This is a genomic window from Streptomyces rubellus (assembly GCF_036323805.1).
Lineage (GTDB): Bacteria > Actinomycetota > Actinomycetes > Streptomycetales > Streptomycetaceae > Streptomyces.
This window is the reverse complement of sequence record NZ_JAZDCX010000023.1, coordinates 55,106-101,743: the sequence shown is the minus strand read 5'-3', so window position 1 is coordinate 101,743 and position 46,638 is coordinate 55,106. Positions and strand designations below refer to the sequence as shown.

The following is a 46,638-nucleotide window of genomic DNA, read 5'->3' as shown; positions in this document are numbered from 1 at the left end:
GCACACCGAGGGGCCGACCCACTCCGGGCTCGCCACCCCGATCGACGCCCGATCGCTGTTCGCTCCGGAACACGCCGCGCTGATGGCCACCCTGCGCGGTCTGGCGCCCGACGACTGGGGCAGGGAAGCGGTGCCGGGATGGACCGTGCGTGATCTCGCCGCGCATGTCCTGAGTGATGCCTACGGGCGCCTCGCCCGTGACCGCGACGGCCACGGGGGAGGACCCGCCCCCGCGCCGGGCGAGAACCTGCAGGCGTTCATCCACCGGATCAACCACGAGTGGGTGGACGCCTTCTCCCGGGTGAGCCCGGCCGCGCTCGTCGACACCCTGGACCTGATCGGCGGGCAGCTCGCCCGGTTCTTCGAGACCACCGACCCGCACGCGCCGTCGCTGGGCGTGTCCTGGGCCGGTGTCGACCCGGCACCGATGTGGCTGGACAGCGCCCGCGACTTCACCGAGTTCTGGACGCACCGCCAGCAGATCCGCCACGCCGTCGGCCAGGTCACCGACCCTGATCCGCGGTTCCTGTCCGTGGCCCTCGACACCTTCATGCGTGCCCTGCCCCACACCCTGCGCGAGGTCGGCGCACCACCCGGCACGCAGCTCCGGGTGCGGATCGACGGGACGGCCGGCGGCACCTGGACGGTCACGGCCACCGGGACCCGCTGGTCGCTGGAGCAGCCGGACACCGGACATCCCGCCGCGTCTCTGGGTCTGGACTCGGAGACCGCCTGGCGCCTGTGCACCCGCGGAATCCAACCGGACAGCGCCCTCTCCCGGGCCCGCATCGACGGCGACCGTGGACTGGCCGAAGCCGCCTGCCGCATCGTGTCGGTCATCTACTGACCGCAGCCGCGAAGCCCCGGCTCAGACGTGATGTTCACTGCCCGCCGGATGGGGTCCGCGGAACGTCCCTGACGAACACGAGGCCGTCGCTGTCCGCCAGATGGGCCGGATCCAGGGGGGAGTAACCGAACCAGGGGGACACCCGGGCGGCGGGCCGCACGTCACCGAGGACGGCGGCCAGCCGGGGCGCGTCGACGAGGCAGCGGTCCGCCGGGAGGGCGTACAGGAGTCCTTCGACGGTGTCCGGGGGCGGGGTGTCCACGCCCTGGTGCCGGATCGTGCCGAGCGCCGTGGCCAGGAAGGCGTACCCCTCACCCAGCCGGGCGCTCACCAGCGCGCCGGCGCTCCACCACTCCAGCAGCGGGTGGTCCCACATGCGCATCGTGCTCCTGTTCCGCTGGAGGTGGGCGTTGTGGGCGTGGACCAGGACCGGGCCCCGCTCGGCGAGGGCGAGGAGGTTGTCGGCCATCATCGAATCCCGCAGGCCCAGCAGCCGGGCCATGCGGGCCGGTGAGGTGTCGGCCATCCAGTGGTGGTAGCGCAGCAGGCCGGTGGCGGTGCGTCCGTACAGGCGCGCCCGCTCCCACTCGTCCCGCGAGGTCGCCGCGAGCAGGTGCGGCGTCTGCGCGTCCAGCAGTGCCACCAGGTCGTCGGCGAGCAGCCGCAGCTGTCCGGCCTCGGCCGACCGTCCCACGGACCGGGACGGATCCCTCATCGCGTCGGGTTCGGTCCACCGGTCGTCGGCGCCGAGCAGGCGGTCGAGCGCCTCCGCGGTGCAGGGCAGCAGGTCCGCGTCCATCCGGGCCGCGAGGTAGCCGTGAAGGGCGGTGAGGGCCTGCCGGGGACTCGCGGCGCCGGTGATCTCCAGCGGGCCGTCGAATCCGGCGAAGCGGACCCGTTCGGACAAAGGCCGGCTCTCGTTGTGGGCACGCATCCAGCGCACGAGCTCGCGGTTGGCCGCGGACGCGCCGAAGCCGTGGCTGAATCCGTGCTCCATGACCTCGTCGAGGGTGCCCGTGCCGGAGGTGACGTAGTCGTCCACGACCAGGCCCGTCAGGCAGTCGCTCTCGATCGCGATCGTCCGGTAGCCCTCCTGCTCGACGAACTGCCGGAAGAGCTCGTTGCGCACGTCGAGCAGAACGTCCTCCCCGTGGGTGGGTTCCCCCAGTGCGAGCAGCCGCGGCCGGGCCGGGAGCAGCCCCAGGACGGCGGAGGCGTCGACGGCATGAGTGGTGTCCTTGATGTCAGCAGCCATGCATTCAACGGTATCGTTGAACTTTCGGTTGAAACTTTCACGCGACAGAAGCGTCATGATGAACAGAAAGCTTCAAAGCAATAAGCGACTCAGACCGATCGACCTGGCACGCGGGCACGGTCTGTCCACCCAGGCGGTCAGGAACTACGAGGAGGCCGGCATCCTTCCGGCCGCCGCTCGCACGCCCAGCGGCTACCGCGCCTACACCCCGCTGCACGCGGGTGCCCTGCGCGCGTTCCTCGCCCTGGTGCCCGGCCACGGCCACCGGACGGCGGCGGCGGTCATGCGGGCGGTGAACCAGGACGCGGTCGACGAGGCGCTCCGCCTCATCGACGAGAGCCACGCCCAGCTCCTCGAGGACCGCCGCACCCTCCAGGCCGTGGAGACCGCGCTGCGCGACCTGGAAGCCGCCATGACATCCGGACCGGCCGAAGCACCCGGCTCCGGCGGCATGTTCATCGGCCCCCTGGCAAAGCGGCTCGGCATCCGGCCCGCGACACTGCGCAAGTGGGAGCGCGCCGGACTGGTGCGCCCGCGCCGCGACCCGCACACCGGGTACCGCGTCTACGACGAGGCCGCCGTACGGGACGCCCGGCTGGTCCACCAGCTCAGGAGGGGCGGCTACCTGCTGGAGCGGATCGCCCCGCTGATCGACCGGGTGCGGACGGCCGGCGGGCTGGAGCCGCTGGAGGCCGCGCTGGGCGACTGGCGCGGACGGCTGTCCGCCCGCGGCCGGGCGATGCTCACCGGGGCCGCCGAACTGGACGCGCACCTCCGCGAGCGCGGCTGAGGCTCCACCCCCTGCGGCGGCTCGGCCCGGGGTCCGTCCGGGGCTCGGCTCCTCGCGGAAGCGGGCCGATCGCCGGAGCGCGACAGAACCGGGCGAACGCGGGACTCGGACCGGCAGCCGGGCGACGGCGGGAGGGGACGGGGAGGGGCGGCCGTTCCGGACACTCAAGTGCGATTTGCGGCCGATGAGCGGGCGGCAGAGCGTGGGGCGGCAACGGCCGTAAATCGTACCGTCCGGAATGATCGCCCCGGACCGGCCCCGACCCCCGCACCCACAGCACCCGCACCCACCCCGCCCCGCCCCGCGCCGGGAGACCCGCCCCCGGTCCGGCGCGGAGGCACCCCCTAACCGACCCGCTGCATCGCCTTCCGGTGCCGTTCGGCCATCGCGGCTCCGGACTCGCGGCGGGCCATCCTGCGCAGGACGGGCGGTGCGAGGAGCAGCCCGGCCGCCGCCCAGGCGCCCAGCACGGCCGCCGTCTCCAGGTACCGCCAGGACTCGCCGACCTCGGCGGCGACCGCGTCGGCCGGCAGCAGGGCGGCCCGCAGGCCGAGGCCGAGCCAGTAGACGGGGAAGACCTGCCCGACGGTCTGCAGCCACTCGGGCAGCTTCGACAGGGGGAAGTAGATCCCGGAGATCACGATGAGCCCCATCACCGGGAGCATCAGCAGCCCGATGGCGCGCGGACTGGTGACGAGTGAACCGACGACGGCACCCATCGGCAGGGTCGCCATGAGCCCCAGCGGCACCACCCACGCCAGCGTCAGCAGTACCCCGCCGCCCTGCCCGGCGACCCCGTCGACCAGGAACACACCGGCGGCGAAGGGAAGCGCCATGGAGACGAGGGCCATACCCGACACCATGACGATCTTGCCGACCAGATGGCCGACCATGCCGTGCGGCACGGCTTTGGCCCGCAGCAGCGTGCCGTCCTCCCGCTCGGTCGCGAGCAGCTGGGCCGTGGTCATCATCCCGGTGAACGCGAGCGTCATCCCCAGCATGCTCGGCAGCATGAAGGCGCCGGCCGAGATGCCCGCGCCCTCCAGCGGGTCGTCCCCGGCCAGGAACAGCGGCACCATGAGAAGCACCGTCCACAGGACGTAGCCGAACACGTCCTGGCCGGTGGTGAAGGTCTGCCGGAGTTCCGTCCAGCCGCGCCGGACCCCCACCCTCGCCGCGTACCACACCGGGCTCATCGTGCTCCTCCCCCGAAAGCCTGTGCCGCCCGCTCGCCGGAGACGCTCCCCGCCTCCAGCTCCCGCACCATCGTCAGATAGGTGTCCTCCAGGCCCGCCCGGCGCACCTCCAGCCCGCCGATCGCCTCACCGTGCTCCTCGAACAGCCGGCGGACGAACCGGGTGGGCTCGGCCGTCGCCTCCTCGAAGGACCGCCCGTCCCGCGTCCAGCGCACGGTGGCCTCGGCCGACACCTGCCGGGAGAGCTCCTCGGCCGTACCGTCGGCCACGATCCGGCCGCCGGCCAGGATGAGGATCCGGTCGGCGAGCCGCTCCGCCTCGGCGAGGTCGTGCGTGGTCATCAGAACGGTGGTGTTCTCGTCCGCCAGCCCGCGCACCAGACCGTGGAACTCGCTTCTGGCCTCCGGGTCCAGACCGGCCGTCGGCTCGTCCAGGAACAGCAGTTCGGGTCTGCCCACGATGCCGACGGCCACGTCGAAACGCCTGCGCTGCCCGCCCGACAGGGTCCCGACCCGCTTGTGCGCCTGCTCGGTCAGTCCTACGGCGGCGAGGAGTTCGTCGGTGTCCCACGGCCGCCGGACGAGGGCGGTGGAGTACGGCGCGTAGTAGGCGCCGAGGTGGGCCAGCAGTTCCCGCACCCGCCACTTGCCGTGGTCGCGCCAGGACTGCAGCACGATGCCCAGGCGCGCACGCCACCGCTCGTCCCCGCGGGCCGGATCGGTGCCGAGGACGGTCACGTCACCGGCCGAACGCATCCGGAAGCCCTCCAGGACCTCGATCGTGGTCGTCTTGCCCGCGCCGTTCGGCCCGAGCAGCACGAGGACCTCGCCCCGCCGGGCCGCGAAGTCCACCCCGTTCAACACGTCCTGGCTGCGGTAGCGCATCCGCAGGTCCCGTACGTCGATGACCTTGTCGCTCTCCGGCGGTGGGCCGCTCTCCGTCCCGGACGGGGCATGCGCGGTCGTCATCGGTGTTCCCCCCTCGGTCTCGTGGCCGGTCCTGCGGGACGAGGACCGGGGTCGCGCCGTGCCCGTGATCGTGGGGCGCCCCGCCGCCGCGGTCGTCCGGGCCTTCCCCGGCGAACACACTACCGAAGGGGCCGGACGCCGTCCGGTGCTGTGGACGGGGACCCGGCCCGCAGTCGGGCAACGGGCGGGAGGGGACGGGGAGGGGCGACCCCACCACCCACCGCACCCGCCCCGGGCACAGCCCGGGCCCCCGCCCGGCGCTCAGGACGGGACGACGGCGGCGCCGGCGGCCGGGCTGCGGCGGCGCGGCGGCCTGCGCCGCCGCAGCCCGGCCGCCGTCAGCCGCCGCAGCAGCTCCTTGCTGCCCACCTCGACCGCGCCGAGCGCGACCGCCCGCGCGTAGCGGGCGGCGGGCACGTCGTAGTGGTCGCGGTCGAAGGCGCGGCGCGGACACCCCAGGGCAGCGGCGAACGCGTGCAGTTCCTCGTACGAGACGTCGCTGACCAGGTGCGACCAGACCGTGCCGTGGCCGGGCCAGACCGGCGGGTCGATGTAGACGGTCACCGGGCGAGCCTCCCCAGCTCCCCCACCGGCGCCACCGCCGTCGCCGTCCTGGCGCACACCCAGTGCGGGTCCGGGCCGAGTTCCGGCTCGACGTCCAGCGCGTGCCGGTCCCGGCCCTCGCACACCGGGCAGCCCGGCCAGCTCCCGTAGCGGTCGAGGAGGGCGTCCTGGACGTCCTGGGCGATCAGACCGGCGACGAAGGCGGCGCCCTGCGGCCACTGCTCGACCCACCACCGGCGGTGGACGACCGCGTCCTCCACCAGGGAGACGATCTCGGCCTCGGCGATGTCGCAGGCGGTGAGGTCGGCGAGGACGAGCGCCCGGCCCCGGTGCAGGGCCTGTTCGAGCTCGGGAGGGGAGGACTGCTGTTCTGTCATAGCCCGTCCATTGGAACAGATGCCGCGGCGGGCGGCGTGGACCTCCGCACCGGGACGGCGGCGGGGCCGGTGCTTGACGGGCCCCGCCACCGGACATAGCTTCCGGCGGGTGGACGACGCCCCGCAGCACAGCTCCCCCGGCCCCGACGATGCCGACGGTCCCGGCACCCACGGCCGGACCGGGCCGCACGCCGGGACGGCGCCACTCACCACCGAGGCGTTCCGCCCCGAGCTGGCCGAGATCGACCGGCTGCCCACCCTGGAGATCGCCCGGCTCATGAACGGTGAGGACGCCGGCGTCCCCGCCGCCGTCGCCGCCCAGCTCCCGCGCATCGCCGCCGCGATCGACGCCGTCGCCGGACGGATGGCGCGCGGCGGACGGCTGCTCTACGCGGGCGCGGGCACGGCCGGGCGGCTGGGGGTGCTGGACGCCAGTGAGTGCCCGCCCACCTTCAACACCGGTCCCGGCCAGGTGGTCGGGGTGCTCGCGGGCGGGCCCGAGGCGCTGCTGCGGGCGGTGGAGGGCGCCGAGGACCGCGCGGAGGCGGCCGTGGCCGACCTGGACGCGCTGGGGGTGGGCCCGGCCGACGCGGTGGTCGGCGTGGCGGCCTCCGGCCGCACCCCGTACACCGTCGGCGCGGTGGAGCACGCGCGGCGGCTGGGGGCGCTGACGGTCGGGCTGTCCTGCAACGCGGGCTCGCCGCTGGCGGCGGCGGCCGAGCACGGCATCGAGGTCGTCACCGGCCCGGAGCTGCTGGCCGGCTCCACCCGGCTGAAGGCGGGCACCGCCCAGAAGCTGGTCCTCAACATGATCTCGACCATCACCATGATCCGGCTGGGCAAGACCTACGGGAACCTGATGGTCGACGTCCGCGCCTCGAACGCGAAGCTGCGCGCCCGCTCCCGCCACATCGTCGCGCTCGCCACGGGTGCGGACGAGCAGCGGATCGAGGCGGCGCTGGCCGCCACCGGCGGCGAGGTGAAGGACGCCGTCCTCACCATCCTGGCCGGGGTGGACGCCCCCACCGCCGCCCGGCTGCTGGCGGAGTCGGGCGGACGGCTGCGCGACGCGCTGGAAGCGGCCCGGGACTGACCCCGGCGCCGCGCCCCCGCGGCCACCGCCGCGCCCACCGCCGTGTGACCGGTCCGAGGACTCCCCCGGAACGCCCGAGGGCGGCACCCCCGTACGGGAGTGCCGCCCTCGGCATGCGTCGCGCGTACGACGCGGCGGGAACCGCCGATCCGCTGCGGGAGCGGATCAGAAGTCCATGCCGCCCATGCCGCCGGCAGCGGCGGCGGCGTCGGCGCCGGCCGCGGCCTTCTCCGGCTTGTCCGCGATGACGGCCTCGGTGGTGAGGAAGAGCGCCGCGATGGAGGCGGCGTTCTGCAGCGCGGAGCGGGTGACCTTGGCCGGGTCGATGATGCCCTCGGCGATCATGTCCACGTAGTCACCGGTGGCGGCGTTCAGACCGTGGCCCGGGGTCAGGTTGCGCACCTTCTCCACGATGACGCCGCCCTCGAGGCCGGCGTTGACCGCGATCTGCTTCAGCGGGGCCTCCAGCGCGGCCTTGACCGCGGCGGCACCGGTGGCCTCGTCGCCCTCCAGCTCCAGCTTCTCGAAGGCGCTGGACGCCTGGAGCAGGGCCACGCCACCGCCGGCGACGATGCCCTCCTCGACGGCGGCCTTGGCGTTGCGCACCGCGTCCTCGATGCGGTGCTTGCGCTCCTTGAGCTCCACCTCGGTGGCGGCACCGGCCTTGATGACGGCCACGCCGCCGGCCAGCTTCGCCAGCCGCTCCTGGAGCTTCTCGCGGTCGTAGTCGGAGTCGGAGTTCTCGATCTCGGCGCGGATCTGGTTGACCCGGCCGTTGACCTGGTCGCTGTCACCGGCACCGTCGACGATGGTGGTCTCGTCCTTGGTGATGACGACCTTGCGGGCGCGGCCCAGCAGCTCCAGACCGGCGTTCTCCAGCTTGAGGCCGACCTCCTCGGAGATGACCTGGCCGCCGGTGAGGATGGCGATGTCGCCGAGCATGGCCTTGCGGCGGTCGCCGAAGCCCGGGGCCTTGACGGCGACGGACTTGAAGGTGCCGCGGATCTTGTTGACGACCAGGGTCGACAGGGCCTCGCCCTCGACGTCCTCGGCGATGATCAGCAGCGACTTGCCGGCCTGCATGACCTTCTCCAGCAGCGGGAGCAGGTCCTTGACCGCGGAGACCTTCTGGTTGGCGATCAGGATGTAGGGGTCCTCCAGGACCGCCTCCATCCGCTCCATGTCGGTGGCGAAGTACGCGGAGATGTAGCCCTTGTCGAAGCGCATGCCCTCGGTGAGCTCCAGCTCCAGCCCGAAGGTCTGCGACTCCTCGACGGTGATGACGCCTTCCTTGCCGACCTTGTCCATCGCCTCGGCGATCAGCTCGCCGATCTGGGTGTCGGCGGCGGAGATGGAGGCGGTCGAGGCGATCTGCTCCTTGGTCTCGACCTCCTTGGCCTGCTCCAGCAGGGCGGCGGAGACGGCCTCGGTGGCCCGCTCGATGCCGCGCTTGAGGGCCATCGGGTTGGCGCCGGCGGCGACGTTGCGCAGGCCCTCGCGGACCAGCGCCTGGGCGAGGACGGTCGCGGTGGTCGTACCGTCACCGGCGACGTCGTCGGTCTTCTTGGCTACTTCCTTGACCAGCTCGGCGCCGATCTTCTCGTACGGGTCCTCGAGCTCGATCTCCTTGGCGATGGAAACACCGTCGTTGGTGATCGTGGGGGCGCCCCACTTCTTCTCAAGGACGACGTTGCGGCCCTTGGGGCCGAGCGTGACCTTGACGGCGTCGGCGAGCTGGTTCATCCCGCGCTCGAGGCCGCGCCGCGCCTCCTCGTCGAACGCGATGATCTTGGCCATGTGAAGTGGTCCTCCCTGGGGTTCCCCATGCCGAAGGCCAGGGGCGGGTGTGGGATGTGTCCGGACCGCTCTGGCGCCCGCGACGGACGGCCCACCGGCCCGGCGGTTCCTTGCTCCACCGGGCTTGCGGACCTCACCGAACCGGTCCTGCTTCTGTCACTCTCACCTTCAGAGTGCTAACGCCAATGATTAGCACTCGACCCCTCCGAGTGCAAGCGCACCCGCCTCCGGGCTCAGTCGCGCCAAGGGTTTCGCGCCGTGTCCCGGACGCCGGGCGGGCGGTTGCGCCGGACACGGCCGGGCACGACGGAGGGCCCGCACCCCCGTCGCCGGGGATGCGGGCCCTCCTGTGCCGTCTACTGCGTACTACGTGTGCGTGGTGCGAGTGGCCGGCGCTTCAGGCCGTCACGCGGACCATGTCCGCCTGCGGCCCCTTCTGACCCTGCGAGATCTCGAACTCGACCCGCTGTCCTTCCTCAAGGGTGCGGTAGCCGTCCATCTGGATCGCGCTGTAGTGGACGAAGACGTCCGCACCACCGTCGACCGCGATGAAGCCGTACCCCTTCTCCGCGTTGAACCACTTGACGGTGCCTTGAGCCATTCCTAACTCCCCTATTGCTGGCCCTTGCACGAATCCGCACTCCGCGGACCCGGGTCAGTTTGCCCCCCGGCGAGAGGGGGCGTGCGCCGGAACGCGTCGACCGCGGCCGAATGTATCTGGGCAACAGCCCTCTGCAACAGGGCTGTTGAACGAGAATTCCGGCCACGTCGGGATTGCCGAAAAGCACGCGAATGACGGGAAACCGGGGCATCACGGTCCGGGCATAGCGGACCAACGCGACAATTGCCGCGGCAAATCGGCCGCAAGTTGTCGCGTTCTCATGGTGCGCTGTACGCGCGTTCGGGGGGAGGCACGCTCACTCTACCGGTTCCGCACCGGCCGGAATTACCAATTCCGGATAACGGTCGGCAGCCGGCCGCACCGGCGGCGCGCACGGAGACGGCCCCGCCCCCGTCCCGGAGCTCCGGGACGGGGGCGGGGCCGCCGGCGCGGGCCCGCGGGGCGTCAGCAGCCGCCCGCGACCGCCGGGATGATCGAGACGTTCGCGCCGTCCGGCGTCGCCGTCTGGAGCCCGTCGGCGAAGCGCACGTCGTCGTCGTTGACGTAGACGTTCACGAAGCGGCGCAGCTTGCCGGAGTCGTCCAGCACCCGGGCGGAGACGCCCTGGTGGTTCTTCTCCAGGTCGGCCAGGACCTCGGCGAGCGTGGCGCCCTCCGCCGTCACCTCGGCCTGACCGCCGGTGTAGGTGCGCAGGATGGTCGGGATTCGGACGGAGACACTCATGCCAGGCCAGCCTCTCGGAAGGAGTCCAGGTTCGGACGGATGATCGCGGACGGTCCGGTGGTCGGCGCCACCGCGTCCAGGGTCTTCAGGCCGTCGCCGGTGTTGAGGACGACGGTGGTGGCGGCCGGGTCGAGCAGGCCGGCCTCGAGCAGCTTCTTCGTCACGCCGACGGTCACCCCGCCCGCGGTCTCGGCGAAGACGCCCTCGGTGCGGGCCAGCAGCTTGATCGCCTCGACGACCTGCGTGTCGTCCACGTCCTCCACCGCGCCGCCGGTGCGGCGGGCGATGTCCAGGACGTACGGGCCGTCGGCCGGGTTGCCGATGGCCAGCGACTTGGCGATGGTGTCCGGCTTCACCGGCCGCACCACGTCGTGGCCCTCCTTGAAGGCCCGGGAGACCGGCGAGCAGCCCGCCGCCTGCGCCCCGAAGATCTTGTACGGCTTCTCCTCGACCAGGCCCAGCGCGATCAGCTCGCGCAGCCCCTTGTCGATCTTGGTGAGCTGGGAGCCGGAGGCGATCGGGACGACGAGCTGGTCCGGCAGCCGCCAGCCGAGCTGCTCGCAGATCTCGTACGCCAGGGTCTTGGAGCCCTCCGCGTAGTACGGGCGGAGGTTGACGTTGACGAAGCCCCAGCCCTCGCCGATCGGGTCCCCGATCAGCTCCGAGCAGAAGCGGTTCACGTCGTCGTAGGTGCCCTCGATGCCGACCAGGTCGCCGCCGTACACCGCGGCCATCACGACCTTGCCCTGCTCCAGGTCGTGCGGGATGAACACGCACGAGCGCAGCCCGGCGCGGGCGGCGGCGGCGCCGACGGCGCCGGCCAGGTTGCCGGTGGAGGAGCAGGACAGGGTGGTGAAGCCGAAGGCGCGGGCGGCCTCGACGGCGATGGCCACCACCCGGTCCTTGAAGGAGTGGGTGGGGTTGCCGGAGTCGTCCTTGACGTGCAGCTCACCGGTGACGCCCAGCTCACGGGCGAGGTTGTCGGCCTTCACCAGCCGGGTGAAGCCGGGGTTCAGATTGGGCTTGTCCGCCACGTCGGCCGGTACGGGCAGCAGCGGGGCGTAGCGCCAGATGCTGTTCGGTCCGGCCTCGATCCGCTTCCGCAGCCCCTCCGGGTCGCCCGCGGGGAGGTCGTAGGCGATCTCCAGCGGCCCGAAGCACATCTCGCAGGCGAACACCGGCCCGAGCGGGAAGCGCTCACCGCACTCGCGACAGGAGAGCGCGGCGGCGGAGCCGAGCGAGACATCGGTGCTGCCTGCAACAGTCTGCACAGCCATGGTTGGCGAGGCCCTTTCTCCTCATCTTCCCCGCGGCGGCTTTCGCCCGGGACGGAATTGGCACCTTCCCCACCGTGGCCTCGACTTCTGTGAACGAGAGCCGGCGGGAGGGTTGCCGGGGCTTCAACGGGCCGTTCCCTCTGCCCCTCTGGATGAGCTCTGTGGCACCCGGCCAATACCGTGGCCGGGGCGTTTGTGCACGCCGGGCCCCAAGATGCGGAACTCCCGGACGTTGTCCAAGACTGTAACCGACGCCTCCGGCCACCCGGTCGGCCGTCCGAACCGCGAGACGGACCGCGTACCCGGCCGTACCCGCCCCACGGGCGGCGGGAGGCCGGGCGGACCGGTCCGACACACCCCCGACACGACCGCGCAACGGTCCCGACCCGGTACCGACCCGATCACGACCGACGCCGAGAACATCCGGGAAACCCGGGTCCCGCAGAATGCCTGGGACTCAGGGGGTCACCCGAGGAAGCCGAGGGTGCCGGGAACGCCGGGAACGCCCGGGACCCCGAGAAGCCCGAGAACGCCGAGAGCAGGGAGACGAGCACGTGCTGGATGAGGTCGACCACTGGCTGGAGCGACGCTCCTGGAGCGCTGTCGACCGCCCGCTGCACCGGCTGCTGGCCGCGAAGCGGGCGGCCGGACCGGCGGGCACGGTGAGCGTGGTGCTTCCGGCGCTGAACGAGGAGGCGACGGTCGGCGAGATCGTCGCCGCGATCCGCCACGAGCTGATGACCGAGGCGATGCCCCTGGTCGACGAGCTGGTGGTGGTGGACTCCGGTTCCACCGACCGCACCTCCGAGGTCGCCGCCGCCGCGGGTGCCACCGTGGTGCACCGCGACGCCGTGCTGCCCCGGGTGCCCACGGTGCCGGGCAAGGGAGAGGTGCTGTGGCGGTCGCTGCTGGCCACCACCGGCGAGATCGTCTGCTTCGTGGACGCGGACCTGCGGGACTTCGACCCGGCCTTCGTCCACGGCATCGTCGGACCGCTGCTGACCGATCCCGGTCTGGCGATGGTCAAGGCGATGTACGACCGGGCCATCGGGGACAGTCCGGCGGGCGGCGGCCGGGTCACCGAGCTGGTCGCGCGCCCCCTGCTCAACCTGTACTGGCCGCAACTGGCCGGTTTCGTGCAGCCGCTGGGCGGCGAGTACGCGGCGCGGCGCTCACTGCTGGAGCGGCTCAGCTTCCCCGTCGGCTACGGCGTGGAACTGGGGCTGCTGGTGGACGCGCTGCACACGGTGGGGCTCGACGCGCTCGCCCAGGTGGACGTGGGGGTGCGCAAGCACCGCAACCAGGACGGGCAGGCGCTCGGCCGGATGGCCGCGGCGATCTACCGCACGGCCCATGTGCGGCAGGCGCGCGGCCCGCTGATACGCCCCGAGCTGACCCAGTTCGAACGCGCGCCCGACGGCGGTTTCGTGCCGCGCACCCACCCGGTGGACACCGAGGAGCGCCCGCCGATGTGCACGGTCCCGGAGTACGCGCGGCACCGCGCGGCGGCGTGAGGCACCGGTACGGGGCGTACGGGCACGGGCGGGCGCGCCCCGGGCGTTCCGGCGCGTCCGCACGGCCGCCGGCCCGTACCGGCCGGGTACGGGGCCGCCCGGCCGCGTACCGGTCGCGTACCCGGCCGGAAACGCTCCGTGCGCGGCGGGAACCGCACGTTTGACCGGTACGGTCTGCGGCTAGGTTCGGGGCATGGTCACTCGGCACCAGGTTCTCGTCGCGTCCAATCGCGGTCCGGTCTCCTACTCCCTCGGGGAGGGAGGCGAACTCACCGCCAAACGCGGCGGCGGCGGGCTGGTGTCCGGCCTGTCCGCGGTCAAGGGCGACGCGGTGTGGGTGTGCGCGGCGCTGGGCGACGGCGACCGCGAGGCGGCGCGCCGCACCGGCGGCGTCCTCGACCCGTCCGACACCGGCGGCCAGCAGGTGCGCATGCTGGACATCGCGCCCGAGGTCTTCTCCGACGCCTACAACGGCGTCGCCAACTCCGTGCTGTGGTTCGTCCACCACATGCTGTACCAGACCCCGGCGGAGCCCGTCTTCGACACCGCCTTCGAGCGGCAGTGGCGCTCCTACGAGGCGTACAACGCCGCGTTCGCCGACGCGCTGGCCGAGGAGGCCGCCGAGGGCGCGGCGGTGCTGGTGCAGGACTACCACCTCACCCTCGTCCCCGGCATGCTGCGCGAACGCCGCCCCGACCTGCGCATCGGGCACTTCTCGCACACCCCCTGGGCGCCGCCGGACTACTTCCGGCTGCTGCCCGACGACCCGGACGGCGGGGTGGGCGCCGAGGTGCTGCGCGGCATCCTGGGCGCCGACCGGGCCGCCTTCCTCACCCGGCGCTGGGCCCACGCGTTCGCCGAGTGCTGCGCGAAGCTGCTGGGCGCGGAGGTGACCACCGCCGAGGACGGGCAGCTCGCGGTGGTGCACGAGGGCCGGGCGACCCGGATAGGCGTGCACGGACTGGGCGCCGACGGGGACTTCCTGCGGGAGCGCGCGCACCGCGAGGACGTGGCCGAGCGGATGGCCGCCCTGCGCGAGCAGATCGGGTACGAGCCCGCGGACAACCCCCGGAAGACGATCGTGCGGGTGGACCGCACCGAGCTGTCCAAGAACATCGTCCGCGGCCTGCTCGCCTACCGCCGGCTGCTGGACGACCACCCCGAGTGGCACGGCCGGGTCGTGCACGTCGCCTTCGCCTACCCCTCCCGGCAGGACCTGGCGGTCTACCGGGAGTACACCGAGGAGGTCTCCCGGGTCGCCGGCGAGATCAACGAGGCGTACGGCACCTCGGACTGGTCGCCGGTCGTCCTGCACGTCAAGGACGACTTCGCCCGCTCGCTGGCGGCGTACCGGCTGGCCGACGTCGCCCTGGTCAACCCGATCCGGGACGGCATGAACCTGGTCGCCAAGGAGATCCCGGTGGTCTCCGACGGCGGCTGCGCGCTGGTGCTCTCCCGGGAGGCCGGGGCCTTCGCGGAGCTGGCCGAGGACGCGATCACCGTCAACCCGTACGACATCGGCGCCACCGCCGACGCGCTGCACCGGGCGCTGACGATGGACGCGGGCGAGCGCGCCGAGCGCACCAAGCGCCTCGCGGCGGCGGCCACCGCCCTGCCACCGACCCAGTGGTTCCTGGACCAGCTGGAGGCCCTGCGGAGCTGAGCGGGCCCGGTGGGGCCCGCGGGGCCGCGCCGCGCCGCACGCCGGTGCTCACCGGCCGGTGAGCACCGCATGCCCCACCGGCCCACGACAGCGGCGGGCCGCCACGTACGGCACAGCACAGCCGACCGCGCGCGGTCAGCGGGGTCGGTCCCGAGCGGGCACCGCGGGCACCGGCCGACCCGTCCGGCAGGCAACCGGGCCGGTCACCGGCCCACGACAGCGGCGGGGCCACGCCACGCCCGGCACGCCTCGAAACGGCACCGGACACGACCTGCCCGGCCCGGAGGAGACGCGGCAGGCCCGCACGGACCCGGCCGACCCGACCGACAAGTCCCCGACACATCGCCGGCCCACGACAGCGGCGGGACCGCGCCACGCGCGGCAAGGCCGGCCACGACCGACGGGGCCGGCCCACGGGGCCCGCCTCCCCGGGACCCGGGCGGCCCGCTCCGGCGGGCGGACCCGCCGAGGGCGCGCCGGAGCCGGACCCGCGGCCCGCACCGTTCCGCCGCCCCGCCCGCGGCGGGCGGTGCGGCAGGTGCGGCGAGTACCCGCACGGGCGGCGGGCGCGAACCGGACCGCGCCCGCCGCCGTCCTCCGTCAGCCCGCCCGTCCGGCCAGGACGTCCGCCAGCTCCCCCAGCAGGCCGACGACCCCGGCGGGGCCGTCCACCACCAGGTCCGCCCGCTCGGCCAGCGCCGTGACCTCCTCGCTGCCGCTGCACAGCAGCACCCCGGGCACGTCCGCGCCGCGCAGCCGGTCCACCGCGTCGTACGCGGCCAGGTCGCCCAGGTCGTCGCCGCCGTAGAGCACCGAGCCCGCGCCGGTCTCGCGCAGGAAGTCCGTCAGGGCCACGCCCTTGTCCATGCCCGGGGGCCGCAGCTCCAGCACGAAGCGGCCCGGCTCGACGGACAGCGAGTGCCGTTCGGCCAGCTCCCGCAGCGGCTCGCGCAGCAGCTCGAAGGCCGCCGCCGGATCGGCGGCGCGGCGGGTGTGGACGGCCACGGCCCGGCCCTTGTCCTCGGTCCAGGTCCCGTCCGGCGCGCCCGCCTTCTCCAGCACCCCCGGCAGCTCGGCACGGGCCGCCGCCACCCCGGGGGGCGGGGGCGGCGCGGTGACCTCGCCGGTGGCCGCGTCCCAGCGCTCCGCGCCGTACGCGCCGAGCACCACCAGGTGCTCCAGGCCCGCCGCCCCGGTGAAGCCGCCGTAGCGCGCCGCCAGTTCGGCCGGGCGGCCGGTGACGACGACCACGGCCCGCAGCAGCGGCGCCAGCCGGGCGAGGACGGGCACCGCGTCCGGATGGGCGCGGGCCTGGTCGGGGTCGGGGACGATGGGGGCGATCGTGCCGTCGAAGTCGAGTGCGACCACGGCCCGCCCGGGGTCGGCCAGCAGCGCGGCGAGGCCGTCGCGCCCGGCGGGGGTGGCCGGGGTGGGGAGTTGCTCCGGAAGCTGAGGTGAGGAGTGGCTGCCCATGCCGGGGACCCTACCCAGCGGCGGGCACCCTACGTCCGGCCCCGCCCGCCGGCGCCGTCACCGCCGCCGGCCGCGCTGCTCGTCCCGGCGGCGGCGCAGGCGGTTGACGGTGACCGGGTCGTGGGCGAGGGCGCGCGGATCGTCCAGCAGGGCGTTGAGGAGCTGGTAGTAGCGGGTCGGCGAGATGCCCAGCCGCTCGCGTATCGCCCGTTCCTTGGCGCCGGGGCCGGACCAGCCGCGCCGCTCGACGGCGAGCACGGCCTGGTCCTGCTCGGACAGGCCGCCGTCCTCGCGCGGCTGCTCGCTACCGGTGCTCACCCCTCCAACCTACTGCCGCCTCCGGACACCGCATCCCGGGCCGTACGGCACCCGCCCGGCCCGCGCCGCACCGCGTATCGCTTCGGCAACGCTCCTTCTCCTCCGCAGGTCAGGGCTGCTATGCACATGCCTGTACCCAGTGCCCGCAGAACCGCCGGAAAACCGTCCGAAGAACGCCCCCGCTTCCGAGGAGCCCCCCGCATGGCCGCCGCCGAGCAGTCCCGTACCGCCGCCGAGATCGCCACCCAGCCCAGCAGCTGGCGGCGGGCGGCCGAGGCCGTGGGAGCGGGGGGCGAGACGGCGGAGGCGCTGCCCCGGCCGGGTGAACGGGTGGCGGTGACCGGCTGCGGCACCTCCTGGTTCGTCGCGCAGTCCTACGCGGCGCTGCGCGAGGCCGCCGGGCAGGGCGAGACGGACGCCTTCGCGGCCTCGGAGTTCCCGGTGAGGCGCGCCTACGACCGGGTGGTGGCGATCACCCGCTCCGGCACCACCTCCGAGGTGCTGGACCTGGTCGCCGCGCTGCGGGGCGGCTCACCGGCGGTCCCGGTCACCGTCCTGACCGCGGACCGCGCCGCCCCCGCGGCGGACGCCGCCGACCGGGCCGTCGTACTGGACTGGGCGGACGAGGAGTCCGTCGTCCAGACCCGCTTCGCCACCACGGCCCTGGCCCTGCTGCGCGCGGGCCTGGAGTGGCACGGCGCGCTCCCGGCCGGGGTGAAGCCGGTGGAGCGGGCGGCGGTCGACGCGGAGCTGGCCGTCGTCCAGCCGCTTCCGGCGGCGGCACCGGCCGCCGAGCAGTGGACGTTCCTGGGGCGCGGCTGGACGTACGGGCTGGCCCTGGAGGCGGCCCTGAAGCTGCGCGAGGCGGCCGGGGCGTGGACCGAGGCGTACCCGGCGATGGAGTACCGGCACGGCCCGGTGGCGATCGCCGGTCCGCACCGCCTCGTCTGGGTGCTGGGCTCCCTGCCGGAAGGGCTGTCCGGCGACATCGCCGCGGCGGGCGGCACCCTGCTGGCGGAGTCCGACTGCGCGGGCACCGGCGAGGGCGCCCTGGACCCGATGGCCGACCTGATCCGCGTGCAGCGCCTGGCGGTGGCCGTGGCCGAGTCCCACGGCACCGACCCGGACCACCCCCGCAACCTCACCCGCAGCGTGATCCTGCGCTGACGCGCGCCCCGCCCCGGCTCCGCACCGGTGGCGGGGCGGGGACGTGACGGTCCCGGCGCGGCGCCGCGCGCGTCAGGCGGAGCAGCCCAGTTCGGGGCGTATCGTGCCGAGGAACGCCTCGTAGAGGGTGTCCCGGGGCTGGAGCTCGCTCTCCGCGTGCTCCAGTTCCAGCCGCTCGTGTTCCGAGCGGCTCCAGGCGTCGGCCGCCGGGTACGCCATCGTCACCAGGTACTCGTGTCCGGCACAGACGACGAGGTCCGTACGGAAGTCCTCCGACTCCTCGCGGTCCGGTCTGCGGTGGCGGTCGACCAGCCGCTCGTCGCCGGTGACGGCGAACGCGGCCAGCAGATAGGGCCACGGGGTGCCGTTGCCGCGGGTCAGCACACAGCTCCAGTTCTCCCCGGGCTCGCCCGTCCGGTGCTGGGCGAGCGCCTCGCGGTCCGCCAGCGCTCTCGACGCGGTGAAGCCGGGCAGACCGCACTGGGAGTCCGCCGGGAGCTCCTCCTCCACCGGGTCCCCCGGGACCTCGCCGGTGAGCCGGAAGTCCGCCGAGCCGCAGTCCTTCTCCTCGGCCAGGTTGCCCGCGTAGCTCATCAGGACCCCGGCCGTGAGCCTCCTGGTGAGATCCGTGCCGAACCGGCTCGCGGGGAGGGGGTTCTCCAGCTCCAGCACCACCTGGACGGGCTCGCCGTCCTTCACGCCGAGGCTCCGGGAGCACCCCTCGGGCAGCCACACCACGGCCCGCTCCTCCTCCGTCCAGCCGTTGAGGCCGGAGCCGAGCGGGGAGACCCCGAAGTACCGGCTCACCGGGATCGGTTCGCTCCGGTACGGGCCGAAGTCCCAGGCCCGCATCACCTCGAAGGTCGCGACCTTCCCCTCCCGCTGCCACACCGGGCAGCGGGACATCCTCCCCCGCTTCTCGTCGAGCCGGCTGCGGTACCCCCCCTCCTCGTCCAGGAACTCGGCCGGGGAGGACTCGTACTCCCCCTTGTCGTCGATCGCCAGGGGCGCGATCTCCTCCCGGGCGAGCAGACCGCCGCAGACGCTCCCGGCGTCGTCGTCGGCACCAGCCCTGTTCAGTCCCCAGTGGACGAGCCCGCCCACCACCGCCAGAGCGACGGCGACGGCGGGGACGGCGGTCCGGGGACGGCGGAACCGCCGACCGCGCCTGCCTCCGGCACCGCTCCTCGTCCGCCTGCCGGGTCTCCGCCCGGCCGCTCCGTCTTCCCGCCCCGCGTCGGTCACCCAGCCCCCACACTCTCGCCCCGCCACCGGCTCCACCCCGGCCGGACGGCCCACACGCCGCCGACCCTACGGAAGACCGTGCCACCCCCGCATCCGGCGGGGCCGGACACGGGGACGAAGACGAGGGGGACGCGGCAGAGGGACGGCCGGAGGCGTCCGTACGGTGAGAGATCGCGGGAGTGGACTAGACCTTTGCCGGGGCGCGGGTGACACTGTCCCCGTGACCCGTGACAGCGACACCGCCTACACCCCGTACGTCGTAGCCCTCGACGTGGGCGGCACCGGCATCAAGGCCGCCCTGATCGGCGCCGACCGCACGCCGCTCCTGCGGGAGCGGCGGCCCACCGGCAGCCAGGACGGGCCGGAGGCCGTCGTCGAGGGCGTCCTCGCCTTCGCCGCGGAACTGCGCAAGGCCGGGGTCGAGCGGTACGGCGCCGAGCCGGCCGCCGTGGGGGCCGCCGTGCCGGGGCTGGTCGACGAGGCGCGCGGGACCGCCGTCTACTCCGCCAACCTCGGCTGGCGGGACGTCCCGCTGCGCGCCCTGCTCGCCGACCGGCTGGGCGGGGTGCCCGCCGCCGTCGGGCACGACATGCGCGCCGGCGGGCTGGCCGAGGGGCGGCTCGGGGCCGGGGTGGGGGTGGACCGCTTCCTGTTCACGGCGCTGGGCACCGGCATCTCCGGGGCCATCGGCATCGACGGCCGGGTGGAGCCCGGGGCGCACGGCGGCGCGGGCGAGCTCGGCCACATCACCGTACGCCCGGACGGCCCGGAGTGCGGCTGCGGGCGGCGCGGCTGTCTGGAGACGCTCGCCTCGGCCGCCGCCGTCGGCCGGGCCTGGGCACGGGCGAGCGGCGATCCGGCGGCGACGGCGGCCGGCGCCGCCGCGGCCGTCGAGGCGGGCGACGCGCGGGCCGCCGCCGTCTGGCACGACGCGGTGGACGCGCTCGCCGAGGGCCTGCTCACCGCGGTGACCCTGCTGGACCCGCGGACGGTGATCGTCGGCGGCGGGCTCGCCGGGGCGGGCGCCACGCTCCTGGACCCGCTGCGCGCGGCCCTGACGGCGAAGGCCACCTTCCAGCGGCTCCCCACGATCGTCCCGGCGGCCCTCGGGGACGCCGCCGGCTGCCTGGGCGCGGGTCTCCTCGCCTGGGACCTACTCTCCGCGGAGGTTTCGAGCCCATGACGGCGAAGACGGTGTCCACTCAGGGGCCGGCTCAGGGGTCCGCCCGGCGCACCGTGCTGACCGGCGCCCGGGTGGTGCGGCCGGACGGGGTGGACGGGAACGGGCGGGTGACCGTCGAGGGCGGCCGGATCGCCGCCGACGCCCCAGGCGAGGCGGGCACGCTCGACCTGACCGGGCACTGGATCGTGCCCGGCTTCGTCGACATGCACGTCCACGGCGGCGGGGGCGCCTCCTTCTCCTCCGGCTCGGCCGAGGAGTCGCTGCGGGCGGTCGCCACCCACCGGGCGCACGGCACGACCACCCTGGTCGCCTCCACGGTGACCGGCGACCTGGAGGACCTGTCCCGGCAGGCGGCGGTGCTGTCGGAGCTGGTCGAGCAGGGCGAGCTGGCGGGCGTCCACTTCGAGGGGCCGTTCATCTCCGCGCACCGCTGCGGCGCCCACGACCCCGCCCTGCTGCGCGACCCGGACCCGGCCGACGTCCGCAAGCTGCTGGACGCGGCGCGCGGCACGGCGCGGATGGTGACGCTCGCGCCGGAGCTGCCCGGCGGTCTGGAGTCGGTGCGGCTGCTGGTGGAGGAGGGCGTGATCGCGGCCGTCGGTCACACCGACGCCACGTACGAGGCGACGCTCCAGGCCGTCGAGGCGGGCGCCACGGTCGCCACCCACCTGTTCAACGCGATGCCCGTGCTGCGCCACCGCGCGCCCGGCCCGGTGGCGGCGCTGCTGGCGGACGAGCGGGTGACGGTCGAGCTGATCAACGACGGCGTCCATCTGCACCCGGCCGTCCTGGGGCTGGCCTTCGCCCGCGCGGGGGCCGGCCGGGTGGCGTTCGTCACCGACGCCATGGGCGCGGCCGGGATGGGCGACGGCCTCTACCCGCTCGGCCCGCTGACCGTACGGGTCACCGACGGTGTCGCCCGGCTGGCCGAGGGCGGCTCGATCGCCGGCTCGACGCTCACCCTGGACCGGGCGCTGCGGCGCGCGGTGACGGTGGACGGACTGCCGGTCGAGGACGCGGTGCGGGCCCTGTCGGCCAATCCGGCGCGGCTGCTGGGGGTGGCCGACCGGGTGGGGTCGATCGAGCCGGGCAAGGACGCCGATCTGGTGGTGCTGGACGCCGAGTACCGCCTCACGGGTGTCATGCGCAAGGGCGAGTGGGTGGTCTCCCCCGGCGCCCGCGCCGCGGGATGACGCGCGGTTCACAACGATGTGGCGGCGGTTGGCCCACGCACCCTGGGCCAACCGCCGCCGCTTTGGCATGATCGCTCGCGCGGTCGCCGCACCCGCGGCACCGCGGTACCGCGGAAGGCCCGCGAAGACGCACGCGCAGACGTACGCCCGCCGGTGGGAGGTGGAGCCCCGATGATCCTGACCGTCACGCTCAACGCGGCCCTGGACATCACCTACCGCGTTCCCCGTCTGGAACTCCACGGCTCCCACCGCGTCCGGGAGGTGACCGAGCGCCCGGGCGGCGAGGGCGTGAACGCGGCCCGGGTGCTGGCCGCGCTGGGGCACGGGACGGTGGTGACGGGATTCGCCGGCGGCACCGCGGGGGAACGGCTGCGGGAACTGCTCGCGGCGGAGACCTCCGTGACGGACGCGCTGGTGGCCACGGCCGGCGCCACCCGCCGCACCGTGACGGTCGTGCCGGAGTGCCCGCCGGACTCCGGGGCGGGGGCGGGCGGCGGGACGGGGAGCGCCACGCTGTTCGGCGAGCCGGGCCCGCACATCGCCCCCGGCGAGTGGGAGCGCCTGCTGGACGCCTACCGCGGTCTGCTGCCCGGCGCCGACGCCGTCGCCCTGTGCGGCAGCCTGCCGCCCGGCGTGCCCGTCGGCGCGTACGGGACGCTCATACGCGCCGCCCGCGCCGCGGACGTGCCGGTCCTGCTGGACACCGGCGGGGAGCCGCTGCGGCGCGGGCTCGCCGCCCGGCCGGACCTCGTCAAGCCCAACGCCGAGGAACTGGCCGGGATCACCGGCTCCACCGAGCCGCTGCACGCCGCGCGGCTGGTGCGGCGGCGCGGGGCGCGGAGCGTCGTCGCCTCCCTGGGCGCGGACGGGCTGCTGGCGCTCACCCCGGACGGCACCTGGTGCGTCCCCCCGCCCCGGCGGCTGGCGGGCGCGCCGGCCGGCGCGGGCGACTCGGTGGTCGCCGCGCTGCTCGCGGGCCTGGTGGAGGGGCTGGCCTGGCCGGAGCGGCTGGCCCGGGCCGCCGCGCTGGCGGCGGCGACCGTGGGGGCCGCGGCGGCCGGCGAGTTCGACCGGGCGCTCTACGAGGAACTGCTGCCCGAGGTGACGGTCAACCCGCAGACGGTGGCGGCCTGACGGCCCGCCACGGACAGCACGCCACACGGACAGCACGGCACACGGCACGGGAACGGGGCGGGACATGCCACTGGTGGACACCGCGGAACTCCTCCGGGCCGCGTACGCCGCCCGCCGCGGCCTGCTGGCCTTCAACGTCGTCACCCTGGAGCACGCCGAGGCGATCGCCGCCGGAGCGGAGACCGCGGGCGCCCCCGCGATCCTCGCGGTGTCGGAGAACACTGTGCGCTTCCACGGCGGCCGGCCCGGCCCCGTGGCCGCCGCCGCGGCGGCCGTGGCACGGTCCTCCGGCGCGCCGCTGGCCCTGCACCTGGACCACGTGGAGAGCACCGAACTGCTCCACGCCGCCCCCGCGGCGGGCTTCGGCTCGGTGATGTTCGACGCCTCGAGGCTGCCCTACGCCGAGAACGTCGAGGCCACCGCGTACGCGGTGCGCTTCGGCCACGGGCACGGCATGTGGGTGGAGGCGGAGCTGGGCCGGGTGGGAGGCAAGCCCGGCGACGCGCACACCCCGGGAGTGCGCACCGATCCGGCCGAGGCGGCGGAGTACGCTGCGGCCACCGGGGTGGACGCCCTCGCCGTCGCCGTCGGCAGCTCCCACGCGATGACCGAGCGCACCGCCGTCCTCGACCACGCCCTGATCGCCGAGCTGCGCCGGGCCCTGTCCGTACCACTGGTGCTGCACGGCTCCTCCGGGGTGCCGGACGGGGAGCTGCGGCGGGCGGTCGGCGCCGGCATGACCAAGATCAACGTGGGGACGGCGCTGAACGCCGCCTTCACCGGCGCCGTCCGGGCGGCCCTGGCCGGGGACGCGCGGACGGTGGACCCGCGCGGATGTCTGCGGACGGCCCGCGAGGCGATGGCCGAGACGGTGGCGGCCTTCCTGAAGGCCGTCGCCCCCTGAAGTCCGAAGGTCCGGACCGGCTCGAAGCCCGGACCGCCGTCAGGGCCCGGTGCCGGCCGTCAGCCGCGGACGTGCCCCTTCTTCAGCCACACCTGGTCGAGGACGAACTCGCACTGGTTGCCCTCCGCGCAGGAGATCTGCACCGTGTTGGTGCCCTTGTTCAGGTCCAGCCAGGCGAAGGTGCGGGTCCAGCCCTTGTCCCACTCGCCCTCCTTGGCCTGGGCGAAGTTCTTCATGTTGAGCCCCTGCTCACGGGGCTCGCCGTTCACCACGAGCGTGGAGTCGGCGTCCTTGCCGGGCACCCCGTAGCCGACGAACAGCGTGTACTTGCCGTCCTCGGGGACGTCGAAGCTCCAGGAGGCGGAGGCGCCGGGGGCGTTGAAGCCGGCGACGTACTTGCCGCCCTTGGCCTTGGCGCCGGGGATGTCGCCGGCCACCGCCGGGCCGCCCTCCAGCCGGAGGCTGACCGCGTCCTCCTCGGGCAGGGTGCTCTGCGGCTTCTTGTCCTGGTCGGCGTTCTTCTCCTTGTCCTGACCGCCCTCGCCGTCCTGGCCCGCGCCGCCGTCGGCGCCGGGCTCCTGGACGCTGCCCGCCTGGTTCCCGGCCGAGCCCTCGTCGTCGCTGAAGGCGATGGCCGCGCCCACCCCGAGCACCACGGCCGCGACGACCGCGAGGGCGCCGACCAGCAGGCCCTTGTGGTTGCGGCCCCGGGCCGCCGCGCGCCCGCCGGGGCCCGCCGCGGCGCCGTGCCGGACCGCGGCCCGGCCGCCGGGCACGGTCTCGGGGGCCGCGTAGTGCGCGTTCGGCTGCGGCTGCTGCGGGTGGGGCTGCTGCGGCGGTTGCTGGCCGCCGTACCGGCGCTCACCCACCGCCCGGACCTGGTTGTACGAGGTCCGGGGAACCCCGGGCTGCTGCGTCGCCGCGCCGCCCGCACCTCCGCCCGCGCTGCCGTCGGAGCGGTAGAGGTAGGCGAACGGGTCGTCGTTCTCCGGCGTGCCCGAACCGTTGTTACCGGCGGTCATTCCGTGCGCTCCTCCACTACGGGTACCTGCCCGGCGCAGCCTACCTCTTTCGGGGTAAAGGGAGTGTCCTCCTTGCACTCGGTTGCGTACCGGCCCCGTAACCGTTCCGGAACAGTCCGGGCGGCCTGGAACGGAACTCAGCCCGCCCTGCGCTGGGCCTTCGAACGCGACCGCTTCTCGACGTACATCCGCTGGTCCGCGGAGTGCAGAACCTCCTCGGCGGACATCCCGCACCCCGCCCAGCTGATCCCGAAACTGGCCCCGACCCGCACCGCGCGGCCATCCACCCTGATGGGCGGGATGATCGCGTTGCGCAGCCGTACCGCCAGGTCCTGCGCGTCGGAGCGGGCCAGGTTGTCGGCCAGCACCACGAACTCGTCACCGCCCAGCCGGGCGACCGTGTCGTTCTCCCGCACCCCGTTGGCCAGCCGCCGGGCCACCTCGATCAGCACGGCGTCGCCGCAGTGGTGGCCGAAGCGGTCGTTGATCGACTTGAAGCCGTCGAGATCGCAGAAGAGGACCGCCAGCCCCTTCTCGGCGGGGCTGTCGACGGTGGGCGGGAAGGTGTGCACATGGTGGTCGAAGCCGCTCACCGGCTCCGGGAACGCGCCGGTGAAGCCGCCCGCGGCACCGCCCCCCGGGCCGCTTTCCGCGAACCCGCCGCCGAGCACCGCTCCGCTGGGCGCCAGCTGCGCCGCGCCGGACACCGCCACGGGCTTGTCGCACAGCCGGGCGCTGAGCCTGGCCCGCAGCTCGGCGCTGTTGGGCAGCCCGGTGAGCGCGTCGTGGCTGGCCCGGTGGGCGAGCTGGAGCTCGTGCCGCTTGCGCTCCTCGATGTCCTCTACGTGGGTGAGCAGGAAGCGCGGGCCGTCGGCCGCGTCGGCGACCACGGAGTTGCGCAGGGACACCCACACGTACGACCCGTCGCGCCGGCACAGCCGCAGCTCGGCCCGGCCGCCCTCGGCGGAGGTGCGCAGCAGGGTGGCCAGGTCCTCGGGGTGGACCAGGTCGGAGAAGCCGTACCGCCGCAGCGTGGCGGCGGGGCGGCCCAGCAGCCGGCACAGGGCGTCGTTGATCCGCACCAGCCGGCCGTGGTGGTCGCCGCCCAGCTCGGCGACGGCCATGCCGCTGGGCGCGTACTCGAACGCCTGCCGGAAGCTCTCCTCGCTGGCCCGCAGCGCCTGCTGCTCGCGCTCCAGCCGGACCAGCGCGCGTTGCATGTTCGCCCGCAAACGCGCGTTGCTGATCGCGATGCCCGCCTGGAAGGCGTACATCTGCAGCGCTTCGCGCCCCCACGCTCCCGGGCGCCTCCCGGTGCGGGGTTTGTCGACGGAGATGACGCCCAGCAGATCGCCGTCGGAGGAGTACATCGGCGCCAGGAGGATGTCCATGGGGTGCCACTCGTCGGCGTACCGGGGGGCCGGCCCGGCGGCGTGCCACTGCGGCACGTCGTCGTCGAGCAGGACCCACGACTCGGTGTACGGGATGAACCGCAGCTCGCCCCAGCGCTCCCCCATGGCCAGCCGCCGCTCCCAGGCCGCGCGCGAGCCCGTACGGCCCGCCAGCATGGCCTCGGCGCCCTCGCTGCCCGCGACGGCGGCCACCACGAGGTCCCCGTCGGGCTTGACGAGGTTGACCGCGGCCAGTTCGAAGTCGAGGCCCTTCACGACCCCGTCGGCGACGGTCTGCAGGGTGTCCGCCAGGCTGCGCCCGGTGTTGAGCTCCGCCATGGACTGGTGGAGCATGCGCAGGGTGGCGAGGCGCACATAGGGCTCCGACTCGGCTTCCATCGCCCTCCCCCCTCTGGTTCCTGAGTGGGCAACTCCAGATGATCCGCTTTTAAACGTCTTCTCTGACAAGCCACTGAATCACAGTGAGCTGCCCAGTCGGTACACAGGGTCAACAATTCCCCCACTGTGTGACTCATGTCACAACAAGACGGGGGCGCACGGTCGCCGCGCCCGGCGGCGCCCCCTCGCTCCCGCACTCTTGCGGAACGCAAATCCCGGCTCTGACCTGCGGAACGTTCAGCCGGTGTACCTAGGTCCGGGGCGGGACCGGCCTGGTCCCCCGGACCGATGCGCGCCCCCGCGGCGGCGTCTAGCGTTCATGATGTGCACCCGACACCACAGCAGCAGATGTCCGAGAACGTCCCCACTTCGCAGCAGGCCCCCGGCCTCCCCCATGCTGGAGGGGTGAGCGAGGAGGAGTTCCGTGCCGCGATGGCACGGCTGGCCGCGGGTGTGGTGCTGGTGACGGCGTACGACCCGGAGGACGGGCCGCGCGGCGAGGACGTGGGGATGACCGCGACCGCCTTCCTGTCGGTCTCGCTGGACCCGCCGCTGGTGCTGGTGAGCGTCCGCGAGGACTCCCGGATGGACGAACTGCTGGAGCGGCAGCCACTGTGGGCCGCCTCGCTCCTCGCCGAGGACCACCGGCACATCGCGGGCCGCTTCTCCATGCGGGGCCGGGTCAGCGACCGGCTGCTCTTCCAGGACATGCCCGTCGTCCGCGGCGAGACCTCCGGCGCCCCCCTGGTCGGCGGCGCCCTGGCCACCGTGGAGTGCCGCACCGAGCAGCGGGTGGCCGCCGGCGACCACACCCTGGTGATCGGCCGGGTGCTGGCCACCGCGCTGCCGAGCGCGGAGAAGAGCCCGCTGACGTACTTCCGGGGCCGGTACCGGCGGCTGGCGTAGTACCACCCGCGTACCCGCGTACCGCCGTCAACGGGTTCACCGGCGCGTCGCGCTCCTTGGCCGATTACGCGCCCATGCCCCGATTCCCTCTGCCTCCGGCGATCTACGGCACCGTAGACTCGCTCTGCCACCTGGCCGACTGGCCGAGTTGGCCGACTGAATCGCCGACCGGGGGAGCGGGAAGGGCATGACGGACTGGCGCGACACGGGCGGAGGCGGCAAGGACCTCGACTACGAGGCCGAGACCCTCACCGCGTTCAAGAAGCGCATCGACGGCATCCTCGACCAGCTGGCGGGCTCTCCGGCGTCCCCCAAGCACATCGGCAACCAGACCGTCACCCCGGACGCGTACGGCACGGGCTTCAGCGCGGCCGAGGACCTGTCAGCCCTGTATGACAAGGTGCACACACAACTGAAGACCCTCTCGCGGCTGTTCGGCGACCAGCTGGAGGCGCTGGGCATCGCCACCCAGATCGTGGACAAGGGCTACCAGGGCGTCGAGGACGACCACCTGCGGCGCTTCCAGTCGATCCAGCAGCAGGTGGAGGAGTACCAGCACAAGCGCCAGAACGCTCCGGAGACGGCACCGGACACCGAGGCCGCGGTCGCCGACAAGTCCGACAACCCGAACGAGGACTTCAGCTAGGGGGAGGTCAGAGATGGCCACAGGCGAGTTCGAGGGCAAGTCGCTCGCGGCGCTGCACGCGATGGTCTCGAAGGCCAACCCCGGTCTGCTCTCGTCCCGGGGCCACGCGCTCTCCAACGCCGGTTCCGACCTGGACGGCATCGGCAGCGAACTGCGCGCGTACATCGACCGGGTGAAGTGGGAGGGCCAGGGCGCCGAATCCTTCCGCGAGTGGGGGCAGCAGTTCGCGCTGGAGTCGATGCGGTTCGCCGCGTACGTCCGCACCCTGGGAAACCACATGGTGAACGCGAGCCAGGCCCTGACCGAGGCCAAGGCCGCCGTCCCGGCTCCCAACGAGATGTGCTACGCCGACCCGGAGAAGGACAGGGCCCGCCAGGAGGCGGAGGAGAAGAAGCGCCAGGAGGCGATCAACCAGCTCAACCGGCTGTCGTCGTACTACCGGATGGCCGGAGAGAGCATGCGGGCGGCGGAGGAGCCGAACTTCGCAGCGCCGCCGGGTGACCCCGCAGAATTCGGCTCTGCGGGCGCCTCGGGCAACACGGGCACCTTGAGCACGGCGGCAAGTGCCGGGACGAGGGACGCAACGTCCTACCGGGAATCAAGCACCGCCCCTGACAAGTCCTTCTCCACGTACGGCAGCGGAGTGGGCGGTACGGAAGCGCGTTCCTCTTCTGTAGCCAACCACCCTTCTCCCGTGACCGACCGTCATACGAACACGACGCTCGACTCCGTCACCCTGCCCTCCGCCAACGAGGTCCGGCCGCAGACCGCCAATCCGGCTCCTCAGCAGTCCTCCAACGGGCCATCGACACTGCCGGTGGCCCCAGTGCCGTCCACCGGGCCGGCCCAGCGAGCCGATCGCCTGTCGTCCCGTGCTCCCGTCACCGGCACTTCCCCTGTCGGCCGGCCACAGGCAGGCGGCGGCAACGGCATCACGGGCGGGACGTCCCGCCCGGTGGGCAACCTCACGCCCGGCATCCCCCGCGGACCCGTCATCGGTGGAGAGCACCCTTCGGCGGGGCGGCCTGTGGGGGGCTACCCCGGGGGCATGGGTAACGGAACTCCGGCTAACAACGGCACGCACGCGGGACGTCCCCCCATGGCGTCGCAGCCTGGCGGCACCGCTGGAACGCCTCGTGCGAGCAGTGGCCGCAGGGAGTTCACTCCGGGCGGTACCGGACTCGTCCGAGGAGGAGGCACCGCCCCCGGCATGGCAGCACGGCCGGCCACCACGAATCCTCCCCCGGATAATCGCCGACGCGGCCCCGACCGGCCCGACTACCTCGCCGAGGACGAGGAGACATGGGCAGCCGGGCAGCGGAACGTGGTGCCACCGGTCATCGACTAACTCCCGAGGAAGTGCACTGTTCCATGCGAACCCATGCCCTCCCCCCGCAGAGGCGAGCGCTTAGCGTGGTGGCGCTGCTGGCGGCCATGCTCATGTCTCTGGGGCTGTTCTCACCGCCTGCTGTCGCAGCGGACCGGCAGTGGTATCTCGATGCCATGAGCATTCCGGAGGTGTGGAAGGTCGCCAAGGGCGAAGGCGTGACGGTCGCCGTCATCGACTCCGGCGTGAAACCGGTCCCCGGCCTGGAAGACAGGCTGCTGCCCGGTAAGAGCTTCACCTCGGACGACCCCGATGCCCACGAGGACGTGACCGGCCACGGAACCGAAATGGCCACCTTGATCGCCGGTACGGGAACGGCGAACAGCCTTCAGGGCCTGGCGCCCAAGGCAAAAATCCTTCCGGTGCGGACACACGTCGAAACCGACTTCATCACCAGTTGGGACAAGACGCTGGTCAATGCCATTAGGTACGCGGCCAGGAGCGATGCCAAGGTCATCAACATTTCGCAGGGTCTGGAAACTCTGGACTACGAGACCCTCCTTGAGATGCAGGACGCGATCAACGAAGCCAACGAGCGCGGAAAGATCATCTTTGCCGCATCGGGAAATGCCGGTCGCCATGTGGAGAAGAGCGAATATCCGTCTGTGCTACCGGGCGTCGTCACCGTAGGTGCGGTGGGTGAGGACGGAAAGGTCGCCGACTTCTCCAACTACGGCCCTCACCTGGCGCTTTCGGCTCCCGGCGATCCTGGTGGCACCAGCCAGGCGGCTGCCGTCGCATCCGCCACGGCGGCCCTCATCTGGTCCGAGCACCCCGACTGGACCAACCACCAGGTCCTGCGGGTGATGATCGAGACGACGGGGCGGTCGATGAGGGGTGAGAAGCCCAGCATGTACCTCGGTCACGGCATCGTCAGGCCCGCACAGGTCCTCGTCGACGGGGACGGCGACCCCGGGCCGGCTGACAAGAGCCCGCTGTTCTCCAAGCACTTCGCCTCCCTCGAAGCCTCCAAGTCGCCCTCCCCCGAGGCCGACGACGGCACCGATGCGGAAGACGCGAAGAACCGCGACGACTCCTCCGCCGACTCCGGCGGGGAGCAGACCGCCGCGTCGGAGGAAAGCGGCGGCAGCGGGACGCCGTGGCTCGCCATCGGCATCGGAGCCGCCGCACTCGTGGTCGTCGCCGCCACCGCGGGCGTCATCACCGTACGGCGCCGGGCATGACCGGCGGCTGACGGACCGACGGCAGGGCCCGTACCACCGTTCGTCGGCGGTACGGGCCCTGCGTCATGTCTCAGCCGTTCTCCCTCGGGCAGGTCGCGACGACCTCCCCCTCGGGCGTCGCCTTCAGATACGCGCCGCCGTAGTCGTCGGTGAGGTGGACGTTCATGCTCGGCCCCGAGTCGAAGACCGTCGACCCGGGCGAGACGAGGACGTACCGCATGGTGGGCTTCTCCACACCGAGGGGCCGCTCGGCCCGGCCGAGCAGGCCGGGCACGGTGTCCCAGTCGTACTCGCCCGGGTCCACCGGCACGGTGCCGTCGGTGATGGCGCCGCCGGCGCCGTCGCGGACGGCCGCGTCGCTTCCGGCGCGGTAGGTGAACCGGTCGTAGAGCTTCTTGTCGCCCTTCACCGGTGCCTGGGCGATCGCGTACTCCTCGTAGATCGCGAGCTGGGTGACGGCCGTCCCGCTCGTCACCTTCTCGAGTTCGGTGACGGCGGTGCGGATCCCCTCGGGGGTCAGCAGGCCGGCGGCCTCGTCCCCGTCATCGGCGTCATCGGCGTCATCGGCGTTGCCGTTGTCGCCGTCGCTGGCGGTCCCCGGCCGGGGAGCCGCCGGAGGAGGCGGAGGGGGAGGCGGCACCCTCCTCCTGCCCCGCCGCTGCCGCCGCCAGCATCCGGTCCACGGCCTCCGTGTCGGGCCGGGCCGCCGGGTCCCGTACGAGCAGCGCGGTCAGCAGTCCGGCCAGCACCTCGCGGCCCGTCCGGGCGGCCTCCCCGGAGGTCAGAGGCCCCTTGTCGAACCGGTTCTGGAGCGAGCCGCCGGTGACGAGCTCCATCACGATCCAGGGACAGGTCCCCTCGCCGTCGTCCACGATGTGGTGGATGGTCGCCACGTTCGGATGGTGGACGCGGGCCAGCGCCCGGGCCTCCCGCAGGACGCGTTCCCGCAGGTGGCGGGCGGCCTCCGAGTCGTACTCGGTGAGCCCGGGGTCCGGCGGCCGCACCTCCTTCACCGCCACGTCGCGGTGGAGGGTCAGGTCCCGTGCCCGCCACACCACTCCCATGCCACCGCCGCCGAGCCGCCCCACCAGCTCGAAGCGGTCGTCGATCACCCGTCTCGCAGGCCCTCCTGTGTCCACGGCGCGGGAGCCCAGCGCCCCGGGGTGACAGCGGCGGGAGCGGCGGGTCCTCAGGTCCAGTCGCGGCCGGAGCGGCCGCGCTTGATGTCGGCGCGGTGCTTCTTGCCCCGCAGCCGCCGCTCGTTGACGCCGCGCGGGACGCCGCGCTTCTTGCGCGGACGCGGTGGCGGAGCCGTCGCCTCCGCCAGCAGGGCGGTCATCCGTACGGCGGCGGCCTCGCGGTTGCGCCACTGGGAGCGGTGCTCCCCGGCCCGTACGACGAGCACCCCGTCCACCAGCCGTCCCGCGAGCCTCTCCAGCGCGCGTTCCTTCCACACCGGGGGCAGCGCCTCGGTGCCCGCGAGGTCGAAGCGCAGCTCGGCACGGCTGTCGGAGGTGTTGACGTGCTGGCCGCCGGGCCCGGAGGAGCGGGAGAAACGCCAGACCAGCTCGGCCTCCGGCAGGGAGACCGAGCCGCGTATGAGATAGGGCCCGGGCATGCCTCCCATGATCCCGCCCGGCGGGGCCGGCGTCACGGCGTTTTCCGCCACACCGGTTCCGCGCCTCCCCGCGAGGCCGGCAAAGAAGGTAAAGAATCGTGGAACCCCTTCACCGGCCGACGGCGTTGGAGAGGGTAGACAACGAACCATGCATCCGGGCCGGCCAGGCCCAGGGCCACCAGATAGTGAAACAGCACAGAAGGGCATCCCCATGGCTGTAAGCCTGTCCAAGGGCGGCAACGTCTCGCTCACCAAGGAGGCCCCCGGCCTGACCGCCGTGACGGTCGGCCTCGGCTGGGACGTCCGTACGACCACCGGCACCGACTTCGACCTCGATGCCAGCGCCATCGCGGTGAAGGCCGACAACCGGGTCTACTCGGAGCAGCACTTCGTCTTCTTCAACAACAAGGCCACCCCGGATCAGTCGATCGTCCACACCGGTGACAACCGCACGGGTGAGGGCGAGGGCGACGACGAGCAGATCAACGTCAACCTGGCGGCGCTGCCCGCCGACATCGACAAGATCGTCTTCCCGGTGTCGATCTACGACGCCGAGAGCCGCAGCCAGAACTTCGGCCAGGTGCGCAACGCCTACATCCGCATCATCAACCAGGCCGGCGGCACCGAGATCGCCCGCTACGACCTGAGCGAGGACGCGGCCACCGAGACCGCCATGGTCTTCGGCGAGCTGTACCGCCACGGCGCGGAGTGGAAGTTCCGCGCGGTCGGCCAGGGCTACGCCTCGGGCCTGGCGGGCATCGCCCAGGACTTCGGCGTCGGCGTCTGACGGACGCCCCGGCGCCGCCCCGGCGCTTCACGGGAGGGCGCCCGGTGCCGCACGCGCGGTGCCGGGCGCCCTCCCGCGTTCCGTCGTCCCCCGCCCAGCCCCGCCCCGGCCGGGCTCAGCCGGGCACGTCCATGCGCTGCGTGCCGATGACCGACAGCAGCCGCAGCGCCTCCTCGGACGGCGAGCCGGGGTCGGCGGTGCAGACGAGGACCCGCTGGTCCCGGTCGGTGATGTCCAGTGCGCCGCAGTCGGCGTCGACGGGGCCGGCCTGGGGGTGCCGGAAGGTCTTGCGCGGAACGGGCTCGGCGCTCACGTCACGGGTGGCCCACAGCCGGGCGAAGCGCTCGCTGCCGGCCCGCGGTTCGTCCACCGGTCCGGTCACCTCCGGGTCGCCGGGGTGGCGTGCGACGGCGGAGCGCAGTCCCCGGGCCGCGACCCGGGCGAAGTCCTCCGGTTCCGGCACCCCGCACAGCCGCCGCCCGGTCCGGGCGCACGTGCGGGCGGGCCGGCCCGGGACAGTGCCCCGGGCCGGCCCGCCCGCGTCGGTCGAGCGGCGGTCAGGCCGCCGTCCGCCTCACCCGGTCCGCCTCACTTGAGGGACTTCATCTCCTCGACGAACTCCTCGGGGCTGAGCTGCTTGTTGAACAGCTTCTGGATGTTGGTCAGCATCGGCGTGGCCTGCTGGGCGGGCAGCGCCTGGTCCCAGGAGAGGGTGAAGGACGAGGCGTCGCGCACCAGGTCGTACTGGAAGAGCGCGTAGCCCGGGGCGGGGTGCCCGATGAGCATGTTCTCGGCGTTGGTGGTGGCGGGGACCTCGCCGTTGTCCACCATCTCCTCGACGTACTCCTCGTCGGCGGCGGTCTTGACGAACTCGATGGCCGCCTCGCGCTCCTTGCCCTCCAGCTTGGAGTTGATCGACCAGAAGTTGGCCGGGTTGCCCACCACGTTCCCGGTGGCGCCCTTCCCCTTGGGGAACTCGGGGAAGGTGACCCAGTCCAGGCCCTTCTCCGCGAACTCCGGCTGGTTGGTCTGCTGGTTGGAGTACTCCCAGCTGCCCATCAGGTGCATGGCGGCCTTGCCCTTGGCGAAGAGCGTGGAGGCGCCGTCGGAGGTGTAGTCGACGGACTGGAAGGTGTCGCCGAACGCGCCCCGGTCCACCAGGTCGCGGATGGTCTCGGCGGTCTTCAGGACGGCCGGGTCGCCCCAGGCCTCGGAGTCGCCATTCTGGATCCGGTCGAAGACCTCGGCGCCGCCGATGCGGTCCAGCAGGTACTCGACCCACATCAGCTCGGTCCAGGCGGTCGTACCGGCCAGCGCGAAGGGAGTGACGCCCTGCTCCTTGAAGACGTCGATCAGCGCCAGGAGCTCTTTCCAGTCCGACGGGGGCTGCTCGTTGCCCGCCTTCTTGAAGACGTCCTTGTTGTAGAAGAGGATCACCGGCTGCATTCCGCGCATCGGGACGCCGTAGTACTTCCCGTCGATCTTGGCGGACTCCAGGATCGAGGGGATGAACGCGCTGCTGAGATCGGCGTCCGCCTCGAACTCGGGGGTGAGGTCGACCAGCATGTCCTTCTCGACGAAACTGCGGATGCTGCCGCCGCCCCAGTTGAAGAAGATGTCGGGGGCGTTGGAGGTGCCCATGGCGGTGCGCATCCTGTCCTGGTAGCTCTCACCGGGCACCGGGACGAGTTTGACCTTGACGTCGGACTTCTCGTTGAAACGCTCGACGGCGGCCTCCTGCACCTTGACCGAGGCGTCCTGGTAGATCCAGACCTCCAGGGCGTCACCGGCCGGTTCGCTGGAGCTACCGCTGCCGCAGGCGGTGAGCACCAGCGAGGCGGCCATGGCCGCCGCCGTCAGTGTGACGGCACGGTGCCGCCGGAATCCCTTGCGGCCCGCCGTGGTGGACCCCAGCGCTGCTCTCTGCATCGTGCACCTTCCGGAAAGAGCTATGAGAATTTCAGTAGTGACGTAAGGCTGCTTGAACGGGACAGGTAAGGGCTGCGCGGAATCGGCCTTCACCACACGGCGACGGGCCGTCCTATGGCAGTCGCGCGACTAACCCCCCGCGGCCGGAAGCGGCCGCGCCCGGAGACCCTTCACCTGTGTTCCCCCATACCGAAGATCCCGGGGAGAAACGCGTGCGCCGGTGGCAGGCCCGCAGCGGCGGCCGGGCGGCCCGCCGCAACGGCCGCATCGACTTCCTGCCTCGCGCGTATCGGTCCGGGCGGCGGCGACGACGGCGGCCGCGTGGATTCCCGATCATTTCGTGTCTACACATGGGATTTAAGTTCTCGAACCCTAGGATCGGCGCGCAGAACAGGTCAAGTCTTCTACCACTTCCTTACCGTTCTGTTGTCAATGACTCAGAGTTACGATCTTCGGGCCGCCGCTCGACGGGCCTGTTCGGCGCCGCACCGGGAACGGGCACGGGGCAGGACGGCGACGCCCTCGCACGGCGGCGCGGCCCGCGGGTGCTTCCGGCGGGCGGCGTACCGCCCCGAACGACAAGTTACCGATCGGTAGCCCCCTCCGCGGCCGGATCCCGCGGCTCCTCGGCGATCCAGGCCGGAACGCCCGGCGGGCCGGCGGCGGCTCAGCGGCTCCCCGCCGCGGCCGGGGAGCGGAACGCCCCGGCCAGCGCCCCCTCCCCCGTGATCTCGACCGCGCCCGCCGCCAGCGCCTCCGGGACGGTCAGGCGTCCCTGCACGAGGGCGACACAGGTGTCCGTCCGCATCACCAGACGGGCGTCCGGCCGCTGCGCCGGGCCGTCCCCGTAGGACGGGCCGTCGGCCGTGAGGCGCAGATGGAAGACGCCCTCGTCGACCTTGACCTCGGCCACCCCGGTGCGGGGGGCGGCGGCGTCGGCGAGGCGGCGCAGCAGCGGGATGGCGAACCAGTGAGCCCGTACGGCGTCGGTGGGACCGCGCCCGGCCAGCTCGGCGGCGCCCCAGCCGGCCAGCGCGGCCAGCACCGGGGTCAGCTCCCGGCCGCGCTCGGTGAGCTCGTACACGGTGGACGCGCTCGGCGCCGGGAGGCGGCGGCGGGCGGCCAGGCCGTCCTTCTCCATGTCCTTGAGCCGGGAGGCGAGGACGTCGGTGCTCACGCCGGGCAGGTCGGCGTGCAGGTCGGTGTACCGGCGCGGGCCCGCCAGCAGCTCCCGCACGATCAGCAGGGTCCATCTGTCGCCCACCCGGTCCAGGGCCCGGGCGACGGCGCAGTACTGATCGTAGGTTCGGCGCGGCATGCCGCCAGTGTAGGCGAGAGTTGGAAATTCCAACCGTAGACTTGGAAAAACCAAGTAGGCTGCCGGGCACGGGTGAGAGCCGAGGCAGGACGAGGTCAGGAGCGCGTCGCATGGAGTTCAGGCAGTCGAGCAAGCTGACGGGGGTCTGCTACGAGATCCGCGGGCCGGTCATCGAGCACGCCGACGCCCTGGAGGCCGCCGGGCACAGCGTGCTGCGGCTGAACACCGGCAACCCGGCGCTGTTCGGCTTCGAGGCGCCCGAGGAGATCGTGCGGGAGGTGGGCCGCGGCCTGGCCGAGTCCCACGGCTACACCGACTCCCGCGGCATACTGCCGGCCCGGCAGGCGGTGGCCGGGTACTACCGGGAGCGCGGGCTGGCCGAGGTGGACGTGGCGGACGTCTACCTGGGCAACGGCGTCTCCGAACTGATCTCCATGGCGGTCCAGGCCTTCGTGGATGACGGGGACGAGGTGCTGATCCCCGCCCCCGACTTCCCCCTGTGGACGGCGGTCACCACCCTGGCGGGCGGCAGGCCCGTGCACTACCTGTGCGACGAGGGCGCCGACTGGCTCCCCGACCTGGACGACCTCGCCGCGAAGATCACCGACCGGACCCGGGCCCTGGTGATCATCAACCCCAACAACCCCACCGGGGCGGTCTACCCGCGCGAGATCCTGGAGGGCATGCTCGACCTCGCCCGCCGCCACCACCTCATGGTGTTCGCGGACGAGATCTACGACCAGATCCTCTACGACGACCACGTCCACCACATGGCCGCCGTCGTCGCCCCCGACGTGCTGTGCCTGACGTTCAGCGGTCTGTCCAAGGCCTACCGGGTCGCCGGATACCGCGCGGGGTGGCTGGTGGTCTCCGGCCCGAAGCACCACGCCGCCGACTTCCTGGAGGGCCTGCGCATGCTCGCCTCGATGCGGCTGTGCGCCAACGCCCCGGGGCAGTACGCCGTCCGGGCCGCCCTCGCCGGTCCCCGCAGCGCCCGGGAACTGGTGCTGCCCGGCGGGCGGCTGCGGGAGCAGCGCGACCGGGCCTGGGAGAAGCTCAACGAGATCCCCGGCGTCTCCTGCGTCAAACCCAGGGGCGCCCTGTACGCCTTCCCCCGGCTGGACCCGGCCGTGCACCGCATCCACGACGACGAGAAGTTCGTCCTCGACCTGCTGCTGCGCGAGAAGATCCAGGTCGTGCAGGGCACCGGCTTCAACTGGCCCCGCCCCGACCACTTCCGCATCCTCACCCTGCCGGCCGCCGACGACCTCGACGCGGCCATCAGCCGCATCGGCCGCTTCCTCACCGGCTACCGGCAGTGACCTCCGCGCCGGTGCCCCACGGCGCCCGCGCCCGCGCCGCCCGCCGGGGAGTCCGGCGAGCGGCACGGACACCGCTCGCGTCACCCCGTCGGGACGGGCGCCGGGTGGCAGGGACAGGAGCAGCGCAGGACGGTGACGCCCTCACAGGGCGGTACGGGCTCCGCGTCCTCCCGGCACGTGACGTGCTGCCCCAGGCGGCACGCCACCGAGCGGTAGCCCTCCTCCGCCGCCAGGGCCCGCAGTTCCCCGGCGATCCATGCCGGGGCCCCCGGCCGGGTGAGCCAGCGGGCGTGCGCCGGGCAGGCGTACAGCATCCCGCCCGGACCGGAACCGCCCTCGATCACCTCCACCAGGATCGGCCGGTCCGTCAGCCGTCCGCACCGGCAGCAGTGCAGCAGCCGTCAGCTCACCGGGCCGCCGCCCCCGCCGGCCCGGTGCCGCCCGCCGCCCGGCGGCCACACCACAGCCCTGACCCACCCGAGACAGCAACGGATAAGCTCACCCACGTCGACGCTCCTTCGCAGCGTTGGCCACGCCCCCGGACGGCTCACACCCGTCGCGGGGGTACTTGCTGTGGGTGACGATACATATACCTGGTCATGCCCTTCCATGGCATGACACAGATTCATCAGGCTTTCCCTGCCCTCGTACGTTTGAGCCCATGGTGGAGATCCCAGACGGCTACGGCCCCGACGACGAGATCGACCACGAGGCGCCAGAACCCGTCTACCTGCAACTCGCCGCCGTCCTCGTGGCGCGCATCAGGCGGGGCGACTACCCGCCACGGCGAGCCGTGCCGGGGGTGGACCGGCTGGTCCAGGAGTTCGGGATCGCCCGTGGCACCGCACGGAAGACCCTGGTCCTCCTGGCGGAGAAGGGCATCGTGCAGACCGTGGTGGGCAAGGGCTCGTTCGTGACCGAACAGCCGTCACCGGAGACCGGCTCCGGCGGCGACCGGGAGTGACCGGGCGCCGCCGCGCCCTCCCCTCCCCCGGCGTGCCACCATCGCTCCCGTGCTCGACATCGGCTACGCCCTCTCGGCCCGCTTCCCCGACCCCCCGCAGACCGACTACCGCACCGCGGACGTACGGGCGCTGCGGCACGACCTGTTCTGCGGCGACGTCCACCTCGCGGACACCGACACCGACCGGGAGCTGTCCACCGCCCGGGGGACGGTGCCGGTACTCGACTTCGCCTGGGCACTGTGCGACATCGCCGAGCGCCTCGACCGCGACCCGCTCGGCAGCCGCGCCTCCCGTCCCCAGCACGCCGAGCTGGACTTCGTGGAGTCGGCCGACAACCTGCGCTTCACCCGCCGCTTCGGCTGGGTGGACATCACCGCCGACTGGCTGCCCGCCGGCGAGCCGCCGCTGACGGTCAACCACGGCGCGCTGCGCCGTGAGGCCCGCGACTTCCTGCACGACCTGCTCGCCGACCTCGCCGACCTGCACGAGGAGCTGGCCGACAACCCCGTGGTCTGGGATCTCCAGGCCCGCTTTCCCCGGGTCTGACCCGGCCTCCCGGCCCCGGGACAGCCTGAGCCGACAGGACGTACCGGCCTTGCCCAGGCCCGTGGCGCACGACCGGCCAGTGCCGAGATCGAGCAGGAGTACGCGGCGGCGCGGCTCCGCTTCGAGCTGGGCGAGAAGGTACGCGGCCGCCGTCTGGAACTCGGCCTGTCCCAGGGTGAGGTCGGGCACCGCGCCCGGATGACGCAGTCGGCCGTCGCCCGCTTCGAGGCGGGCGGCACGGTCCCGACCCTGCCCGTACTGGCACGGCTTGCCGCAGCGCTGGATCTGGACCTGCGGGTGGACCTCACCCCGCACGCCGAGAGCGCCTGACCTTCCGGCTGGACCACAGGACTGCGGCGCCCGCGCCCCTGGTCTGGCCATGCCCGTGGGGACCTGTCCGTCGGGCAGCCCAGCGGGCCGGTCCCGGCTGCCGGCCGGGTCGGCAAGCGGTCTGTCACCCGCGCTCGTGGAGGGCTCGTAGAGGGCGTCGACGTACGCCAAGGACTCGTCGTGGTCTCCCACGCCGCGGGTCCGTCCGGCGGTTCACCGGCCGCCGGAGCGTCCGGGGCGGACGGGGAAACCCCGTCCGCCCCCGCGCACCGCATGCGGCCGGCGTCAGCCGGCCTTGCGGCGGAAGTTCCGCTTCCGGCCGGCCTCGCGGCGCGTGCCACCGGCCTTCGAACGGCCCGCCTCGTGCGTCCGGCGCTCCTGGCCGGTCTGCTTCTTGCGCTCCAGCGCCTCCCGGAACTTCCGCTTGACGTCGTTCTCGGCGTCGTCCTCGTTCTGGTTCGCGGTCCCGGTCTCGATTTCGGTCTCGGGATCGGCCTGGCTGTCGGCCTGACGTTCGGCCTGGTTCTCCGGCATGTGGACCTCTCAGGGGGAAGGCTGCACCGGTCAGCCTCACACAAGGGAGACCGTCCCGCGAGGTCATTTCGGCCGCCGCGCCCCGCCGGATCCCGCACGGCCCGGGGAGGCGGCGAGGATCAGCCCGCCGAGGGACCCGTCCAGCCCGCCGGGACGTGCCCCAGCCGCACCCGCTGCGGGTGGTCGCCCACGGGCACCGAGACCACCTTGCGGCCGGTGGCGAAGTCGATGGCGGTGACCTTGTCGGAGCCGCTCTCGGAGACCACGCAGTGCTTCCCGTCGCCGCTCACCGTCGCCCAGTACGGCTTGGCGACCGGCACCAGCGGGCCCTCCCGCAGCGTGGCGCGGTCGACGACGGCGGCGTAGTCGTCCATCGTCCCGGCGACGCACAGCTTCGTGCCCTCCGGGTTCATCGACATGCCGTGGTGGCGGGAGTCGTTGACCCAGGTGGTGCGGTCCTCGTCGGTGTCCGGGTTCTTCGGGAGCTCCTTGAGACGGGTGATCCGGTCCGCGGCCACGTCGTACTCCAGGAAGCCGTTGAAGAACGACACCTGGAAGTACAGCCTCGACTCGTCGGGCGTGAAGGCCACGGGCCGCACCGCGTCGGAGAGGTCCTCGCGGCCGAAGGCGTCCAGCCGCTCCCGCATGTCGACGACCCGCACCCGCTCGAAGGTGCGCGCGTCGACGACGGTGATGCGCCGGTCGCCCTTGGTCCAGTCGAGCCAGGGCGCGTCGAGGGCGTTGTTTACCTCGCCGATCGACATGTTCCACAGGTAGCGGCCGCCGTCGGTGAAGACGTTCTCGTGCGGCTTGTCGCCCGTGCCGAACGAGCCGACCTCCTCGCCCGTGACGATGTCCAGGACGTGCACGGTGTTGGAGGTCGAGGCCGACACCGCGACGCGCCCGCCATCCGGGGAGACCGCCATGTGGTCGGCGCGGAAGCCCGAGACGGGGAAGCGCCAGTTGATCCTCCCGGTCGCCAGGTCGATGGAGACCACGTCCGCGAAGCTCGGCCGGGAGACGACGACGGCCGAGCCGTCGGGGGTGGAGTACATGTCGTCGACGTACTGGTCGTGCCCCTCGCCGACGGTCGCGCGGATGCCCAGGAAGAAGGCGAGCCGCACCGGGTTGAGGTGGATCTCCCGCAGTCGCTGCTTCCGGTCGGGGATGACGTCGAGGCGGCCGATCCGCGCGTGGTCGCCGGTGGCGGCGAGGACGTCGGCGGTGCCGTCCCAGTTGTTGCCGACGAACAGCACCTCCCGCAGGCCGTCCGCGCTTCCGGCCTCCGTACTTCCGGCACTTCCGGCGTCCGCGGGCGCCGGGGCCGCCGCCGCGGGGGTGACGGCCGTGGCCGCCATGGCCGCCAGCGCCAGGGCGGCGGCGCAGCCGGCGAGCGCGGCGGAACGGCGGCGGCGCGGGGCAGGGTGGTGGGGGACGGTGCGGTGGGGTGACGTCGCTGTCGGCATGGCGCGCTCCCGGAGTCGGACCGACGGGTAACTTACCGTCGGTAACGTAGCGCTCGTACGGACGGCCGGCCAGAGTCCCGGCAACGGGAGAACCGCCACCGCGGCGGACGCCGTCCCCCGCACGCCCCTTCCAGAAGCCGGGAAAACCGTTGCGGGTGCGGATCCGGCCCGGTCCAATACCGCCATGACGGCTTCCGGCACGCACGTCGAACCCCCCACCCACTCACGGCTGAACCGGCGCTACTGGGACGAGGAGGCCGCCGCCGCGCACGGTCCGCTCGCCCGCGCCCACTGGTCCGACCCCGAACCGGGCTGGGGCCTGTGGGCCACCCCCGAATCGGAACTCGCCCTCCTGCCCGGCGACCTGACCGGGCGGCGCGTGATCGAGCTGGGCTGCGGCACCGCCTACGTCTCCGCCCGGCTGGCCCGGGCCGGCGCCCGCCCGGTCGGCGTCGACCTCTCCCGCGAGCAGCTCGCCACCGCCCGCGCCATGCAGGCCGAGTTCGGCCTCGACTTCCCCCTGCTCCTCGCCGACGCCGAGCGCGTCCCGTGCCGTGACGGCTCGTTCGACCTGGCCGTCAGCGAGTACGGCGCCTCGCTGTGGTGCGACCCCCGCCGCTGGATCCCGGAGGCCGCCCGGCTGCTGGTCCCCGGTGGCCTGCTGGTCTTCATGCGCTACTCGCCGCTGTACGCGCTGTGCGCCTCCGACGGGGAGCAGGCGTCCGCCTTCCTGCGCCGCCCGCAGTTCGGCGCCGGCGGCCTGGGGCGGCTGGAGCGGGGCGGGCGCGTGGAGTTCGTGCTGCCGCACGGGGAGATGATCCGCGTGCTGCGCGGGAGCGGCTTCACCGTCGAGAGCCTGACCGAGGTCCGCGCACCGCGCGACGCGCACCGGGACTATCCCGAGGTCTCCGCCGACTGGGCGCGCAACTGGCCCTGCGAGGAGGTCTGGACGGCCCGCCTGACGGGCTGACGGGCCGGGACCGGTCGTACGGCCGCCGCCGAGTCCGGCTGTCACGCTCCGTAACAACCGGTGCCTCTGCCCTCCCCCTCGGTGTCCCCCCGTAAAAGCGGCTGCCCGACAGGAGGAACTCTCAGCTTCTCCCCACGGGGGAGTTTCCGGGAAAAAAGATACGTCTCCCGTACCACCCCGGGGGGGAAGGGAATGGCGGGCACTTCCGATTGCGGCATCCCGAAGGGATGCACGAGTGAGAGCGCTCCCATGAAAGTCGGGGAAGCCATGGGATGAACCGGATGCCCACTGGAAGCACTCCCCGCCTCCGGGAAACGGAAATCCCGGCGTTCCGCTTGCCATCCTGGATTCCGGGAGCGCGCTAGGCGCACCGGTCTCTCCGTCCACCAGGATCACGGGGCGATCGCCGGAGCCTTCCGGAATATTTCGGAACCTTTCCGTTGTCCGCCACCCGCGCCGGCCCCCTTCGCAGGCCGTCGAGATCCGGCCAATCGCAACTCCTCGACCAGGGGCGCACGCTTTGTGGAAGCTCCACAGGGCATCAGCCGCAGAACTGACGGAGCCGGGAGTGATGCGGGCGACGGCGACACGGAAGGTGATGGCGCGCGTCTTCTCGGTGAGACGCATCGAGCCGACAGGGGAGGGCACTCCTGCTGCCCTCCGCACTGCCCGCCCGCGCCGGTTGACCATGACGCGCCCACGATTGGACACCCGAATTCCCCACCCGAAGGGAGAGTCTTCCCTGACTCCACAGAGTGACCAGACTGTCACGAGCGAGGTGGTGTTACTTTGCTTTCGGTCTGAGCCTTGGTGGGTCCAGACCTGCCCCGACTGGGGGTCCGGGACTGGTTACCCCGGATCCCCAGTCTTCCAGGAAGGCAGAAAACCGGTTTATCCGAAGCGCCGGCCCCGAGGTTTCGCGCATTCCGATTCCAAGGCATCCGAAGACTGTCGGAACTCAGGAAAGGTCGGCAGCCGGCCCCTTCGACCGGCTCCGCGAAGCGTCGGAGAAAAGCCGGAGATTCGTCGGCGGGCCGACCATGGGGCACATTATCCCGGACTCCCGTCGATACGGAAATCACCGGCGACGGGGATTTTCCCCACCGCCTACCAGCCTGCTGTTCGCGCAACGGGATTGCCCGGCCCTGGCACGCGGCCCGGAAGACTGGGCTCTCCTCCCCGACCGCTGTAATGTTCTTCCCCACCTGACTGTCCGTCGCCTCCCGGCCCAACCAACCGGGGAGCGGGTGCCGGGCAGGTCTGGACCCACCAATTCATTGCCGTATACACGCACAAGGAGGCTCGGACCCATGGCTCCCGCCATACCTTCCGGCGTCGCCGTCCCCCCGCCCAGGAGTACCGCGACACCGGCCGCCCGGCACCCCGCCCGGCGTCCGGCCCGCCGCGCCCCCGCGCACGGCGCTGTGCTGCGCGTCCCGCCCACCGGTGACGGGCGCCACTGCCGGACCCCGGCGGCCGGAGCGGAGGCCCGCGCGTGGTGACCCGGCTCCCCAAGAGCGATCCGCTCAACCTCACCGGGGTGTTCCGCCGTGAGGTGCCGATGCCCCCGGGCAGTTTCCTGAGCCTCCTGCCGGACTCGCTCTGGTCCTCGCTCCTCACCACCGACCCGGGCTCCGGTGCCCCCCTCTACCCCGTCTGCTACGCCAAGGACAAGCGGCTGCCGCTCGGCCCCGGGGACGAGACCGTCTACCTCACGCTGACGGGCTGTGTGGCCCAGCGGCGGTACCCCTACGGGCGCGGCGCGAAAGAGCCGGTGATCCTCCGTTTCCGGGGAGCCGGGCAACTTCTCGGCGAGGCCAAGCTCCTCGACCCGTGCTCGTCGGTGGAGACGGTGTGCCTAAGCGACACCTGGGTCCTGCCGTACTCCGCCGACCACCTGAACAGGCTGCTGGGCCGCCGTGGCGGCCAGGGGCGGGGCGCTCTGCTGGCCAGCCTCGAGGAACGCAACCGGACCGACGAGATGATCTACGGCACCGTGACCCGCCCACCCCTCAGGCGGGTGGGCGCACTCCTCCACCACCTCGCCGTCACCGCCGGTACCGGGCACCCGGACGGCAGCGTCCGGATCACCGGCCCACGGCAGACGGATCTCGCCGAGGCCCTGCTGGTCAGCCGCTCGACCGTCGAGAACGCGGTGTCCGTCCTGCGCACCGGAAATCTGGTCGCCAGCAGCTACCGCCGGTTCGTGGTGACGGACCCGGCGGGACTCGCCCGTCTCGCCGGCGTCCCGCGGGACTTCCGGCTGTCGGCCTGACCCGGTCACCGGTGTGCCGCCCGCAGCGCGGACGGTACGGACGGCACACCGGCGCGCGCCGCTCCGGGCGCTCCCAACACTTCTCCGCCGACGCGGTGGGACGGCTCCACTCTCCCGCGGCACGCCGGCGACCCGCAGAACGGAAACAGGATGCTTCTCCTCCCTCCCGCACCACCGTCCCAGACGCACACCGACCTCGCGGCGGCCTCCTCGACCACGGCCTACGTGGTCGTCACCCTGCTGCTCGGGACCCCCACGGTGGTCATCAGTCTGCTCACCTACCTATGGACGCGCAGGAGCCACCGGCGCGACGCCCGGGGCGATGAGCTGGACCAGCTGGCCGCACAGTTGCAGGAGGTCTTCGCCCTCAACCTCCGGCTCAAGAGAAAGCCTGTCACGGACGACGGTCTCGCACCGCTGCTCCACTGGCGCGAACTGCTCGAAGCAGCCGTCGACCGGCACAGCGCACTGTGGGTCCCGCTGGAGACGGTGATCCAGCGCATCGACGAATACGCCAAGACTGCGATGCCCCTGGCCGACGCGGTGACCGGCGGGGATCCGGGCACCGAACGGACACCGGCCGGCCTCGGCCCGCGGGAGGCCAGAAGCCTGTTGATCCACGCCAAACAGCAGGGATACGCGGCCGCAGAGCTGAAGACGGCCCTCCTGGAAGCCCAGCAGGCGGTCAAAGCTGCCCGAAAGGGCTGAGCGTCTCCGGGAGAGCTCCTGGAAGGCCCGGGCGGGGCGCGCCCCGCCGGGTCCCGGAGGCGCCGGTGCGCCGGTACGTCCGCAAAAGCGGTCGCCGCCTGTCGGACCGGCCTTCTAGGATGACCCGGCGCGGGGGCGGCTCCGCGGCGTGCTTCCTTCTCACTCCTCTTCTCTGAGAACCCCTAGCGCGCCCACTTCCCGCCCCCGCGCGTTCTTGCACCGGGCGGCGTCCGCCGCCCGGCATCGCTTTCCCTGGGGGTGTGGGCATGGCGACCGCGCGTGCCGCCGACCGTGGCGGCGTCAGCACGGCCACGGCCGCGGACGACCTCGAAGGCGTGCTGCTGCGGCGCCTGTCCGTCGTGTACGTCGCGGCACCGGCGGAGGACGGAAGGCCGACCACCCCCGGGGCGGACGCGGAACGGAACGCCGAGCGCAACGCCGCCGGGGTGACGGCCCTGGAGGCCGACCTCGCCGGGCGCGGCCACGTCCTGACGGCCCCGCTGCGCCGCGCGCTCGCCGCCCTGTCCCCGGCAGGCCTCGCCGAACAGGGCATCCGCCTGCTCGGCCGGATCGACGCGCTGCTGGGCGCCGACCGCCGGCACGAGCCGCTGTTCCGCGGCTTCCCCGACGCCGTGCCGGACCACGCGCACAGCCTCTACAGCGAGCGCATCCTGGCCTTCCTCCTCAGCCAGCCGCACCAGCCCTGCCTGTCGTGCGGCCGCACCGGCGACATCGGCGCGCTCGCCCCGTGCGCCCATCTGGTGTGCTCGGCCTGCCTGGCCGGGTCCGGCCGGGACGAGCCGGACGCCCCGCGCCGCTTCCCCTGCCCGGTGTGCGGCGCCCACCCGGACGACCCCGGGCGGCCGTACCCGGAGCCGGCCGAGCGGCCCCGCGCCGCCGGGGACGGCCGGACGGTGGTGGTCCGGGAGGGCGAGCCCCCGGCACCGCTGCGCCCGCTGCGGCTCGGCGCGGGCGCCGGTCCGCGGGACGGCGCGGCGGCGGTGCTGGCCGACCTGCTGGCCCGCCGCACCCCGCTGCCGCCGCGGGACCGCGCCGACCTGGCCGCCTTACTGCCGCACGCCGACCCGTCGCCGGACTGGCTGCCGGCGGGGCTCCCGGTGCGCGAGACCAGGGCGGCGGTGCTGGCCGCGCTGCTGCGCCGGGAGGCCACCGCGCCGGCCGCGCGGGCGCTGCTGCCCGCCCACCTGGACACGGCCACCGACGTACTGCGCCTGCTGTGGGCGTACTCCGGCGGCGAGCCCGACCTGCTGGACCCGCCCCGGCTGCGGTCGCTGCCGCGCGTCCTGCGCCGGGAGCTGCTCGGGGTGCTCGACGCCCTGCCGCCCGAGTCGGTGGCCGAGGACATGCTCCGCCGCCGGCAGGCGTGGCAGCGGGCGGGCGAGGTGCTGCACCCCTACGAGTACCGGGCCCGTTTCCCGCGCGCCGCCGTGGCGTTCGCCGTCGTGCGCGGCACGGACCTGTCCGACGGGCCGAACGAGTGGCTGCTGGACGCCGCCGCCGGGCTCGGCGAGCGGGTGCGGCTGGTCTCCGGCCGCCCCGGCGGGGCCGTCCGCCCGGCGATACGGACCTTCGCCTCCGAGACCGAGCGGCTGCTCGGCGCCGGGGACACCG

Annotated in this window: 43 protein-coding genes, 4 pseudogenes and 1 riboswitch (1 of these 48 running past the window's edge); of the genes and pseudogenes, 23 read left to right on the top strand and 24 right to left on the bottom strand. The window is 73.3% G+C overall.

From position 1 onward, the window contains the following. The coding region (locus V1L54_RS23665; RefSeq protein WP_330120117.1) for a maleylpyruvate isomerase family mycothiol-dependent enzyme at nucleotides 1–847 on the top strand (847 nt) is incomplete at its 5' end. A gap of 34 nt (nucleotides 848–881) precedes the next feature. On the opposite strand, the gene V1L54_RS23660 is transcribed toward V1L54_RS23665, so the two are convergent. Continuing rightward, entirely contained in the window at nucleotides 882–2,102 is a 1,221-nt protein-coding gene (locus V1L54_RS23660) for an erythromycin esterase family protein (RefSeq protein WP_330120116.1), read from the bottom strand. 58 nt (nucleotides 2,103–2,160) lie between these two features. Here V1L54_RS23660 and V1L54_RS23655 point away from each other — a divergent pair, with 58 nt between their 5' ends. Next, nucleotides 2,161–2,892 carry a TioE family transcriptional regulator gene (locus V1L54_RS23655; RefSeq protein ID WP_330120126.1) on the top strand — a complete coding sequence of 244 codons (732 nt, stop codon included), beginning with the start codon at nucleotides 2,161–2,163 and terminating at the stop codon, nucleotides 2,890–2,892. Between the two features lie 344 nt (nucleotides 2,893–3,236). Here V1L54_RS23655 and V1L54_RS23650 read toward each other — a convergent pair whose 3' ends face one another. The 4 genes from V1L54_RS23650 to V1L54_RS23635 form a co-directional block, all read right to left on the bottom strand. Further along, complete coding sequence (locus V1L54_RS23650) at nucleotides 3,237–4,088, bottom strand: ABC transporter permease (protein ID WP_330120115.1); 852 nt, start codon at nucleotides 4,086–4,088, stop codon at nucleotides 3,237–3,239. Beyond that, complete coding sequence (locus V1L54_RS23645; protein WP_330120114.1) at nucleotides 4,085–5,056, bottom strand: ABC transporter ATP-binding protein; 972 nt, start codon at nucleotides 5,054–5,056, stop codon at nucleotides 4,085–4,087. Before V1L54_RS23645 ends, V1L54_RS23650 begins: the two co-directional genes overlap by 4 nt. A 261-nt stretch (nucleotides 5,057–5,317) precedes the next feature. Beyond that, nucleotides 5,318–5,620: a DUF4031 domain-containing protein gene (locus V1L54_RS23640; protein WP_330120113.1), complete on the bottom strand. Its 303-nt coding sequence runs from the start codon at nucleotides 5,618–5,620 to the stop codon at nucleotides 5,318–5,320. Continuing rightward, the gene (locus V1L54_RS23635) at nucleotides 5,617–5,997 is read right to left on the bottom strand and encodes a DUF8819 family protein (RefSeq protein ID WP_100201921.1); all 381 of its coding nucleotides are present in this window, start codon (nucleotides 5,995–5,997) and stop codon (nucleotides 5,617–5,619) included. Before V1L54_RS23635 ends, V1L54_RS23640 begins: the two co-directional genes overlap by 4 nt. 109 nt (nucleotides 5,998–6,106) lie before the next feature. On the opposite strand from V1L54_RS23635, the gene murQ reads away from it, so the two are divergent. Continuing rightward, nucleotides 6,107–7,090: an N-acetylmuramic acid 6-phosphate etherase gene (gene murQ, locus V1L54_RS23630; protein WP_330120112.1), complete on the top strand. Its 984-nt coding sequence runs from the start codon at nucleotides 6,107–6,109 to the stop codon at nucleotides 7,088–7,090. A gap of 165 nt (nucleotides 7,091–7,255) precedes the next feature. On the opposite strand, the gene groL is transcribed toward murQ, so the two are convergent. The 4 genes from groL to thrC form a co-directional block, all read right to left on the bottom strand. Further along, nucleotides 7,256–8,887, bottom strand: a complete 1,632-nt coding sequence (gene groL, locus V1L54_RS23625) for a chaperonin GroEL (RefSeq protein ID WP_330120111.1) — start codon at nucleotides 8,885–8,887, stop codon at nucleotides 7,256–7,258. Between the two features lie 397 nt (nucleotides 8,888–9,284). Beyond that, entirely contained in the window at nucleotides 9,285–9,488 is a 204-nt protein-coding gene (locus V1L54_RS23620) for a cold-shock protein (RefSeq protein WP_004986573.1), read from the bottom strand. A gap of 465 nt (nucleotides 9,489–9,953) precedes the next feature. Further along, nucleotides 9,954–10,232 carry a ubiquitin-like small modifier protein 1 gene (locus V1L54_RS23615; protein ID WP_330120110.1) on the bottom strand — a complete coding sequence of 93 codons (279 nt, stop codon included), beginning with the start codon at nucleotides 10,230–10,232 and terminating at the stop codon, nucleotides 9,954–9,956. Next, on the bottom strand, nucleotides 10,229–11,509 hold the full coding sequence (thrC, locus tag V1L54_RS23610) for a threonine synthase (RefSeq protein ID WP_330120109.1): 1,281 nt from the start codon (nucleotides 11,507–11,509) through the stop codon (nucleotides 10,229–10,231). Before thrC ends, V1L54_RS23615 begins: the two co-directional genes overlap by 4 nt. Nucleotides 11,510–11,527: 18 nt before the next feature. Beyond that, nucleotides 11,528–11,668: riboswitch (SAM riboswitch) on the bottom strand. Nucleotides 11,669–12,063: 395 nt separating this feature from the next. Between thrC and V1L54_RS23605 the strand changes: the two genes are divergently transcribed. Further along, on the top strand, nucleotides 12,064–13,023 hold the full coding sequence (locus V1L54_RS23605) for a glucosyl-3-phosphoglycerate synthase (protein WP_330120108.1): 960 nt from the start codon (nucleotides 12,064–12,066) through the stop codon (nucleotides 13,021–13,023). A 193-nt stretch (nucleotides 13,024–13,216) separates the two neighbouring features. Further along, nucleotides 13,217–14,686, top strand: coding sequence for an alpha,alpha-trehalose-phosphate synthase (UDP-forming) (locus tag V1L54_RS23600; RefSeq protein WP_330120107.1), 1,470 nt, complete (start codon nucleotides 13,217–13,219; stop codon nucleotides 14,684–14,686). A 600-nt stretch (nucleotides 14,687–15,286) separates the two neighbouring features. On the opposite strand, the gene otsB is transcribed toward V1L54_RS23600, so the two are convergent. Both otsB and V1L54_RS23590 read right to left on the bottom strand, forming a co-directional pair. Next, the gene (otsB, locus tag V1L54_RS23595) at nucleotides 15,287–16,159 is read right to left on the bottom strand and encodes a trehalose-phosphatase (protein ID WP_330120106.1); all 873 of its coding nucleotides are present in this window, start codon (nucleotides 16,157–16,159) and stop codon (nucleotides 15,287–15,289) included. Nucleotides 16,160–16,216: 57 nt separating this feature from the next. Next, complete coding sequence (locus V1L54_RS23590; RefSeq protein ID WP_330120105.1) at nucleotides 16,217–16,477, bottom strand: DUF3263 domain-containing protein; 261 nt, start codon at nucleotides 16,475–16,477, stop codon at nucleotides 16,217–16,219. A 201-nt stretch (nucleotides 16,478–16,678) separates the two neighbouring features. On the opposite strand from V1L54_RS23590, the gene V1L54_RS23585 reads away from it, so the two are divergent. Further along, nucleotides 16,679–17,644 (top strand): SIS domain-containing protein, encoded by a 966-nt coding sequence (locus V1L54_RS23585; RefSeq protein ID WP_330120104.1) that lies wholly within the window; start codon nucleotides 16,679–16,681, stop codon nucleotides 17,642–17,644. Between the two features lie 72 nt (nucleotides 17,645–17,716). Here V1L54_RS23585 and V1L54_RS23580 read toward each other — a convergent pair whose 3' ends face one another. Then, nucleotides 17,717–18,748: a hypothetical protein gene (locus V1L54_RS23580; protein WP_330120103.1), complete on the bottom strand. Its 1,032-nt coding sequence runs from the start codon at nucleotides 18,746–18,748 to the stop codon at nucleotides 17,717–17,719. A gap of 361 nt (nucleotides 18,749–19,109) precedes the next feature. Between V1L54_RS23580 and V1L54_RS23575 the strand changes: the two genes are divergently transcribed. The 4 genes from V1L54_RS23575 to V1L54_RS23560 all read left to right on the top strand — a co-directional run bounded on the left by V1L54_RS23575 (nucleotide 19,110) and on the right by V1L54_RS23560 (nucleotide 23,303). After that, on the top strand, nucleotides 19,110–20,072 hold the full coding sequence (locus V1L54_RS23575; protein WP_330120102.1) for an ROK family protein: 963 nt from the start codon (nucleotides 19,110–19,112) through the stop codon (nucleotides 20,070–20,072). Continuing rightward, complete coding sequence (nagA, locus tag V1L54_RS23570) at nucleotides 20,069–21,265, top strand: N-acetylglucosamine-6-phosphate deacetylase (RefSeq protein WP_330120101.1); 1,197 nt, start codon at nucleotides 20,069–20,071, stop codon at nucleotides 21,263–21,265. The genes V1L54_RS23575 and nagA overlap by 4 nt, the downstream gene beginning before the upstream one ends. A gap of 171 nt (nucleotides 21,266–21,436) precedes the next feature. Next, nucleotides 21,437–22,399, top strand: coding sequence for a 1-phosphofructokinase family hexose kinase (locus V1L54_RS23565; protein ID WP_330120100.1), 963 nt, complete (start codon nucleotides 21,437–21,439; stop codon nucleotides 22,397–22,399). 64 nt (nucleotides 22,400–22,463) lie between these two features. Further along, complete coding sequence (locus V1L54_RS23560) at nucleotides 22,464–23,303, top strand: class II fructose-bisphosphate aldolase (RefSeq protein ID WP_330120099.1); 840 nt, start codon at nucleotides 22,464–22,466, stop codon at nucleotides 23,301–23,303. Nucleotides 23,304–23,362: 59 nt separating this feature from the next. On the opposite strand, the gene V1L54_RS23555 is transcribed toward V1L54_RS23560, so the two are convergent. The 3 genes and pseudogenes from V1L54_RS23555 to cdgB form a co-directional block, all read right to left on the bottom strand. Continuing rightward, nucleotides 23,363–24,325: a carbohydrate-binding protein gene (locus tag V1L54_RS23555; protein ID WP_330120098.1), complete on the bottom strand. Its 963-nt coding sequence runs from the start codon at nucleotides 24,323–24,325 to the stop codon at nucleotides 23,363–23,365. Between the two features lie 137 nt (nucleotides 24,326–24,462). Beyond that, nucleotides 24,463–24,924: pseudogene (locus tag V1L54_RS29545) on the bottom strand (GGDEF domain-containing protein); the annotation flags it as partial. Between the two features lie 113 nt (nucleotides 24,925–25,037). Continuing rightward, nucleotides 25,038–26,115: pseudogene (cdgB, locus tag V1L54_RS23550) on the bottom strand (diguanylate cyclase CdgB); the annotation flags it as partial. Between the two features lie 348 nt (nucleotides 26,116–26,463). Between cdgB and V1L54_RS23545 the strand changes: the two are divergent. The 4 genes from V1L54_RS23545 to V1L54_RS23530 all read left to right on the top strand — a co-directional run bounded on the left by V1L54_RS23545 (nucleotide 26,464) and on the right by V1L54_RS23530 (nucleotide 30,238). Continuing rightward, nucleotides 26,464–27,021, top strand: coding sequence for a flavin reductase family protein (locus tag V1L54_RS23545; protein WP_330120125.1), 558 nt, complete (start codon nucleotides 26,464–26,466; stop codon nucleotides 27,019–27,021). A 187-nt stretch (nucleotides 27,022–27,208) separates the two neighbouring features. Next, nucleotides 27,209–27,667: a DUF2563 family protein gene (locus tag V1L54_RS23540; protein ID WP_330120096.1), complete on the top strand. Its 459-nt coding sequence runs from the start codon at nucleotides 27,209–27,211 to the stop codon at nucleotides 27,665–27,667. Nucleotides 27,668–27,680: 13 nt separating this feature from the next. Then, nucleotides 27,681–29,015 (top strand): WXG100 family type VII secretion target, encoded by a 1,335-nt coding sequence (locus V1L54_RS23535; protein ID WP_330120095.1) that lies wholly within the window; start codon nucleotides 27,681–27,683, stop codon nucleotides 29,013–29,015. Between the two features lie 65 nt (nucleotides 29,016–29,080). Beyond that, the gene (locus tag V1L54_RS23530; protein ID WP_330120094.1) at nucleotides 29,081–30,238 is read left to right on the top strand and encodes a S8 family serine peptidase; all 1,158 of its coding nucleotides are present in this window, start codon (nucleotides 29,081–29,083) and stop codon (nucleotides 30,236–30,238) included. 70 nt (nucleotides 30,239–30,308) lie between these two features. Here the strand turns inward: V1L54_RS23530 and V1L54_RS23525 are convergent, their stop codons facing one another. The 3 genes and pseudogenes from V1L54_RS23525 to arfB all read right to left on the bottom strand — a co-directional run bounded on the left by V1L54_RS23525 (nucleotide 30,309) and on the right by arfB (nucleotide 31,865). Further along, nucleotides 30,309–30,878, bottom strand: a complete 570-nt coding sequence (locus V1L54_RS23525; RefSeq protein WP_330120093.1) for a hypothetical protein — start codon at nucleotides 30,876–30,878, stop codon at nucleotides 30,309–30,311. A gap of 85 nt (nucleotides 30,879–30,963) precedes the next feature. After that, a pseudogene (locus V1L54_RS29540) lies at nucleotides 30,964–31,302 on the bottom strand (protein kinase domain-containing protein); the annotation flags it as partial. 125 nt (nucleotides 31,303–31,427) lie between these two features. Then, a complete protein-coding gene (arfB, locus tag V1L54_RS23515) occupies nucleotides 31,428–31,865 on the bottom strand; it encodes an alternative ribosome rescue aminoacyl-tRNA hydrolase ArfB (protein ID WP_330120124.1) in 438 nt (145 codons plus the stop codon). Nucleotides 31,866–32,067: 202 nt separating this feature from the next. Between arfB and V1L54_RS23510 the strand changes: the two genes are divergently transcribed. Then, entirely contained in the window at nucleotides 32,068–32,643 is a 576-nt protein-coding gene (locus tag V1L54_RS23510; protein WP_330120091.1) for a TerD family protein, read from the top strand. 115 nt (nucleotides 32,644–32,758) lie between these two features. Here V1L54_RS23510 and V1L54_RS23505 read toward each other — a convergent pair. The 3 genes and pseudogenes from V1L54_RS23505 to V1L54_RS23495 all read right to left on the bottom strand — a co-directional run. Next, nucleotides 32,759–33,124: pseudogene (locus V1L54_RS23505) on the bottom strand (MmyB family transcriptional regulator); the annotation flags it as partial. A 107-nt stretch (nucleotides 33,125–33,231) separates the two neighbouring features. Next, nucleotides 33,232–34,488: an ABC transporter substrate-binding protein gene (locus tag V1L54_RS23500; protein WP_330120123.1), complete on the bottom strand. Its 1,257-nt coding sequence runs from the start codon at nucleotides 34,486–34,488 to the stop codon at nucleotides 33,232–33,234. Between the two features lie 751 nt (nucleotides 34,489–35,239). Further along, nucleotides 35,240–35,890 carry a winged helix-turn-helix transcriptional regulator gene (locus tag V1L54_RS23495; RefSeq protein WP_330120090.1) on the bottom strand — a complete coding sequence of 217 codons (651 nt, stop codon included), beginning with the start codon at nucleotides 35,888–35,890 and terminating at the stop codon, nucleotides 35,240–35,242. A gap of 110 nt (nucleotides 35,891–36,000) precedes the next feature. On the opposite strand from V1L54_RS23495, the gene V1L54_RS23490 reads away from it, so the two are divergent. Then, the gene (locus tag V1L54_RS23490; protein WP_330120089.1) at nucleotides 36,001–37,212 is read left to right on the top strand and encodes a pyridoxal phosphate-dependent aminotransferase; all 1,212 of its coding nucleotides are present in this window, start codon (nucleotides 36,001–36,003) and stop codon (nucleotides 37,210–37,212) included. Between the two features lie 80 nt (nucleotides 37,213–37,292). On the opposite strand, the gene V1L54_RS23485 is transcribed toward V1L54_RS23490, so the two are convergent. Next, complete coding sequence (locus V1L54_RS23485) at nucleotides 37,293–37,556, bottom strand: hypothetical protein (protein WP_330120088.1); 264 nt, start codon at nucleotides 37,554–37,556, stop codon at nucleotides 37,293–37,295. Between the two features lie 317 nt (nucleotides 37,557–37,873). Here V1L54_RS23485 and V1L54_RS23480 point away from each other — a divergent pair, with 317 nt between their 5' ends. The 3 genes from V1L54_RS23480 (at nucleotide 37,874) to V1L54_RS23470 (ending at nucleotide 39,053) form a co-directional block, all read left to right on the top strand. Continuing rightward, a complete protein-coding gene (locus tag V1L54_RS23480; protein WP_330120087.1) occupies nucleotides 37,874–38,176 on the top strand; it encodes a GntR family transcriptional regulator in 303 nt (100 codons plus the stop codon). Nucleotides 38,177–38,225: 49 nt separating this feature from the next. Continuing rightward, on the top strand, nucleotides 38,226–38,723 hold the full coding sequence (locus V1L54_RS23475; protein WP_330120086.1) for a hypothetical protein: 498 nt from the start codon (nucleotides 38,226–38,228) through the stop codon (nucleotides 38,721–38,723). Nucleotides 38,724–38,810: 87 nt separating this feature from the next. Beyond that, entirely contained in the window at nucleotides 38,811–39,053 is a 243-nt protein-coding gene (locus tag V1L54_RS23470) for a helix-turn-helix domain-containing protein (protein ID WP_330120122.1), read from the top strand. A 285-nt stretch (nucleotides 39,054–39,338) separates the two neighbouring features. Here V1L54_RS23470 and V1L54_RS23465 read toward each other — a convergent pair whose 3' ends face one another. Both V1L54_RS23465 and V1L54_RS23460 read right to left on the bottom strand, forming a co-directional pair. Next, nucleotides 39,339–39,587, bottom strand: coding sequence for a DUF5302 domain-containing protein (locus V1L54_RS23465; protein ID WP_330120085.1), 249 nt, complete (start codon nucleotides 39,585–39,587; stop codon nucleotides 39,339–39,341). A gap of 119 nt (nucleotides 39,588–39,706) precedes the next feature. Beyond that, nucleotides 39,707–40,945: a YncE family protein gene (locus tag V1L54_RS23460; RefSeq protein WP_330120121.1), complete on the bottom strand. Its 1,239-nt coding sequence runs from the start codon at nucleotides 40,943–40,945 to the stop codon at nucleotides 39,707–39,709. 292 nt (nucleotides 40,946–41,237) lie between these two features. On the opposite strand from V1L54_RS23460, the gene V1L54_RS23455 reads away from it, so the two are divergent. The 4 genes from V1L54_RS23455 to V1L54_RS23440 form a co-directional block, all read left to right on the top strand. After that, nucleotides 41,238–42,023 (top strand): class I SAM-dependent methyltransferase, encoded by a 786-nt coding sequence (locus tag V1L54_RS23455; RefSeq protein WP_330120084.1) that lies wholly within the window; start codon nucleotides 41,238–41,240, stop codon nucleotides 42,021–42,023. A 1,495-nt stretch (nucleotides 42,024–43,518) separates the two neighbouring features. After that, entirely contained in the window at nucleotides 43,519–44,298 is a 780-nt protein-coding gene (locus V1L54_RS23450; protein WP_330120083.1) for a Crp/Fnr family transcriptional regulator, read from the top strand. 150 nt (nucleotides 44,299–44,448) lie between these two features. Beyond that, nucleotides 44,449–45,006, top strand: coding sequence for a hypothetical protein (locus tag V1L54_RS23445; RefSeq protein WP_330120082.1), 558 nt, complete (start codon nucleotides 44,449–44,451; stop codon nucleotides 45,004–45,006). 266 nt (nucleotides 45,007–45,272) lie between these two features. Then, nucleotides 45,273–46,638, top strand: the 5' portion of a protein-coding gene (locus V1L54_RS23440) for an MXAN_6230/SCO0854 family RING domain-containing protein (protein ID WP_330120081.1). It continues 1,439 nt past the right edge of the window; only the first 1,366 of its 2,805 coding nucleotides appear in the window; its start codon is at nucleotides 45,273–45,275; the stop codon falls past the right edge of the window.

Excerpts from the sequence above, each read along its gene's own strand:
- V1L54_RS23585 (WP_330120104.1), top strand. The coding sequence starts at position 16,679 with ATGGCCGCCGCCGAGCAGTCCCGTACCGCCGCCGAGATCGCCACCCAG.
- arfB (WP_330120124.1), bottom strand. The coding sequence starts at position 31,865 with ATGGGAGGCATGCCCGGGCCCTATCTCATACGCGGCTCGGTCTCCCTG.
- thrC (WP_330120109.1), bottom strand. The coding sequence starts at position 11,509 with ATGGCTGTGCAGACTGTTGCAGGCAGCACCGATGTCTCGCTCGGCTCC.
- V1L54_RS23645 (WP_330120114.1), bottom strand. The coding sequence starts at position 5,056 with ATGACGACCGCGCATGCCCCGTCCGGGACGGAGAGCGGCCCACCGCCG.
- V1L54_RS23555 (WP_330120098.1), bottom strand. The coding sequence starts at position 24,325 with ATGACCGCCGGTAACAACGGTTCGGGCACGCCGGAGAACGACGACCCG.
- groL (WP_330120111.1), bottom strand. The coding sequence starts at position 8,887 with ATGGCCAAGATCATCGCGTTCGACGAGGAGGCGCGGCGCGGCCTCGAG.
- V1L54_RS23445 (WP_330120082.1), top strand. The coding sequence starts at position 44,449 with ATGCTTCTCCTCCCTCCCGCACCACCGTCCCAGACGCACACCGACCTC.
- V1L54_RS23545 (WP_330120125.1), top strand. The coding sequence starts at position 26,464 with ATGTCCGAGAACGTCCCCACTTCGCAGCAGGCCCCCGGCCTCCCCCAT.
- V1L54_RS23540 (WP_330120096.1), top strand. The coding sequence starts at position 27,209 with ATGACGGACTGGCGCGACACGGGCGGAGGCGGCAAGGACCTCGACTAC.
- V1L54_RS23655 (WP_330120126.1), top strand. The coding sequence starts at position 2,161 with ATGAACAGAAAGCTTCAAAGCAATAAGCGACTCAGACCGATCGACCTG.
- V1L54_RS23490 (WP_330120089.1), top strand. The coding sequence starts at position 36,001 with ATGGAGTTCAGGCAGTCGAGCAAGCTGACGGGGGTCTGCTACGAGATC.
- V1L54_RS23560 (WP_330120099.1), top strand. The coding sequence starts at position 22,464 with ATGCCACTGGTGGACACCGCGGAACTCCTCCGGGCCGCGTACGCCGCC.
- V1L54_RS23535 (WP_330120095.1), top strand. The coding sequence starts at position 27,681 with ATGGCCACAGGCGAGTTCGAGGGCAAGTCGCTCGCGGCGCTGCACGCG.
- V1L54_RS23650 (WP_330120115.1), bottom strand. The coding sequence starts at position 4,088 with ATGAGCCCGGTGTGGTACGCGGCGAGGGTGGGGGTCCGGCGCGGCTGG.
- V1L54_RS23495 (WP_330120090.1), bottom strand. The coding sequence starts at position 35,890 with ATGCCGCGCCGAACCTACGATCAGTACTGCGCCGTCGCCCGGGCCCTG.
- V1L54_RS23465 (WP_330120085.1), bottom strand. The coding sequence starts at position 39,587 with ATGCCGGAGAACCAGGCCGAACGTCAGGCCGACAGCCAGGCCGATCCC.
- V1L54_RS23635 (WP_100201921.1), bottom strand. The coding sequence starts at position 5,997 with ATGACAGAACAGCAGTCCTCCCCTCCCGAGCTCGAACAGGCCCTGCAC.
- V1L54_RS23600 (WP_330120107.1), top strand. The coding sequence starts at position 13,217 with ATGGTCACTCGGCACCAGGTTCTCGTCGCGTCCAATCGCGGTCCGGTC.
- V1L54_RS23500 (WP_330120123.1), bottom strand. The coding sequence starts at position 34,488 with ATGGCCGCCTCGCTGGTGCTCACCGCCTGCGGCAGCGGTAGCTCCAGC.
- V1L54_RS23510 (WP_330120091.1), top strand. The coding sequence starts at position 32,068 with ATGGCTGTAAGCCTGTCCAAGGGCGGCAACGTCTCGCTCACCAAGGAG.
- V1L54_RS23460 (WP_330120121.1), bottom strand. The coding sequence starts at position 40,945 with ATGGCGGCCACGGCCGTCACCCCCGCGGCGGCGGCCCCGGCGCCCGCG.
- V1L54_RS23660 (WP_330120116.1), bottom strand. The coding sequence starts at position 2,102 with ATGGCTGCTGACATCAAGGACACCACTCATGCCGTCGACGCCTCCGCC.
- nagA (WP_330120101.1), top strand. The coding sequence starts at position 20,069 with ATGACGGCGAAGACGGTGTCCACTCAGGGGCCGGCTCAGGGGTCCGCC.
- otsB (WP_330120106.1), bottom strand. The coding sequence starts at position 16,159 with ATGGGCAGCCACTCCTCACCTCAGCTTCCGGAGCAACTCCCCACCCCG.
- V1L54_RS23480 (WP_330120087.1), top strand. The coding sequence starts at position 37,874 with ATGGTGGAGATCCCAGACGGCTACGGCCCCGACGACGAGATCGACCAC.
- V1L54_RS23615 (WP_330120110.1), bottom strand. The coding sequence starts at position 10,232 with ATGAGTGTCTCCGTCCGAATCCCGACCATCCTGCGCACCTACACCGGC.
- V1L54_RS23455 (WP_330120084.1), top strand. The coding sequence starts at position 41,238 with ATGACGGCTTCCGGCACGCACGTCGAACCCCCCACCCACTCACGGCTG.
- V1L54_RS23565 (WP_330120100.1), top strand. The coding sequence starts at position 21,437 with ATGATCCTGACCGTCACGCTCAACGCGGCCCTGGACATCACCTACCGC.
- V1L54_RS23620 (WP_004986573.1), bottom strand. The coding sequence starts at position 9,488 with ATGGCTCAAGGCACCGTCAAGTGGTTCAACGCGGAGAAGGGGTACGGC.